Raw genomic sequence first — 57,671 nt, 5'->3', positions numbered from 1 at the left:
ACCAAATGAAGCATCCGGTTCGTATTACGTTCTACTACGACCAGTTGTTCACGTGCATCTTCCGGCAATTTCGAATTTTTCAAGACATGCTCTACCGGGCCGGCTATCAAAGTCAACGGTGTACGAAGCTCATGTGAAATATTTGTAAAGAACCGAAGTTTTATATCCGAGACCTGTTGTTCTACCGATACTTCGTGCTTCAACCGATAAATGGTGAAAAGAATGTAAACCGCTACAAAGATGATAAGCAGAATGAATATTACATAAAGGAAATAAGCAAGTGGCGTTTCCCAAAATGACGGTAACACAACAATTTCGAGATACCGGGTATTAGGCACCCAGACACCGTCACTATTCGTTGAACGCACCTTGAATGTATAATGTCCTTTAGGCAAGTTGGTATAAGTAGCACTGCGCAACCTGTCGGCATAGGTCCATTGTTTCTCAAAGCCTTCAAGGATATAAGCATACTGAATATTCTGCGGATTCGTGTAATCGAGTGCCGCATACTGAATAGCAAAAATATTTTCTTTATGAGAGAGTACCAATTCTTTTGTATCATCCAAACCTACCTTCAATACAGAATTATCCCCCGGAACAATGTCCTGATTAGCAATCACTAATTTAGAGAATACGATAGGAGGGACAAAACGGCTTTTACTGATAGAATCGGGATTAAACATAAAAATCCCATTACTGGCACCAAACAAGATATCTCCTTTAGAAGTCACTGTTGAAGCAGCTTCACTAAAACGCACACGGAACGTGATACTGCGATCATCGTAATTCTCAAAACGTTCTTCACCGGGAATAAATTTACTGACACCATTTTCCGTACTTATCCACAAATTGTGCTTATCGTCTTCCCGAATAGAAAGCAACACATCTGAGGGAAGTCCGTCAAGCACAGAATAAGATTTAAATGCTCCTTTTCCAGCCTCATCAATAAAAAGAAGTTTATTAAGTCCGCCACCAAAAGTGGCAAGATAAAGCTCTTTCTTTTCTGTAACTACAATCCAGTGCACATCATTATTACTCAAACTTTTCGTATCATTCGGATTACGGGAAAAATGATGGAATTGAATTTCTTCAGGGGTACTGAATTTTTCGTCAAAAGCAACTGCACCGGCTGTCGTCCCTACCCAAAGACGTCCATTGTTATCCGAAGTAATAAAACGGGTTTTATAGCACAGATCAATCGGATATCCCTTCAGATTGTTGCGATGATTGACAAAAATAGTATTTCCATTCTTATCCTTTGATATATAATTAATTCCATTAGCAAAGGTTGCAATCCAGATACGCCCGTTATGATCTTCATAAACACAATACACATTATCATTGCTCAAGCTATACATGTCATCCTCATCATAACGATAACGAGATAACCGATAAGACAGACCGTTCGACGCTATCGGCTCGGCACGTACCAAACCATCCCCTTTCGTTGCTATCCAAAGTACTCCTTTGGAATCCTGCATAATATAATAGACCGTACCTTTCATAGGTACCCCCGAACGGGAGACTGTTCCGTTCTCGGTTAAAAATCCCAGATATTTATGGTCAGAATCATATATACGGAGACGTCCGTCTTTCAGCCCCACCCATATATTTTTATTATTATCTTCACAAAGGGCACGCACTTCATTGCTCAACGACTCATAATTATGCTCCTCCGGTGTCATCATGCTAAACTGAACCGAACGAAATGTCACTTTTTCTAATCCTTTGGAATGGGTACAAATCCAAAGATTCCCTTGTGTATCGGAAAAACTGGAATGTATTTTATTAGAGAAACGCCAGTCTGAACTTCCCAACTCGTCGTAAAAAGGCACAAGCTGATTCTTTTCCCGATCATAAAAAGAAAATCCCCCACCATAAGGATGTACCCAAAGATATCCGTTCACATCTTCGTGTATATGAAAAGAAGGACGTGAACGGTCGGCAGCAGTAGGTTCCACGCGTATCTGCTCACGTTTTAATATTCCGGTAAAAGGATTAAAGTGTGCAACAACTCCCGGTTCTTCCTGCTCAAACCACACTTCTGAAGTTTTGTCTACATATGCCGACACAATAGGGGCGGAAGGCAAGTCACGACAAGTTACATGAGAATAATGCACATATTCTTTCGTTTTCAAATTGTAAACAAAGAAACCGTCTGTAGAAGTAGCAATCACTACTTTATCCGGTTCTACACTGTTGATGGAACTAATGCGTGAGCGAGTTGGCAACTCAAGCAATTCGAATTGCCCGTTTTCTTTCTGATAACGCCATACACGCCCTCTGTCCGATCCGAAACAAATCTCCGTTTCATTCTCCTGTACTGCATAGAAAGCCTGCTTCGGATCCGAAAAGCGCTCTTTCGTTTCTACAAAATAGGATACCGGTGTTTTCTCCCCCGGACGAATTAAGCCCAAACCATTATCCGTAAGCAGCCATTCATTATTATCAGCATCCTGATATACCTTAAAAACTTTCGTAGCAGGAAAAAGCCCCGACTTTGCAGAATAAATTTCAGTAGCAAGGCGACCGGTCTGAGCAGAAGCAGTGACACGTATTGCACCGTCATTCTCCGTAAGCAACCAGACTGTCCCTCTTCGAAGGACACTGATCGCATTCACATTGGAATTACTCCCCGGCTGTCCGGCAGCAGGAACCTGCTCAAAGGTTTCTGTACGAGGATCGAAACGATGAGCCCGATTATCATAGGTCAACAACCATAAAAATCCGTCCGGATCTTCATACATCCGGTCGACGCGATTATTTGTCAAACTGATAAAATTTCCCTGACGTGCCTTATATGTTTTAAAAGAATAGCCATTAAAACGGTTAATACCATCCCAAGTCGAAAACCAAAGATTTCCTTTATGATCCTGTAAAATGCTCATTACAGTATTTTGTGACAAACCGTCTTCGGAAGAGTAATGGGTAAAAAAACAGTTCCGCTGGGCACTAATCACCAGCGCGATACTCAAAAATGCTATCAGAAATAAGATTCTTCTCATCATTTTATAAAATTCCATGCGGTAAAGATACAAATTAAACCGAATTTTGCCTTATTTTTATTTCTATTTTAATAAGACATAGGTATGATATACCCTCATTTAGTATCTCTTAAGTAGCTGGAATAAGTATAAAAAATAAGCTACAGGTAAAAAATCTTCCTTCCGGAATATGCCTTTTTTACCAAATATTATTTTGAAAGTTGTTTATTAAAGAAAGACAATATTTCTGCTTGCATTTCCTTACTACAGAAATGGGGCAATTCCCACAATTTTGTGATCAGTTTATCATCGGCATTCTGACTATTCCACACTGTATGCAACTGTGAATAAGCATTTTCTACTGCAGGAACAGGAAAAAGTTTATCATGCCGGCCATTAAAGAAAAGCATTGCTTTAGGGCAGGCAATAGAAACGATATGCGGATAATCCAAATACCGCCTTAAACCAGGTAACACATTGGCGTAATTCGAATCACCCTTCCCACGTCCGTAATGGGGGGAAAGCTGATATTCAGTGGTCGTCAGCCAACAAACAGCAGCACCGGCCTTTACCCTATCAGACAATGCCGATAACATCCAGGAACGATAAGCCCCCATCGAGAATCCCATGCAACCTATCCGATCAGCATCGACCTCTTTCAAAGAAGCAAGAAAGTCGGCAGTATACATATCCTCATATGAAATCGTACCGCTCCAACTGCGTCCCAACATTTCAAAGACACACGCCAAAGACTGCTGACTTTCATAACGTGCCCCCTCTTTCCGCCCGCGCTCTCCCCAGAAAAGAGCGTCTATGGAAATCACCACATATCCCTTAGAAGCCAGATAGTCACCAACATACTGGTCATCATAACATTGATGCACCCAATTATCGGCATCCGCCAATATTAAAGAATCAACATCGAAAGGCCGAATCATCTTCTCTTTCCCTATCGAAAAATGCGCACCATGATCATGTAACAGCACAACAGCCGGAAACGGGCCTTTCCCCGCAGGAACCAACAAGTAAGCGGGAACCCGGGAATAACCGGAAAGGTTGAAACGAATTTTTCGAGCTTCATAACCCGCCCGTTGTTCTATAGCCACAACTTCCATACCATATTCTTTGGCAACAGGCGGTGGAGCCAACATTGCATCCAGAACAATCGTACGGGCCATTTTCCGCCACTCGGAAAAATCAGTCTGGGCACTATTCCCCCATGCCATAGGATAGGTAAGTTCTTGTTTCATCTTTTCCAGAAAAAGCGGATAATCCTTTTCTATCTCATAGGAAGTGCTTTTTTGTGCCACAGCAGTCAAAAAAGCAATAGCTGTCAATATACTAACACCGATTCGTTTCAACATCCGAGTCTGTTATTATAAATTATCTCACTACCTTTACCAATGAATCTCCATTCTTCACCGGATTCCAGCCATCTCCACCTTTCAGGATATCTTCCATACGATATTCTTTCAGATCTTTTAATTGCCGGGAGAAAGCAGCACGCGCTTTCGGAGCAGCTCCTTCACCACTACTCTGATATTCGGCATAAAACACCGTTTTTTCTGCCTCTTTCTTACCCCAGTTATGCCACCCAGCAGGTTGTATATGTCCGCCCATATTGCAATGTATAAATACCGCCTTTGCATATGGACGCCAAGGACGGGAAAGATAAACTCCTTTCACGCCCTCATCGGCAGTTAGGGTACAATCATAAAAAACATAACCGTATTTTGACTCTTTATCGGTAGAAGGAGCTGTTATATATCCGTTTCTCTTACTATGGATGTGGCAACGATTGAATACAGCCGTAGACCAACCGAAAATAAAATCGACAGAACCCTCAATATAACAGTTCTCATAATACTGGCGACTGTTTTTACCATAAGTGTAAAGCGTATCCTGAAAACCCAGAAAGCGGCAATTCTTGAAAAAAGCACGATCTGCCGACACAAAACAAGCTACTGCCTGCCCCACCGGACCGGCAGTATTCTCAAAAGTTATATTCTCGGCATAAAAATCCGGTGCATAAATATAACAGGTAGACGAACCGGAAGTCCCCTTCGTTTCTCCGAAGACATTCTTTTTATCAGCATAATCGTCATAAGAAAGAACCGCTCCTTCCTGACCTATCAAAGAAACATTTATTTTACTTTCCGGTATCACGACTTTTTCTTTGTAGATACCTTTACGGACAAGAATAGTAGTACGCACATTTTTACGAAAATCGGGTACGGCATCAATGGCATCCTGAATAGTAAAAAAGTCACCGCTACCATCTTGTGCTACCACATAATCATAGTGACGAACGTATTTAGCCAATTCGGGAACAGCCTGTGCAATGGCATCCACTGCCAGACCGGCCACTACCCGGCCACCATATATATTAAGATGTGTATTATCTTCACGCCCTTTCGGAAAGGCCGGTACTTTGTTAGGCTCTACCCACATGAAAAGTTTCTTCGATTCTACAGGTCCTAAACCTTGAACCAATTCATGGGTTATCTTATTCATATCAATAAAAGGTACATTCAGCTTCTTCGCTACATTACGGGGAGATTCGATATAAGCGCCGTGCGTATCATACAAGGTATCGCCTTCTTGCGGCTGTTTCACTTCTCCGGCATCATGACGAGTGTCTTTACTGATACTTTCGTCTAACGGACGGACAAAATTACGACGTACAATCGCATTACAAAGTATCGGAATTCCTCCTTTTGCACGAGTTTCATTCACAAAACGGCTAAGGTTAGCATCAAAAGTCGTACCGGGATCCGTATGACGGTCTGCTTTAGGTTTCTCATCATTATGCCCGAATTGGATAATCACATAGTCTCCTTTTTTCACTTGAGAAATGACCTTGTCCCAGCGACCTTCATCAATAAAACTCTTGGAGCTCCGCCCATTCATTGCATGATTGTCGATACGTACTTCTTCACTGAAGAATCCGGGAAGCATCATTCCCCACCCCCGTTCAGGATTTCCTCCGGTAATATTTTTGTTAGCCATTGTAGAATCGCCTATCATAAAAATGGTAAGCACGGGTCTATCCGCTTTAAAAGCAGAAAGAAGAAAGAATAAACTTAAAAGAACAGCCAGCTTGTTTTTCATTTTTGTCGAAATCTATTTTATTGTTGTGCAAACTTACGGACTTTTTATCTGAATGACGTCTAAAAAACGTTGCTTTAGGTGGAATAATTGTATATTTGGACGTTTTTTTAAAGCATAAAGTATGAAAACAAGAAGTAAAACATTCATTTTAGAAAAAGAAAAGGCATGGGAACCGGCAGGCGAAGGTGTAGTTCGTCAGATCATGGGGTATGACGGACAGGTAATGCTTGTAAAGGTTAAGTTTGAAACCGGTGCAATCGGAACACCTCATACACACTATCATACCCAGACTACATATGTAGCAAGTGGCAAGTTTGAATTCACCGTAAACGGAGAGAAACAAATAGTAGAAACTGGAGACGGTATATATATCGAACCGGATGCAGAACATGGATGCACCTGCTTGGAAGCAGGAATATTGATTGACTGTTTTAGTCCGATACGAGCAGATTTTCTATAAAGGGTGTGACGGCACTGCCGCACACCCTCCTCTGCAAAGAATATCTTCCCTACTACACAGGTCATCACGACTTTATAATAAGGAGACTCTCTTATCTCTTATATGGATACCAATTACTACTATCCGTAAAAATATTCTCAATAGTATAACGCAGTGCCTCTTTAGAGGTCAACTGTTTAGCCCATTTCACTCTGCCGGCTGTGGCTGCGCCTTCACCTGTATTACCGAATTCCGCATAACGGGCAGTTTTCTCATTCTCTTTAGTGCGCCAGTTATCCCAGCCTTCAGGGCGGATATGGCTACCAAATTCGCAATTGAGGAAAGTAGTAGAAGCATACGGACGCCATGGACGCCCCAGATATACTTTGGTCACTCCGGGTGCAGCCGTCAACTTACAATTTTTGAACACATAACCGAATTCTACATTTTCCGGAGTCGATGCGGCCGTAATGTATGAATTCCGTTTGCTGTGGATCGTACAACGTTCAAACAATGCCGTCGCCGGACCAAAGATAAAATCAGTCGTTCCTTCTATATAACAATCTGTAAACAAAAGACGTGTTCCTTCTCTACCCGTATATATCGTATCCTGATTCCCCAATAAACGACAATGAATAAACATCAGCCTGTCTCCTTCGGTATGAAGAGCCACAGCCTGCCCAAGCGGTGCGGCATTATTCTCGATGGTCAGATTCTTAAATGTGATATCATTGCCTTCCACTTTCACAGTATAAGTGCGGAAAGTACCCATCTTATCGATATTAGCATGATCATCGTAGGTAATTATAGTACCTTCAGCACTCTCACCTACCAGCTGCACGTTCTTGACCCAAGAGGGAATTACCAGTTTTTCTTTATACAGTCCATCCTTTATATATATAGTAACGGTGTAATCCATAAAAGCCCGGACGGCCTCTACCGCTTCCTGAATAGTACGATATTCACCGGTTCCATCACGAGCAACTACGATAGTGTCTTGTTTTTGCTGTGCCTGTACTGTGCCGATGCAGGCCAGAAACAACAACAGACCTGCTTTCAATAACTTATTCATATGTTTTTATTTCTTCTGTAAACGTTCGTATTCCAAACTCGCCATAATAAACGGACCTACTGCTTTCGGGTCATTGCTGCGAATGGTTTCATTAATATAATAATCATAGTCTCCTGAACGATAATTCTTTCCGCCCAATCCGGCTACGGCACAGGCTTGGGTGATGGTGACCAATCCATCTTTGTCCACCTCGATAAAATTATCCAGAATACCTTTATATCCTTTCAATGCCACATCCAGATAAGAAGAGTCGATATATCCCATACGTACCGCTTTAAATAAAGAATAAACAAACATAGTTGAACAAGAAGATTCCAAATAATTACCCTTATCGCCACTACGATCGAGCACCTGATACCAAAGCCCGGTCTTAGGATCTTGTAAGCGTTTTACTTGTTCGGCGATATTATTAAGAATAACGAGCATGGAATCTCTTCCTGCCTCATGTTTCGGAATAAAATCGAGTGCATCGACAAATGCCATGGCATACCATCCCATAGCACGCCCCCAGCTATGTTTAGATTGCCCGGTAACAGGATCGGCCCAACGCTCCTTACGACTCACATCACAGGCATGACGATACAAGCCGTTTTTCGGATCGTATGTATGGCGAGCCACAGTGATAAACTGATTCACCACATCTGCATAATCTTTCACCCGGTTATTACGGAAAGCATATTCTGCATAAAAAGGTGAAGCCATATAAATACCATCCAGCCACATTTGATTCGGATAAATCTTTTTGTGCCAAAAACCGCCATCCTCGTTACGCGGATGCGTATCAAGCTGGCTACGCAATAAATCAATTGCTTTCTTGTATTTTTCATCCTTGGATTCCTCATAAATACGGAACAGAAATTTCCCGGAATTCAAACGGTCAATATTGTATTCGTGTAGTTTGTAAGTCACAATGCTACCATCATCATGAATCATTGTATCGGCATAAGCCAGTGCATAATCATATATCTTTTTTCCACCATAAGTATCATATACGTCGAGCATTGCTCCGAGTTCCAAGCCGTGACAATAATCCCATTTCAGTTTAGGTTGAAAATCCAGTTGCCACGATTCGGGACAACGAATCATCTCCGACTCCGTCATACGCACGGACCATGGAAGTTTATCACTCACTTTTTGGGCAGCCAACGAAACAGAGCAAAGCAAAGCCCCTATCACAAAAGTTTTACAAATTAAGTTTCTCTTCATTCTCATTTTTGTTATTGGTAATTAGATTTACTACTTAATGAGGCAAAGATAGCGACTCTTTTTATATAAGGTGTGGAGTTTTCGATTCAAAAGGTGTATTTATAAGTTTTCGTGCACGCAAACATACAATTTCGTGTACGATAACGTAGTTTTTCCGCATTTTTGGACGATTTTGGTATAAAACAGACAAAATTTACAGCAAAAGAGACAATAAATATGTTGATTTGCATCAAATAATGTGTATTTTTGGCCCAGAATCAGAACTAATAATTTTAAATCATTTATCATGAGTACAATTCAAAATGCTATGGGTAAAATGACAAACTACAGATGGACTATCTGCGCTATGTTATTTTTCGCGACAACTGTAAACTACCTCGACCGTCAGGTGCTCTCGCTGACGTGGGATGAATTTATCAAACCGGAATTCCACTGGGACGAATCACATTATGGAACTATTACCTCTGTATTTTCCATTGTATATGCAATCTGTATGTTGTTTGCCGGACGTTTCATCGACTGGATGGGAACAAAGAAAGGTTTCCTTTGGGCAATCGGTGTATGGTCGGCAGGTGCATGTCTCCACGCCTTATGTGGAGTAGTAACCGAGCACTTTGTAGGTCTTCACAGTGCTGCGGAATTAGCTTCCGCAACAGGTGCCACAGTGGTTACAATCGCTACCATCAGTATGTACTGCTTCCTTGCTGCCCGTTGTGTATTGGCACTCGGTGAAGCAGGTAACTTCCCGGCAGCCATTAAAGTTACTGCCGAGTACTTCCCCAAAAAAGACCGTGCTTATGCCACCTCTATTTTTAACGCCGGTGCATCTATCGGTGCATTAATTGCTCCGCTGACTATTCCTATTTTAGCTAAAGTATGGGGTTGGGAAATGGCATTTATCGTTATTGGTGGTCTCGGCTTTATTTGGATGGGTTTCTGGGTATTCATGTACACAGCCCCTTCAAAGAGTAAACACGTGAACAAAGCCGAATTGGAATACATTGAACAAGATAAGCACGAAGAAGGTGCCGCTCCACATGTAGAAGAGAAAGACCAGAAAAAAATGAAATTCTGGCAGTGTTTCAGCTACAAACAGACTTGGGCTTTTGCTTTCGGTAAATTTATGACCGACGGTGTATGGTGGTTCTTCCTTTTCTGGACTCCTTCTTATTTATTCACACAATTCGATATCAAAACATCCAGCCCATTGGGTATGGGATTGATCTTTACGCTATATGCCATTACCATGTTGTCTATTTACGGTGGTAAACTTCCTACTATCTTCATCAATAAAACAGGTATGAACCCCTACGCTGCCCGTATGAAAGCGATGTTGATCTTCGCATTCTTCCCGTTGGTAGTATTGTTGGCACAACCGTTAGGTACTATTTCTCCTTGGTTCCCCGTAATCATGATCGGTATCGGTGGAGCTGCTCACCAGTCCTGGTCGGCTAACATTTTCTCTACTGTAAGTGATATGTTCCCTAAAACAGCGATTGCAAGTATCACGGGTATCGGTGGTATGGCCGGTGGTTTCGGCTCTATGATTCTTCAGAAAGTAGCTGGTAACCTGTTTGTATATGCAGACGAAACTCAAATGACTTTCATGGGATTTGAGGGTAAGCCAGCCGGTTACTTCATTATCTTCTGTGTTTGTGCAGTAGCCTACCTCATCGGTTGGACCGTAATGAAGGCATTGGTTCCGAAATACAAACCTATCGTTTTGGATTAATCTTTCCACACATAAATGTTTATAAATAGTAAAAGCTGTGTCGACAGGTAGTCGGCACAGCTTTTTTTATTTATTAAAAGAAGTTGACGTTACTTCCCTTTTCCTTGGCTTTACTACAAGCGAAGGCAAACTACACCCTAACATAATAAAATGAACTTGTTTATTTTATTCTACTCTCGGTTTGCATTATCTTTGCATGCATGGAAAATAAGGAGATAAAAGAATCGTTTGATATTTTGTTGACTGTCTGCCGCATCGATGATAACAAGCTCGACATAGCCTATAAACAAATGCGTGACCTGCTCGAACGCCTCTGCCGTAGCCAGATGCAGAACGAAAGCCTGCAAATGACCGACCTGTCCGCACGAATCAGTTTTGTAGCTGCACGCACCGGTTTATCAGCCATAGAACAGAATCGCCTGCATACTTTCCGCCTGACTTCAAATGGCGTACTGAACCGTAGAACAGAGCCCGAACGGGAAAAATTATTGCGCGACGCAAAGACTCTCGCTTTTTTCCTGAAAAAACTCTCGGGAACCGACATTCCGGATGAATTATATAGATTGCTGCCCAAAACAGATCCCACTTATATCATCGCTCCGCCCACTCGCAGAAAAATAGAACGTATGCGGGTATGCTTCCAACATTCCGATGAACATTTCCTATATGTAACACCACTGGACAGTATCGCCGATGAACCGTTACGGGTGCGCTACAATATCCCCCAATTCAACGAAGAGTTTGCAGAAACATGCAAACTCCTTTGGCAGCATGCACAGCTCAACCTCCTGGATATAAACGTAGACGACAACGGAATACTCAATCCTGCTTTCATCGTTCTCGAACCGGACTATCTGATAGATATCAGCTCGCTCGCCGAGTGTTTCCGGGAGTATGGTCATCATCCGGCCAATTATTTTCTGGCACGTTTACAACCCATTGAAAATGCGCGTCCATTATTATTAGGAAATATAGCCAACCTCTTTCTGGACGAATGGATCCACGCAAACGGAGAAGTAGACTATCTTTCGTGTATGCAAAAGGCCTTCCGCCGTTACCCCATTGAACTGGCTGCCTGCGCCGATCTACAGGATAAGGAAAAGGAGCGTCAATTCTTTGAAGATTGCAAAATGCACTTTGAACACATCCGGGAAGTAGTAACCGAAACGTTCCATGCCCCCGGATATGAAATGGATAAGAGGGATGCCGTACTCGAACCTTCGTACATTTGTGAAGCACTTGGTTTACAAGGACGTCTCGACTATATGCAACGGGATATGTCGTCATTCATTGAAATGAAATCCGGTAAAGGAGACGAATACAGTATCCGTAATAAAGTAGAACCGAAAGAAAACAATAAAGTACAGATGTTACTCTACCAGGCGGTACTTCAATATTCAATGAAGATGGACCACCACCGCGTAAAGGCTTACCTGCTTTATACACGTTATCCTCTGCTCTATCCGGCCCGCCCGTCATGGGCTATGGTACGCCGGGTGATCGACCTTCGAAATCGCATCGTAGCCGAAGAATACGGTATACAATTACATAACAGCCTTGAATATACTGCTGCCAAATTACAGTCAATCCAAGCGCAAACTCTCAATGAACGGGGATTACAAGGCCGTTTTTGGGAACAATACCTGCGTCCCTCCATTGATATATTCGCACAACATCTCGCCGCTCTTTCTCTTCTGGAACAAGCCTATTTCTATGCCTTGTATAATTTTATAACCAAAGAGCTTTATACCTCCAAATCCGGAGACGTAGACTACGAAGGACGTACAGGAGCTGCTGCCTTATGGCTTTCTACACTTGCCGAAAAATCAGAAGCCGGAGAAATTCTTTATGACCTGCGCATCAAAGAGAATCACGCAGCCGACGAGCATAAAGCCACTATCATCTTATCCAGAGAAATACTCCGGGAAGAAGCTTTACCCAACTTCCGGCAAGGAGACTCCATAGTGTTGTACGAACGCAATGCAGTTACCGATAATGTCACCAACAAAATGGTATTTAAAGGTAATATCGAAACAATCACTGAAGAAGAGATACATATCCGCCTACGCGCCAGTCAGCAGAATTCCTCTGTCCTTCCCCCTGACAGCCTGTATGCCATCGAACATGACACAATGGATACCACTTTCCGCAATATGTACTACGGACTGTCAGCTTTTGCGTCGGCAACAAAAGACCGCCGGGATCTGCTTCTCGCCCAACGCTCCCCTGCCTTTGACGAATCGTTCATTCCCCGCATCACTGCCGCCACCGATGATTTCTCCCGTGTTGCCCTTAAAGCACAAGCGGCCAAAGATTATTTTCTGCTGATAGGCCCTCCAGGAACAGGAAAGACCTCTTGTGCCCTCAAAAAAATGGTAGAAACCTTCCACCGGGACGAACAGGCACAGATACTTCTGCTATCATATACTAACCGTGCCGTAGATGAGATTTGTAAATCACTCTCTTCCATCCGCCCCAAAGTGGACTTTATCCGCATAGGCAGCGAACTGTCTTGTGAGGAGACCTATCGCAGCCATCTGATAGAAAATGAACTGTCAGCTTGTATGCGCCGTTCGGAAGTGACCGACCGTATTACACGTTGCCGGATATTCATAGGTACAGTAGCCTCCATTTCCGGCAAGCCAGAACTCTTCCGCCTGAAAAAATTCGATGTAGCCATTGTCGATGAAGCAACTCAGATTCTTGAACCTCAGTTATTGGGTATCCTTTGTGCCCGTAGTATGTCGGGGGATAATGCCATTGGCAAATTTATCCTTATAGGCGATCACAAACAGCTCCCAGCCGTCGTTCTTCAACGTGAAGATCAATCTGAAATACACAATGAAACACTGCGTGCCATCGGACTAACAAACCTTAAAGATTCTCTTTTTGAGCGTCTTTACCGCAACACCCAAAACTACTCCCATCCCTCCAAAGATAATATATCTCCCTATCCCCATTTCACTTCTCCCGCCTCACTTCTCTCCGACATGCTTTGCCGACAAGGACGTATGCACCCCGAAGTAGCCCTTTTTGCCAACCGTACTTTCTACGAAGGGCGCCTGTTACCCGTAGGATTACCTCATCAACTGGAAAATTCAGCAGGCATCACGCGCCTCGCTTTCTATCCGTCCGAACCGGAACCCGCAGGAGCGCCGGCCAAAACGAATCGTTCCGAAGCTCGTATCGTTGCCCGACTGGCATTAGACGTTTATCAAAAAAACGAAAAAGAATTCAACACAGCACAAACTTTGGGTATTATCACTCCTTATCGTAGCCAGATAGCACTCATCAAACAAGAAATTGCCCGATTAAACATTCCGATGCTTAACAGGATACTTATCGACACAGTCGAACGTTTTCAAGGGAGTGAACGGGATGTCATCATTTATTCGTTCTGTGTCAACTACCCTTACCAACTCAAATTCCTCTCGAACTTAACGGTGGACAACGGAATATTGGTAGACCGAAAATTAAATGTAGCAATGACCCGTGCCCGAAAACAGATGTTTATTACAGGAGTTCCCAATCTACTGAAACTGAATCCCATTTACGATAATTTGATGAAATCAATGCCCTCAACAGTCAGAATGGACGAATAAGCAAGGATCTTTCGAAATAATACGGAAGGTTATTAATTTTTATTCTCTCTTTATGCGCTTTATTAACACCTAAATAATGAACAAACCGCTATATTTGCATCACGTTTTTTTCATAGAGATTTAGATTTAAGGTTAGAAGAATTGCGGAAGTCGTGAGACTTCCCTTTTTTTCGCTTTAACGTTTACTGCCTTTTCAATTTTTTCAAAGCAAGTAAACAAGAAAAGCCGCTTCGAGAGAAGAGGCTTTTTCATTTTCATATTTCTGTATCAAGTATTTACTCCACCGGCACACAAATTTCTGTCAATAACTCCTCAGGAGGCGTATTACCCGGATTATTCAGATACACCTCATAACCACGTGCATCACTGATCTTATAGCCGCTTTCGGGAATCCAATGCCCATAAATCGTATCATACACCGCTCCCAGATTAGAATAAGGTCCTTTATAGCGAAATACCAGATATTTTCCCCTCGGAATTTCCTTCACACCTATTTCACCCTTGGGTTGTACTGCTATGGGAACAGTAAAACAAACATCTGTCCGCAAATTCTTAGTCTCGGTCACCTTCGGATCATCATGAAATATGCAAATATATTCCATACATCCGGTATATATCTTCTCTTCATTTACATAAGCATACAGTTTTTTCCATGCTTCGCAATATGCCAAAGCCATATATGCGCCTGTCAAACGAACATAAATCACCTGCTTCGGCTGTTGTTCACGTACTTCCATTGTCACATCCAGTTCCGGATTCACTTCCATTGGTTTCATAATAATGTGGTCTTTATTGTTTCGATATTCATTGGGTGAAATACCATAAAATTGTTTAAAGACTTTCGACAACGACGAAGGAGAAGCATATCCTATCTGATAAGCAATATCACTTACAGGCATTGTACTATAACGTAACAATCGGGCTGCGGTCTCGATTCTTGTACGCACAATAAATGCTCCCAACGGTTCACCTAAAAATGCTTTCATAATGCGGTGAAAGTGATAAGGCGAGAAATGAGAAATTTCGGCCAGTCTTTCCAAATCTATTTCTTCACCTAAATGATTGTTGATATACTCCACCACCCTATTTACACACTGGTGATACTCTTGGGTTGTCGCCATTCTTTGTTCCATATTCTTTGATTGTTTCACGCAGCAAAGATAAGGACACCCACCGGAGCAAACTTTTCCAATCTTGCTAACTTCAGAAATTATTTATTTAAATTTGTGCCGTAAACATACGAAAAAGATGAAAGAGATAAAAATAATTGCATTCGATGCAGACGATACACTTTGGAGCAATGAACCGTTCTTCCAGGATATAGAACGAGAATATACCGGATTATTAAGTTCTTACGGAGAGCCCAAAGAGATATCTGCCGAGTTGTTTCACACAGAAATGGACAATCTGGAACGTTACGGTTACGGTGCGAAAGGATTTACGCTATCGATGATAGAAACCGCATTGCGCATCAGTAAGCAGAAAGTGCCATCAGAAACAATAGAAAAGGTTCTTCTTTTAGGTAAATCCCTACTGGACATGCCAATAGAGTTACTGCCCGAAGTCGAAGAGACCTTAGAGATTCTAAAACAAAGTAAACGCTATCAATTAGTAGTGGCCACCAAAGGAGATTTACTGGATCAGCAACGAAAGCTGCAACGCTCCGGTCTCTCCCCCTACTTTGACCATGTGGAAATTATGTCAGACAAGACAGAAAAAGAATATGCCAAACTTATAGAAAATCTACGAATAACTCCCAATCAGTTTCTAATGGTGGGCAACTCGCTGAAATCGGATATCCAGCCGGTATTGGCTCTCGGTGGCTATGCGATGCATATACCTTTCGAAATAATGTGGCAGCATGAAGTAGTAGAACATTTTGAGCATCCCCGGCTCTACCAATTGAAAAAATTGGGAGAATTAACCAAACTACTTCAGCTCACCCACTAATGCAAAAGTTGCAGAAAACATCGGAACGAATGAGTGTCAGTAATATATGTTTAGGAGGCTTTCCATGAAAAGCTATTCGTTACGCGACTTTCTTTGTATAAGATTCCGACCATTTTGGCACATTATCCACCTAGAATTTACCAACTTCACCTTTTTGCTTAATCGCCCTATTCATCGGCAATGCAGGGTGAAAGGCTACTCTCGTTTTCCTGCATCTGTGCTTACGACTCGTATGCACGGTGCTTATAACTCGTATGCACGGTGCATACGGATCGTAAGCACCAAGCATATGGACGGTGAACACGATACCCGAAAAATATCAAACAGGCACTTGGAAGTCTATACCGAATGATATATCACTACATTGAATAATTATTCATCTTCGATTTCCGTTTTCGGTTTATCCTTAATCATCAGAATACTCATCTCGTAAAGTAGATAAAGCGGTATCGCCACGACACTCAACGTGAAAGGATCTCCTGTAGGAGTAATGATGGCAGCAGCAATCACAATAATGACGATAGCATGCCGACGGTATTTTCTCAAGAACGATTTATTGACAAGCCCCAACAGCGAAAGTAGCCACGTCACCAAAGGCAACTCGAATGCCAACCCCATGCAGAGCACTAACATCATAAAATTATCTATATATGAATTGAGTGAGATTACATTCTCTATCTCTGCACTAAGCTGATAAGTGGACAAGAAACGAAGTGTCAACGGATACACCATAAAATATCCCAGCAATACTCCCAGAAAAAACATAAAAGTACCGATTGTCAGTGCTTTCCGTACACCACGACGTTCATTTGGATAGAGTGCCGGATTAATAAACCGCCATATCTCAAAAAAGATATAAGGCATGGCTGTCACTACCGACATCCAGAATGCCGTAGACATATGTATAAAAAAAGGAGCAGCCAGATTAATATTTACCAGTTTCACCTGAAACTCCTGTGTAAAAAAATCATCTGTCAGATCAAACGTCTTGCCGATGTATCGTAACAAGTCATAAAACACAAAGTCATTGTGACAAGGAGCCAGCACTACGTTATCAAACAAATAGGGCATAGCGATGAAATATCCCACCGCCAGTACAAACCAAACTCCAATGACACGAAACAACACCCGGCGCAACTCGTCCAGATGGTCCCAGAAAGTCATTTCAGCCATGGCTATTTCTTATCCTTGTCTGTTGTTTTAGCCGGTTCGTCGATCTCGTCTTTCGCTTTATTAATCTCCTCTTTCGCTTCGTTTACACCATCCTTGAAACTCTTTACGCCTTTACCAAGGCCACGCATCAATTCGGGTATCTTCTTTCCACCAAAAAGCAAAAGGATCACGAGGGCAATAATAATCCATTCGGAACCACTGGGTAAAAAGCCTAATAATAATAAGTTTGTCATAAGATAGTAAAGTATATATAAGTTTGGGGACAAATATAGTGATTTCGTTAGAAAGAGAAAAAGAACTTTGAGAATTAGTGATAAGCGATCAGTGATTAACAGGCCGCGCTGTTACACTGCATAGTACTAAGCACTTATCACTAATCCCTAATTTCCTAATCCTGATAATACACTCGCTTCACCCGCGTTGAAACGCTCGTAAGTACTTCATAAGGTATCGTATCAAGCACATCAGATAATACGGTAATCGGCAAGTCATCTCCGAAGATAATAGCAGGATCTCCCTCTTGACAGTCGATGCCGGTCACATCGATCATACAGACATCCATACAAATATTGCCTACATAAGGGGCTTTTTTTCCATTAACCAGACAGTAAGCATGTCCGCATCCCAAATGACGATTCAACCCGTCGGCATAACCGATAGGAATGGCCGCAATACGTGACGGACGCTCCAAATGTCCTTTACGGCTATACCCCACCGTATCTTCGGCCGCGACATCACGTATCTGCAAAATAGTGGTTTTCAATGTACTGACATTGTTTATGACCGAATTATCAATGGGGCTGACCCCATACAGCCCGATGCCCAGACGAACCATATCAAACTGCGCACCCGGAAAACGCTCAATTCCTGCCGTATTGCAGATATGACGCAGAATTTTATGCGGAAAAGCCCGTTGCAATTCAACCGAGGCGCGTTCGAATATCTCAATTTGCTGACGTGTAAAGGCATCAAACTGAGGAGAATCGCTCCCCACAAAATGTGAGAATACCGAGCGTGGAATCAATGCATTCTGGTTCTTCAGCCGCCGTATTAACAGAGGAACGTCCCCTTCGGCAAATCCAAGACGGTGCATTCCGGTATCCAACTTAATATGCACAGGAAAATTGGTAATACCTTCTTTCTCGGCAGCCTTCACCAATGCATCGAGCAAATGGAAGTTATATACTTCGGGTTCGAGTTTATAATCGAACATCGTTTTAAAAGAGGTTAGCTCCGGATCCATGATGATAATGGAAGAGGTAATGCCTGCTTTGCGCAATTCCGCTCCTTCATCAGCCACAGCCACGGCCAAATAATCTACCCGATGTTCCTGCAAAGTCTTAGCTATTTCATAAGAGCCGGCTCCATAAGCAGAAGCTTTTACCATGCAGACCATTTTTGTTTCCGGCCGGAGCATGGCACGATAGTGATTCAAGTTGGCTACCATAGCACCCAGATTCACTTCCAGTATCGTCTCATGCACTTTCAGTTCCAAAGCATCCGAAACCAAATCAAAGTTGAATGCACGCGAACCCTTTATCAAAATCACTTCATTGTGTAAGCCGTTCAGAAGTTCTGATGCCATCAATTCGTCTGTAGTATGGAAAAAATACTTTTCCATATCGAAGCGTGCAGCAGAGGAACAAATTTCAGGTCCCACACCGATAATCTTTTCAATGCCCCTACTTTGTACCAATTGGGCCACTTTACGGTAAAGTGTCGTCGTACTCTGTCCGGTTTCCAAAATATCCGAAAGGATAAGTGTACGTTTCATTCCTTTTGCTTCGGAACGACGTACCAGAAAGTCAAGAGCAATATCAAGTGAAGCCAAATCGGAATTATAACTATCATTGATAAGTATACATCCCTGCTTTCCCTCCTTCACCTCCAGACGCATGGCCACGGGCTCGAGACGTACCATTCGTTCTGTTATCTGATCGGCAGGCATCATCAGATAAAGACAGGCTGCCAGGCAATTGAGTGAATTTTCGATAGATGCATCATCAATTAAAGGGATACAGAAGGTATTATCCATTTCCAGATAACGATATGAAATAACCGTATGATCTTCTTTCTTCAATATCTTGCTTATATATAGAGGACGCTCGGCATCCTTGCAGCTCCAAGCTATCTCACGAGCCGTAAGCATCGATTTTGCCACGCAATTGCTTATCAGTTCATTATCGGCATTATAAATTACGACATCGCAATTTTTAAAAAGGCTGAGTTTCTCCATACACTTTTCCTGCAAGGAGAAAAAGTTCTCCTGGTGTGCCCCACCAATATTAGTAAGAATACCGATAGATGGCTTGATCATGTTCGCCAAAGCACGCATCTCTCCCATCTCAGAAATACCAGCCTCGAAGATGGCCAGTTCCGCCTCCTCATTCATCTGCCATACGGAAAGAGGCACACCGATCTGTGAATTATAACTGCGCGGTGAACGCACAATAATACGGTCAGGACTGAGCAACTGATGCAGCCACTCCTTTACAATCGTTTTTCCATTACTCCCCGTAATACCTATTACAGGTATCTGAAACTGTTCACGATGCTGTTCAGCTAACTTCTGAAGAGCTTTCAACGGATTACTGACGATTAGAAAGTTAAAAGCTGAAAGCCCTTGTTTAGTTGAAAGTTGAAAGTTGAAAGTTGAAAGTTGAAAATCAGAAGTCAGTGTACTGTCAACATCTCCCGTCTCCATTCTCCCATCTCCCTTCTCTTTGCTCCACTCATCGAAATCCTCTTGTGATAAAACGAAATTCCGCACACCGCGTTCATAAAGATCGGGGATGTATCGTGCTCCTTTGTTTCGTTTCGTAGTCAGGGCAAAAAAGAGAGTTTCTTCGGGAAAACTGAGTGAACGGCTATCTGTAAGTAACCAGTCAACAGTGGCTTCCAAGGTACCGACCCTGCGGGCACCCATACGTTCGGCTATTGTTTCAATCGTATATGACATAAATAATTAATTAATTTGCCCATGTGCCCATATGCCAATTAGCTGCGCTATAGCAATACACCGCATAACAATCGGCACATTAGCATATTGGTGCATTGGCACATTATTGAGACATTGGCACATTATCGAGGCATTATTCAAACTCTAAGTACGGGTATTTTCGGTTAAGTCGTTCTATTTTTAACACAATTTGTCCTAAAAATCTTTTATGCTCCTCAGAGTCGGGATGAAAGGGGCGATGTGCCAGCGCTTTACGAATACTTTCACATTCATCCATAATCTTTTTTGTTTCATCAGAAAAGAAAACATCGGAAAAGCGTTCCCACAGATAATTTACTGCTAAAGGAGAAGGATGAAGCATATCATCGGCATAGAAGCGATAGTCACGCAATTCGTCAAGCATAATCTCATAAGAAGGAAAATAAAAAACTGTGGTAGGAAAAAAGCTCTGTAATTGTTCTATTGCCAAAAGCAACGTTGCCTTGCTGAGCTGGTTAGCATGCATACCGTCACGGATATGACGGATCGGGCTTACGGTAAAAAGCACTTTCAAAGTAGAATTCTGATTTCGAAGTTCTTTCAGGAATCGCGTATACTCATCGACGATCTCATCTACCGTCAACATTCTACGGGTGAACAGTTTCTCCGGCTGCTTATGACAATTCGATACGATACGCCCCGTCTCTCGTTGCTGATACACAAAAGTTGTCCCCCAAGTCAGCAGCAGCCAGTCCGTACGGCTCATCCGGTCGTGAGCTTGCCGTAAACGATCATTGATCTGCTGCAACGCCTCCTCAACCGAAACTGCTGAAAAAGCCCCGTGATGCATCGGACTATGCCAACAATCACGAAAGAAGAAAAGATCGGATGCTGTATATTGCTTTCCCGAAAGAATCTCTTGCAATGCTTCCAATACAGAAAAAGGATTATATAATATTCCGAAAGGGTTGACGTCACAGTGAAAAGAGTTCTCTTTCAACTGCCGGCCGATATTCTCGGCAAAACAAGAGCCCATCAGCAACAGTCGTTGCGCATGAGTGATAGGTGGCAAACCCTTTGGTAATTCAACAGGGGTAGAGAAGTTCATCATTGGCACATTTATCAAATCACGCGAAAATAGGGAAAAAATCGGAACGGAAAAAACAATCGGTTCATTTTTTATCAGGAAATGAAACCTCTCCCCAACCCCGCAATATTTTCGTACAAAAATATAACATTACTGCTTTTTCACATCAAAAAAGAATGTCTTTCCTTTTCTTTTCGTATTTTTGCATACTAAATTCTGTCGGAACATGAAGAACGAAACCACATATAGCTTGCTAAACGCATTGGATAACCCCGAAGACTTGCGGCGACTCACGCCTGAGCAACTACCCGAGGTGTGTCATGAATTACGGCAAGACATCATCAAAGAAGTCTCCTGCAATCCGGGACACTTTGCTGCCAGTCTGGGAGTGGTAGAACTCACCGTAGCCCTGCATTACGTGTTCAATACTCCTTACGACCGCCTCGTCTGGGACGTAGGACATCAAGCTTACGGACATAAAATCCTTACCGGACGCCGCGACACCTTTTCCACCAATCGTAAAATGGGAGGTATCCGGCCTTTCCCCTCACCCGAAGAAAGTGAATACGATACTTTTACTTGCGGACATGCTTCCAACTCCATCTCAGCAGCATTGGGCATGGCAGTGGCAGCCATGAAAAAAGGAGAACGCGACCGCCATGTGGTAGCCGTCATCGGCGACGGATCGATGAGTGGCGGACTGGCTTTCGAGGGGCTCAACAACGTTTCATCCACCCCTAACAATCTGCTTATCATACTGAATGATAACGATATGGCCATCGACCGCAGCGTGGGCGGAATGAAACAATATCTCTTTAACCTTACCACCTCCAACCGCTACAATCAGTTAAGATTCAAGACTTCACAACTGCTCTTCAAAATGGGTATCCTAAATGAAGATCGCCGCAAGGCACTTATCCGTTTGGGAAACAGTTTGAAATCGCTCGTCGCACAACAACAAAACATCTTCGAGGGAATGAACATCCGTTATTTCGGCCCGGTAGACGGACATGACGTACAAAATATCGCTCGTATCTTGCGGGATATCAAAGATATGGAAGGCCCTAAAGTACTGCATCTTCACACCATTAAAGGAAAAGGATTCGAACCGGCCGAAAAGCATCCGGGAATCTGGCATGCACCGGGCAAATTCGACCCGGAAACAGGGAAAAGACTGATTGCCGATACGAACGGAATGCCACCACTCTTTCAAGATGTCTTCGGACATACGCTGGTGGAACTGGCCGAACAAAACCCGCGCATCGTGGGGGTAACGCCTGCCATGCCTACAGGATGTTCCATGAATTTCTTAATGGAACAAATGCCCGGACGCGCTTTCGACGTAGGCATCGCCGAAGGACATGCTGTGACTTTCTCCGGAGGAATGGCGAAAGACGGCCTTTTGCCTTTTTGTAATATCTACTCCTCATTTATGCAACGTGCCTACGACAATGTGATTCATGACGTGGCCATCCAGCGATTGCCCGTCGTGCTATGTCTCGACCGTGCCGGATTGGTAGGTGAAGACGGTCCTACGCATCACGGAATGTTCGACCTGGCATACATGCGTCCGATCCCCAACTTGACCGTCTCCTCTCCGATGGACGAACACGAACTACGCCGGCTAATGTATACGGCACAGTTACCGGACAAAGGGCCGTTCGTTATCCGTTATCCGCGTGGACGGGGAGTGTTGGTGGACTGGAAGTGCCCGCTCGAAGAAATACCCGTAGGACGGGGACGAAAACTAAAAGAGGGCCGTGATTTGGCCGTCATCACCATCGGTCCGATAGGAAATACGGCCGCACATGCCATCGCACAAGTAGAGAAAGAGAACCCTAAACAAAGTATAGCCCATTATGACTTACGCTTTCTCAAACCATTAGACGAAGAGCTCCTACACGAAATAGGAACACGATTCAACCACATTATCACCATAGAAGACGGCATCAAAGCCGGAGGCATGGGAAGTGCCGTACTTGAATTCATGGCTGATCATGGATACAGTCCGAAACTACAGCGTATCGGTATCCCCGATCATTTCATTGAACACGGGACGGCAGCGCAGCTATATGCCCTCTGCGGCCTGGATGAAGAAGGCATCAAGAAAGTGCTAAAAGGTGAAAAGTGGGAAAAAAATGCCAGAATAAACGGTAATGGAATAAAAATACAAACTGTGGACGAAAAAGCACATCTCAGTAACTAAATAAACGAAGCATAACAGCAGACAAAAATGAAGATTATCATTGCCGGTGCCGGCAACGTAGGCACCCATCTGGCCAAACTGCTCTCCCGTGAGCGGCAGGATATCATATTAATGGACGACGACGAAGAGAAACTCAGTACTTTGAGCAATAATTTTGACTTGATGACCGTCACTGCATCCCCTTCTTCCATCTCCGGATTGAAAGAAGTAGGCGTAAAAGAAGCCGACTTGTTCATCGCCGTCACTCCGGACGAAAGCCGAAACATGACAGCCTGCATGCTGGCTCACAATCTGGGTGCACTGAAAACCGTAGCACGCATCGACAATTACGAATACCTGTTACCCAAAAACAAAGAGTTCTTCCAAAAGTTAGGAGTAGATTCGCTCATCTACCCCGAGATGCTGGCCGCCAAAGAGATCGTATCCTCCATGCGTATGAGCTGGGTACGTCAATGGTGGGAATTCTGCGGAGGAGCACTGATCCTGATAGGTGCCAAAATGCGTGAAAAGGCAGAAATTCTGGACATCCCCCTCCACCAACTCGGAAACCCCAACATTCCTTATCATGTGGTAGCTATCAAACGTGGCACAGATACTATTATTCCCCGGGGTGACGACACCATCAAACTGAATGACATCGTTTATTTCACCACCACCCGAAAATACATTCCTTATATCCGGAAAATCGCCGGAAAAGAAGATTATGCCGATGTACGCAATGTCATGATCATGGGAGGAAGCCGTATTGCTGTGCGAACGGCACAGTATGTACCCGACTACATGCAAGTGAAAATTGTAGACAACGACCTCAACCGTTGCAACCGCCTGACAGAATTACTGGACGATCGTACCATGATTATCAACGGAGACGGCCGCGATATGGACCTGCTCATCGAAGAAGGTCTCAAAAACACAGAAGCTTTTGTGGCACTGACCGGAAACTCCGAAACGAACATCCTCGCCTGCCTTGCCGCCAAACGTATGGGTGTGAATAAAACAGTGGCAGAAGTAGAAAACATTGATTATATAGGCATGGCGGAGAGTCTTGACATCGGCACGGTAATCAACAAGAAGATGATTTCCGCCAGCCACATCTATCAAATGATGCTGGATGCGGACGTCAGTAACGTAAAATGCCTCACATTCGCCAATGCCGACGTGGCCGAATTTACCGTAAAGGCAGACTCTAAAATTACCAAACACCTCATCAAGGATCTGGGATTGCCTAAAGGAACTACCATCGGCGGTATGATCCGGAACGGTGAAGGTATCCTTGTCACCGGAGACACGCTGGTGCGTGCAGGTGACCACGTGGTAGTGTTCTGCCTGAGTATGATGATCAAGAAAATAGAAAAATACTTTAATTAATTGTCAATTGTCAATTAAATATGATTAATTCTAAAATGATATACCGCATCACCGGATTTCTGCTATTAATAGAAACAGCCATGCTATTGTGTTGCGGAGGGGTATCGTTACTGTATCATGAAGATGATCTGATAAGTTTTCTGCAATCGGCAAGTCTCACTGCATTGATGGGAGTGGTATTACTTTTTATCGGACGCGGAGCCGAGAAACAATTGGGACGCCGCGACGGATATGTCATCGTTACTGTTGCCTGGCTGGCTTTCTCTCTTTTCGGAATGCTCCCCTTCTATCTGAGCGGTTATATCCCTTCGATCACAAATGCTTTTTTCGAAACCATGTCCGGTTTCAGCAGTACAGGAGCCACTATATTAAACGATATAGAAAAACTCCCCCACGGTTTGCTCTTCTGGCGTAGCATGACGCAATGGATCGGCGGATTGGGAATCGTATTTTTCACTATAGCCGTACTCCCGATATTCGGTGTGGGAGGTATTCAGGTATTTGCCGCCGAAGCCAGCGGACCGACACATGACAAGGTACACCCGCGCATCGGTATCACTGCCAAATGGATATGGGGTATTTATGCCGGGCTAACAGGAACACTGATCATTCTATTAATGTTCGGCGGAATGAATATTTTCGACAGCATATGCCATGCTTTCGCAACCACCAGTACCGGAGGGTTCTCTACCAAACAGGCCAGCATCGAATATTATCACTCTCCTTATATAGAATATGTGATCTCTATCTTCATGTTTATATCAGGTATCAACTTCACCTTATTATTATTGTTCGTCAACGGAAAGCTCAAAAAATTTGTCCACGATGCCGAATTGAAATGGTATTTCTGGTCCGTGACAGGTTTTACGATAGGAATTGCCGCTATTCTCTATTATAACAGTTCGATGGGGGTAGAAGAGGCTTTCCGTAAATCACTCTTTCAGGTAGCTTCTCTCCACACATCTACGGGATTTGCAACAGCCGATTATATGACGTGGCCGGCGATAACATGGGGCATGCTAACCGTAATTATGATTATGGGTGCCTGTGCCGGTAGTACCACAGGAGGTATAAAAAGCATCCGTCTGGTTATACTGGCCAAAGTTTCAAGAAACGAATTCAAACACATCATACATCCCAACGCCGTGCTTCCGGTACGGGTAAACAAACAGGTTATCTCTCCCTCCATACGTTCTACCGTGTTAGCATTCACTTTCTTGTATACCGTACTAATTATCGCCGGCACATTGGCAATGCTCGGGTTAGGAGTCGGCCTGACGGAATCATTGGGATGTACCATCTCCAGTCTGGGAAACATGGGACCAGGACTCGGCCTGTGTGGTCCTGCTTACTCATGGAACGAACTGCCCGATGCTGCTAAATGGCTGATGTCATTTTTTATGTTGCTCGGACGTCTCGAGTTATTTACGGTTTTATTATTATTCAGCTCCGATTTCTGGAAAAAGAATTGATCTAAATCAATTCAGAGTGCTAAAAAACCTTTTTTGTCATGCAGAGATTGCAAAAAGAATGAATTTAAATTCTATATTTGCAGCCGTTTAAAAGCGAAATATGAAACAAAGCTTAAAATATGGCATATTATTGATATTTGCCCTATTGCTTCACTCAATAGTGACGGAAGCGACGGGGGAGACTGTAATGCCCGATGTTTTAAGCCATAACAAATGTTTTGTATCACAGGCACGCCCCATGCGTAATGCCATCGAAAAGTTTTATCTTTTCTGTTCTCCGCTCTCCTGTGAAATGGGACACGCCGACCTCTCGCACGTACCTACCGACAAAAATTTCCTGCGTCTGGCCATTCGTCAGTACAGATATAGAGGAATACTTCCTTCACTTTACGAACATTCGTCACAGTTATACACCCACGACCCCGAAGACCCCATAATGCACTACATTTACGGGCAGAGGAAAATCGTAATTTAACAGTAACGAACTTACTTCGGAAACCAAACGATTCGTGGTAAAGATGTATCCCCGTTGTTACATCTTTATAGTTGCGTACAGTACTTGTAAGGGAGAATCCTTTCTTATGTACGTAATATACATTTCTACCACAATCCTCCGCTTTTAGTTTAAGAAAAAATATTTCTCAATCTAAATATATACTTGGATTATGAATTTTACATTGTTAGTTGTTGTTTTGCTAACGGCAATTGCATTTGTCGGTGTAGTGATAGCCCTGTCAAGAGCTATTTCTCCACGATCATACAATGCACAAAAGTTTGAAGCCTATGAATGTGGTATTCCCACACGCGGAAAATCATGGATGCAGTTTCGTGTGGGTTACTACCTGTTTGCCATTCTGTTTCTCATGTTCGATGTGGAAACGGTATTCCTTTTCCCATGGGCAGTAGTAGTACGCGACATGGGAGTACAAGCGCTGATAAGCGTTATCTTCTTTTTAGTAATATTGGTGCTGGGACTCGCTTATGCCTGGCGGAAAGGAGCTTTGGAATGGAAGTAATAAAGAAACCCAAAATAAAATCAATCCCATATGACGAATTCATCGACAATGAGTCGTTGGAGAAGCTGGTTCAGGAACTCAATCAAGGAGGTGCAAACGTCTTTGTGGGAGTACTGGACGACCTCATCAACTGGGGACGCAGTAATTCGCTGTGGCCACTTACTTTCGCAACCAGTTGTTGCGGTATCGAATTCATGGCACTGGGTGCCGCGCGTTACGACATGGCCCGCTTCGGGTTTGAAGTAGCCCGTGCCAGTCCACGGCAAGCAGATATGATCATGGTATGCGGTACAATCACCAACAAAATGGCTCCGGTACTGAAACGTCTGTACGATCAGATGGCCGACCCAAAATACGTGATCGCCGTAGGTGGATGCGCCATAAGCGGAGGCCCTTTCAAAAAATCCTATCATGTACTGAACGGAGTAGACAAAATTCTCCCGGTAGATGTATACATTCCGGGATGCCCGCCTCGCCCTGAAGCATTTTATTATGGAATGATGCAGTTGCAACGTAAAGTGAAAATTGAAAAATTCTTCGGCGGAGTAAATAGAAAAGAAAAGGAACAGGAATAATGATTCAATGTGCCAATATGCCAATGTGCCAATTGCCATGCGGCATGATGAGATAATCAGCCGGCATATTAGCGTATCAAGCAGCGCAATAAACAGTACAACCAATTGGCACATTGACATATTGACTAATTATTAATAGTATGCAAGAAATAAAATACATAGAACCCGCAGCGTTACACGACGAAATGGCACGCTTGCGGAATGAGCGGAAGATGGATTTTCTGGAAAGCCTTACCGGTATGGACTGGGGAGAACCTGCCGAAAATGATGCACCGGATACTGTTCGTGGCTTGGGGGTGGTATATCATTTAGAATCCACTACCACCGGAGAACGCATTGCCGTGAAAACGTCTACCCTGAACCGTGAAAATCCGGAAATTCCTTCTGTATGCGACCTTTGGAAAGCGGCAGAATTAAACGAACGTGAAGTGTACGACTACTATGGTATTGTCTTTGTCGGGCATCCTGACATGCGTCGTCTCTTTCTACGTAACGACTGGGTAGGCTATCCGCTACGAAAAGACAACGATCCCGAAAAAGAAAACCCGCTGCGCATGTGGAACGAGGACACCATCGACACGACAACGGAAATCGAACTGAACCCGGATGGAAGTATAAAAAATAAAGAAACCATTCTTTTCGGCGATGAAGAGTATGTGGTGAATATCGGACCTCAGCATCCGGCCACACACGGTGTACTCCGTTTCCGTGTATCATTAGAAGGGGAAATCATCCGTAAAATCGACCCGAACTGCGGTTATATACACCGTGGTATCGAGAAGATGAACGAAAGTCTCACCTACCCACAAACACTGGCACTGACCGACCGTCTTGACTATCTCGGAGCGCAACAAAACCGGCATGCTTTGTGTATGTGTATCGAAAAGGCGATGGGCATCGAAGTAAGCGACCGGGTAAAATACATCCGCACCATCATGGACGAGTTGCAACGTATCGACTCTCACCTTTTATTCTATGCTTGTCTCTGTATGGACCTCGGAGCACTGACAGCATTCTTCTATGGCTTCCGTGACCGGGAAAAGATTTTGGACATTTTCGAAGAGACCTGCGGCGGACGGTTGATTATGAATTATAACACCATCGGTGGCGTACAAGCCGACCTCCATCCCAACTTCGCAAAACGGGTGAAAGAATTTATCCCTTACATGAGAGGTATCATACACGAATACCACGATGTATTTACAGGTAATATCATCGCCCAAAGCCGTCTGAAAGGTGTAGGCGTATTGAGTCGGGAAGACGCCATCTCATTCGGCGCCACCGGAGGTACGGGACGTGCCAGTGGCTGGGCTTGCGATGTTCGTAAACGTATGCCCTACGGTGTATACGACAAAGTGGACTTTAAAGAAATTCTCTATACCGAAGGGGACTCGTTTGCCCGCTACATGGTGCGTATGGACGAAATCATGGAAAGTCTCAACATCATCGAACAATTGATCGACAACATCCCTGAAGGACCGTTCCAAGAGAAAATGAAACCGATCATCCGTGTACCCGAAGGTTCTTATTATGCTGCCGTGGAAGGCAGTCGTGGAGAATTCGGTGTATACCTTGAAAGCCGGGGCGACAAGATGCCTTATCGTTTACACTACCGCTCTACGGGATTACCGTTGGTGAGTGTAGTCGATACAATCTGTCGAGGAGCCAAGATTGCCGACTTGATTGCCATTGGTGGAACATTGGACTATGTAGTACCGGATATTGATAGATAAAAGAGACTTATGATTTATGAATGATGATTTATGATTTTTGAATGACGGAAACTCTCCGGTTATAATTCATCAATCAAAAGCCATCCTTTCATAAATCAAAAAATCATAAATCAAAAAAAACATGTTTGACTTTAGTATTGTAACAAACTGGATACACCAAATGCTGACTTCCGTCATGCCGGAAGGATGGGCTGTATTCATCGAATGTGTGGCAATAGGCGTATGTATCATATTAATGTATGCCCTCCTTGCCATTGTACTGATATATATGGAGCGCAAAGTGTGCGGATTCTTCCAATGCCGTCTCGGACCGATGCGCGTAGGCCCATGGGGCTCCATACAAGTGATTTGTGACGTCCTGAAAATGCTCACCAAAGAGATTTTCAACCCGAAGGGAGCCGACCAATTCCTATATAATTTGGCACCGTTCATGGTGATTATCGCCTCTTTCCTCACCTTTGCATGTCTACCGATAAACAAGGGAATGGAAGTACTGAACTTCAACGTAGGCGTATTCTTCCTGTTAGCAGCTTCGAGTATAGGTGTAGTGGGTATCTTGCTCGCCGGATGGGGATCAAACAATAAATTTTCCCTGATCGGTGCCATGCGTAGCGGTGCTCAGATCATCAGTTATGAATTATCGGTAGGCTTGAGTATACTGACGATGGTAGTACTGATGGGTACCATGCAGTTCTCTGAAATCGTAGAAGGACAGGCGGACGGATGGTTTATCTTTAAAGGACACATCCCTGCCGTTATCGCTTTCATCATCTATCTGATTGCAGGAAACGCAGAATGTAATCGTGGTCCATTCGACCTTCCCGAAGCCGAAAGTGAGCTGACAGCAGGTTATCACACGGAATATTCGGGTATGCACTTCGGTTTCTTCTATCTGGCAGAATATCTGAATTTATTCATCGTATCGGCTGTAGCAGCCACCATTTTTTTAGGAGGTTGGATGCCGTTGCATATCTCCGGACTGGACGGCTTCAATGCCATAATGGATTATATTCCCGGATTTATCTGGTTCTTCGGTAAGGCATTCTTCGTAGTATTCCTACTGATGTGGGTGAAATGGACTTTTCCCCGCCTACGTATCGACCAGATCTTAGCATTAGAATGGAAATACCTGGTACCGATATCCATGCTGAACCTATTACTGATGGTATTAATCGTTGTCTTCGGCCTGCACTTTTAGTGCTTCCAGGAGATTATTTTAATCATATAGAAGAATGAAAAAAGAAGAATATACATATTTAGGAGGTCTTGTTCACGGTATCGGCACATTGCTGACCGGTATGAAGACCACCATGAAAGTGTACTTCCGCAAGAAAGTGACAGAACAATACCCGGAAAACCGGAAAGAATTGAAAATGTTCGACCGTTTTCGTGGCACACTTACTATGCCGCACAACGAACAGAACGAACATCGTTGCATTGCCTGCGGACTATGTCAAAATGCCTGCCCCAATGACACGATAAAAGTCATTTCCGAAACGATTGAAACGGAAGAAGGGAAAAAGAAGAAAATACTTGCCAGATATGAATACGACCTCGGTTCCTGTATATTTTGCCAGCTCTGTGTGAACGCTTGTCCGCACGATGCCATCACGTTTGATCAGAATTTCGAGCATGCCGTATTCGACCGGTCAAAGCTCATACTACGGCTGAACCATGAGGGCAGTAAAGTGATGGAAAAAAAATAATACGCCTATGTGGCATTACGCTAAATGGTACCAATGTACCATTAGCAGAATTGAGAAAATAAATAAATTAAATAATAAACAAATAAGTGCACAGCCAATCGGCACATTAGCACATTGGCATATCAGCACATTATTAAATTATGGAATTTACACTTGAAACAGTAGTATTCTACTTCCTGGCCGCATTCATCTCAGTAATGTGTATACTGACGGTGACAACACAACGTATCGTACGTTCGGCCACTTACCTGCTCTTTGTCCTTTTCGGTACGGCAGGTATCTATTTTCTGTTGGGATACACATTCCTGGCTTCGGTACAAATGATGGTTTATGCCGGCGGTATCGTAGTACTCTATGTGTTTTCTATCTTATTGACAAGCGGCGAGGGCGACCGTGCCGAGAAGTTAAAACGTAGTAAGTTCATAGCTGGACTGGGAACCACCATAGTAGGAGCCATTATCGTATTGTTCATCACTCTGAGCCATCGTTTTGTATCAGTGAGCAATCCGGAACCGATAGAGATCACAATCAAAACCATCGGACATGCACTACTGTCGGGAGACAAATACGGATATATTCTGCCTTTCGAAGCTGTCAGTATCTTGCTGCTGGCCTGTATCGTAGGTGGATTGTTGATTGCACGTAAGAGATGAAAAGATTTACGATTGAACAATTTACGATTTACCATTTGCTGCGCAATGCAGAAAGAGTAAACGATAAATGATAAAATCGTAGATAAAAAGCATAAAAAAATAATAAATAGTAAATCGTCAAATAGTAAATAGATATGATGATACACATGGAATATTATCTGGTGGTTTCGACCATCATGATGTTTGCAGGCATCTACGGATTCTTTACACGCCGCAACACGCTGGCAATATTGATCTCCGTAGAACTGATGCTGAACGCAACGGACATCAACTTTGCCGTATTCAACCGTTTTCTTTTTCCGGACGGACTGGAAGGGTATTTCTTCGCGCTGTTCTCTATAGCCATCTCGGCGGCCGAGACGGCTGTTGCCATCGCAATCATGATTAATATCTACCGTAATATCCGGAGTATCCAAGTCAAGAAACTGGATGATATGAAGTGGTAAAAAGACATTGACTGATTAAATAAAGAATTAAATTAACAATATGGAATATACAATATTAATACTTCTCCTCCCTCTCCTCTCTTTCCTGTTGCTGGGAATCGGAGGGAAATGGATGACGCACCGCACAGCGGGTTTCATCGGCACGGCAGTGTTGGGAGTAGTGGCGGTGCTGTCATACGTTACAGCAGTGCAATATTTTTCGGCACCACGCTTAGAAGACGGTACATTTGCCACTTGGATACCTTATAATTTCGAGTGGTTGCCTTTCACAGAAACACTGACATTCAATATAGGAATTCTATTAGACCCTATTTCGGTGATGATGTTAATTGTCATCTCCACTGTGTCGCTGATGGTACACATCTACTCTTTCGGCTACATGAAAGGAGAAAAAGGCTTTCAGCGCTATTATGCTTTCCTGAGCCTTTTCACAATGTCGATGCTCGGGTTGGTGGTAGCCACCAATATTTTCCAAATGTATCTATTCTGGGAATTGGTGGGTGTATCGTCTTATTTGCTCATCGGATTTTATTATACCAAACCGGCAGCCATCGCAGCCAGTAAAAAAGCATTTATCGTAACACGTTTTGCCGACTTGGGTTTCCTGATCGGTATCCTTATTTACGGATACTACGGAGGAACGTTCGGATTTACACCCGATACGGTTTCGCTGATTAGTGGCGGTGCTTCAATGCTTCCTTTGGCATTGGGATTGATGTTTGTAGGTGGTGCCGGTAAGAGTGCTATGTTTCCGTTGCACATCTGGTTGCCGGATGCCATGGAAGGCCCTACTCCCGTATCTGCATTGATTCATGCTGCGACAATGGTAGTAGCCGGTGTATATCTGGTAGCCCGCATGTTCCCGCTATTCATCGCCTATGCACCGGATGTATTGCATTGGATTGCTTACGTAGGCGCTTTCACTGCGTTCTATGCTGCCAGTGTGGCTTGTGTACAGAGTGACATCAAACGCGTACTCGCTTTCTCCACCATCTCGCAGATCGGGTTTATGATTGTAGCTTTGGGAGTCTGTACTTCTGCCGACCCGCATCACGGAGGCCTGGGCTACATGGCTTCCATGTTCCATTTATTCACACATGCGATGTTTAAAGCATTGCTATTCCTCGGTGCCGGTAGTATCATCCATGCCGTACACTCCAATGAAATGTCGGCGATGGGCGGTTTGCGCAAATACATGCCGATCACACACATTACATTCCTGATTGCCTGTCTGGCTATTGCCGGCATTCCTCCGTTCTCCGGTTTCTTCTCTAAAGACGAGATACTGGCAGCCTGCTTCCAGTTCAGCCCCGTAATGGGTTGGATTATGACCGTGATTGCCGCCATGACCGCATTCTACATGTTCCGCCTTTATTACGGCATCTTCTGGGGAAAAGACAATAGCAAACAGTCTTCCCACACTCCCCATGAGAGTCCGACAGCTATGACTATTCCTTTAATATTCTTGGCTCTCGTCACTTGTGGAGCCGGATTCATCCCTTTCGGACATTTCATCAGTTCAAACGGAGAATCCTACACGATCCATCTGGACTGGACGGTGGCTGGTACAAGTATCGTCATCGCCCTTCTATCTATCGCTCTTGCCACTTACATGTATAAAGGCAGTAAACAACCGGTAGCCGACAGCCTACAACGCCGTTTCTCCGGATTGTGGACGGCTGCCTACCACCGGTTCTACATTGATGAGGTGTATCAGTTTATCACACATAAGATTATCTTCCGCTGCATCAGCAAGCCGATCGCTTGGTTCGATCGTCATGTAATAGACGGTACGTTCGACTTCATTGCCTGGGCAGCCAATGCGGCGAGCGATTCCATCCGTGGCTTCCAAAGCGGACAGATACAACAGTATACCTACGTATTCCTTTGCGGAGCGTTGGCTCTTATCCTGTTGCTTATTCTCTAACGTGATTCTCTAAACAGTAAATTGTAAATAGTTAAATAGTAATATAAAGATGAATTTCTTATCAATCTTCGTACTAATCCCACTGCTGATGTTACTCGGCCTTTGGCTCAGCCGTAACATCGCGCAGATACGTACCGTAATGGTTGTCGGTTCTTCGGCACTGTTGATAGCGGCTGTGGCACTGACAGTAGGATACTTGCAGGCACGTGCCGGTGGCGATACTGCCGAAATGCTTTTCCGGGCCGATACGGTATGGTATGCACCGCTTCATATAGCCTATTCCGTAGGCGTGGACGGCATTTCCGTAGCTATGTTGCTACTCTCGGCTGTCATCGTATTCACCGGAACATTCGCTTCCTGGCGACTACAACCGCTTACTAAAGAATATTTTCTCTGGTTCACTCTATTGTCAATGGGAGTATTCGGGTTCTTTATCTCGATCGACCTTTTCACCATGTTCATGTTCTACGAAATCGCACTGATCCCGATGTATCTGTTAATCGGTGTATGGGGTTCGGGTCGTAAAGAATACGCAGCCATGAAACTGACACTGATGTTGATGGGTGGTTCGGCTTTCTTGCTGATAGGCATTTTAGGGATCTTCTTCGGTGCCGGCGGAACTACTATGAACATCCTTGAAATTGCACAACTGCACAATATACCTTTCGCACAACAATGTATCTGGTTCCCTCTCACTTTCCTGGGATTCGGTGTATTAGGTGCTCTTTTCCCATTCCATACATGGAGTCCCGACGGTCATGCTTCGGCACCCACCGCCGTATCTATGCTTCATGCCGGCGTACTGATGAAATTAGGAGGATACGGTTGTTTCCGGATCGCCATGTATCTGATGCCGGAGGCTGCCAATGAGTTAGGATGGATTTTCCTGATACTGACCGGTATCTCCGTAGTGTATGGTGCATTCTCCGCTTGTGTGCAGACAGACTTGAAATACATCAATGCCTACTCTTCCGTAAGCCACTGCGGCCTGGTACTTTTTGCCATTCTGATGATGAACCAGACGGCTTGTACAGGTGCTATACTCCAAATGCTGTCGCACGGATTGATGACAGCCTTGTTCTTTGCACTGATCGGTATGATCTACGGACGTACCCACACACGTGACGTTCGCGAATTGAACGGGCTGATGAAAGTAATGCCGTTCCTGTCGGTATGTTACGTCATTGCCGGTCTTGCTAACCTCGGACTTCCGGGATTGAGCGGTTTCGTTGCCGAAATGACTATTTTTGTCGGTTCTTTCCAGAATTTCGATGTGTTCCATCGGACACTGACGATTATAGCTTGTACGAGTATCGTTATCACAGCCGTATATATCTTGCGCCTTGTAGGAAAAATTCTCTACGGTACTTGTACCAACAAGCATCATCTGGTACTGACAGATGCTACTTGGGATGAACGTTTTGCCGTCATCTGCCTGATCGTCTGCGTAGCTGGATTGGGTATGGCACCCTTCTGGATTAGTGATATGATATCCGGTAGTGTTCTGCCTGTAGTATCCAACCTAATTCCGTGATCAATCATCAATTATAACTTATAAATCACGCAAGAAATGGACTATTCACAATTTCTATATATGAAAGAGGAGCTATCACTGGTAGCTGTCATCCTCATTATATTTTTGGCAGACTTGTTTATGAACCCGGATAAACGGAACAACATGAACAATGCGCGTTTCGCCACTATCCTGCCCATTGTACTGATGGTCATTCATACAATCATCAATCTGGTACCTGCCGCCGGTAGCGCCGAAGCTTTTGGCGGAATGTATCAGTACGCCCCGATGCAGACCATCATCAAAGCCGTGCTCAATATCGGTACAATCATCGTATTTTTCATGGCTGCCGAATGGCTGAAGTTAGAAGATACTTCAATCAAACGCGGTGAATTTTATATTATGACCCTCTCTACCCTGTTGGGTATGTACCTGATGATTTCTGCCGGACACTTCTTGATGTTCTTCATCGGACTTGAAACAGCCAGTATCCCAATGGCAGCATTGGTTGCTTTCGACAAATATCGTCATCACTCTGCCGAAGCCGGAGCCAAATACATACTGACAGCTTTATTCTCAAGCGCCTTGCTGCTGTTCGGCCTGTCCATGATTTACGGTAGTTGTGGTACACTTTACTTCAACGACCTGCCTGCCCACATCGACGGCAATATGCTGCAAATAATGGCATTCGTATTTTTCTTCACCGGTATGGGATTCAAACTGTCACTGGTTCCTTTCCATTTGTGGACAGCTGATGTGTACGAAGGTGCACCGAGTGTGGTCACAGCCTATCTGAGTGTTATTTCCAAAGGTTCGGCTGCCTTCGTTTTACTGACGGTACTCATTAAGGTATTTGCCCCGATGATTGCCGACTGGCAGGAGGTTCTCTACTGGGTTACGATTGCTTCCATCACATTGGCTAACTTATTTGCCATCCGCCAACAAAATCTAAAACGGTTGATGGCCTTCTCCAGTATATCACAAGCAGGATACATTATGTTAGGTGTGATCGGTGGTACTGCTGACGGAATGTCATCACTGGTCTATTATGTACTGGTTTATGCCGTAGCCAATTTAGGAGTATTTGCCGTTATTACCATCGTGGCACTACGCAGCCATAAGTTCACGCTCGAAGAGTATGCAGGACTTTATAAAACCAATCCGAAATTAGCATTTGTGATGACCCTATCCCTATTCTCACTGGCCGGTATTCCGCCATTTGCAGGGTTCTTTTCCAAATTCTTTATCTTCATGTCTGCGTTCCAGGCAGGTTTCCACTTACTGGTATTTATCGCTTTGGTCAATACGGTCATCTCATTATACTACTACCTTCTGATAGTAAAGGCAATGTACATTACTCCTTCAGATGATCCGATACCGACATTCCGCAGCGATAACTGTACACGGATAGGGCTGGCCATCTGTGTACTCGGTATAGTAGGTTTAGGAATTGCAAGTATTGTTTATCAGACGATAGACAAATTCGCGTTCGGATTATAAATAGTGATAAACGGATTAGCAACAAGTGATTAGTTAGTAGTGGGATGCGTTTTCATGCCACATGATACTAGTCACTTGTTGCTAATCCGTTTATCACTATTTTAACATACCACCGGTAAAATAAACCAGAAACAGGAACCTTCTCCCTCTTTAGAATCCACTCCTATTTCACCTCCTAACTGTTCAATGATGCTCCGGCAAATGGACAATCCCAATCCTGTACCATGAATAAATGAATTCAACTTAACAAAACGATCGAATATCTGTAGCCGGGCTCTTTCTGCGATACCGATACCCGTATCGGATACATAAAAACGAAATCTGTTATCCGCTAATTGTTCGTATCCGACTCTAATGCTTCCATGAGAAGTAAACTTAATAGCATTATTTACAAAGTTAGAAATAACCTGATGTATCCGGTTACGATCACACATAATAAAACACTCCGGCAGATGTTTGTCGAATATCAGTTCTACCCCTTCGGGCACCTTTCCTTGCATACTACGTACCAAGTCCTCACACAGTAAATTGACATCCATCTCACTGATACTAAATTCAAAAGTACCAGCCTCTATCTTAGATAAATCAAGAATATCAGATATCAATTGCAGCAACAGTTCATTGTTTTCTTCCACAATATCCATGTATTGCTTCCGTTCGTCCATATCCTCCGTCTCTGCCAGCAATCCGGAAAATCCTACAATTGCATTCAATGGTGTACGTATTTCATGACTCATATTTGCCAAGAAAGCGCTTTTCAAGCGGTCGGCTTCTTCCGCTCTTTCTTTTGCATCAATCAGTTTAGCTTCAATTTCTTTCAATTCGGTTATATCATAATTGATGCCGATAAGTTCTATCATCCCCGCCTCAGGAGCAAAATGAGACAACATTATATTCATCCGCACCCAGTTCCATTCCGATAATACATCCCCATTTTCGGTTTCCGCCATTTCCGATTTCGTCTTATGAATACGTACTTCTTTGCGGAAACTCCCGATACGTCCGGTCTGAACCTCCTGATAGAAATCAAGAACCTCTTTACGATCATCGGGATGCATCTTACCATACACACCAACGACATCGGATAATGGAGTATCTTCCTCCTCTCCCATATTTTTGAACCATTGCTTGATAGCATACCCCTGCCTGTCAAGAAGATTAAGTTTGGCATATCCTACCTTCGCATAGTCGGAAATCAAAAGAAAAAAATTCTCAAAGTCTTGTATCTTATTGATAGCATCCAAGCGTTCCGTATTGTCTATATTCAGAAAAATATGCCCTAAGAAATTACCTGCTCCATCACAAAGCCGGCTTACTTTAGAATAAAGTGCTATATATCCTTTTTTCTTCGAATCATAATATCCTTCAATACCGGAGAAAGGATAATTCATGCCGAAATCCAATGACTCTTCATACTGCATCCGTTCCTTTACATCCTCAGGTACATTAGGATTCTGATAAACATTGACACCTAATACATCCTTTTTCTCACGAACTCCGAATATATCCATATCTTTATTATTGATATCGATCATAAAGCCATTCTGGTCATAGATTTCTATCCCCACGGGTATATTGGTAAAAATATTACGGAAAAGCTTTTCATTACGGTCGAGTGTCCGGTGAGCCAACTGGGTCTCTGTGATATCGACAAAGAGTGCAACAACCTCATCCTTTTCCGGAGAATAAACAATGCAACGGCTGTTTTTCCCGGAAGCGGGGAAAGGCACTTCAAGTTCCTTATAGCAATTTTCATCTATAATATCGGAGATATAATTGAGATTTCCCATATAATTGAATCCCAACTCACTGGCACATTTTCCAACATATCTTTCACGCGGAATACCGATTATATCAGCAAACATCTGGTTAGCATCAGTAAGAAGATAATCAACTGGAACTCCCGCACTATCACGCAGAATACTCATATGAATATATCCTATAGGCATGTAGCGGAATAGATTACGGAGAAAAGTCCGTTCATGCTCGGACGCATCCTTAGCCACGCGCAATTCAGTACAAATACTGATAATATCGGCCAAAGAAGAGAGCCATTGACAATCATCATTACTCCAAGAGTGACTGTGTTTCACCAAGTCAACGCCCAAATATCCCCGAACTCTATCTCCCGACTTGAGAGGAACGACAAGCAACGACTTAATATTCTGTTTACTAAGAATATCATACTCTGCAGATGCTTTCTCTTTCAACTCGTCAAGACTATTAAGAACAATGGGCTGGCCTAAAAGTATCCTCTCTGTCCACCATGGAAGACTCCCTGCCGGAATATTCTGTAATATGTCGATTTCCGGTTCTACTCCCTCGGCCAACACTTCAAAGATACAACTATGATGTTCACACTTTTCATCGTATTCAAAGATATAAGCACGTCCACCTTGAAAAAATTGGAGAATATCGTTTAATATGCTATTGATCCCAGAAGTGATATCTTTATCCTGTATAAAACGATAAAGAGACTGAGAGATTGAATTTTGGCGGGATAATTGTTCGTTCACGCGAACCGCTAAACGCTCTGTCGTGTCTTTCTCCGCTCCTTCTACACGCCGGAGATATCCAAAAGCGACCGGTTCCCCTACTTCGTTCTCTCTTTTATCCCCTAAATGTGAGTGAACCCAAATCTCCTTCCCATTAATAACAAACGGATACGTTTGATCATATGTATTCATATAAGACAGAGAAGCAAACTCGCGCTTAATACGTCCACGATAATCCGGACGAATAAGAAGACAAAGCGAATCGAAAGTCAATTCTTCCTCTTTGTCAAACCCCAACAGATCATTAATATATTCGGAACAACGAAAACTGCGGGTTGCAAAATTTGCTTCCCACCACCCTACCTGTGCTAAAAAAGACATTTCACACAAGCGTACGTAATCGCTATTATCACAATGGGTAATTACCATAAATATCATTTTTCATTTGTAGCAACAAAAATAGATAATTAATATTGCAAAGTGCTATATTCGAAACAATATTATATATACAAATGAAAACTGGAGAATTTACGACCCGTAAACCCTCCAGTTTTAATAAATAGAGACAAGTTTAAATTACTTTTTCACAATGATTTAGAAATTATATTTTGTCCAGCCAAATACACTTGTATCAGCTCCCGTATTACTGCCGGCCTCATTCAAGACAGCTTCACCATTCAGCTTCTTACCGGTCAGTTGAAGCGAGTTCGTAATGCTGATAGTAGATGCGGCATTACCTGCACCTTTTCCATCATTCATGTCTACCAGATCGATAGCACCGCCCGTACCTTTCACCAGTGCATTCTTGATGGTTGCCTTGGCACCACGGCGAATCTTGATAACATCCTGCATGCGGTCTACATTGTCTGTCGTATTAGCAGCATTGTTCACAATGGTCATGCCGTCTACAACAAAATCCGACTGACGCAGGTGATTCGGATAGAGTCCGTCAAAGTTTCCATCCGCTTCAATGCCGCGCGGATCAGCTTCTGTACTGGTATAATCACTTTCCCAAATACCATAGCAGTTGCTCAATGTTCCGCAATATCCCTGGGTAAAATCAAACATATCGTCATCGGGATTTACAGCAAGCAGATTCTTCACACTCACTGTACCTCCAAAAAATTCGATGGCATCATCGGCACTTTCCAAAACATAGATATTTTCAATTGTCGTACCGTTTCCTACTCCATTCAAGGTAAGGCCGTTGTGTTCAATGTCCTGTGTAGAGCGTGCACCGGCATAACAGATCGAAACATAAGTCATCACACCCGAATTGTCGGCAGCATTGTTACCTCCATAAGGATATTTATTATTGATCTCGGCCAAAGCCGTATTACTTTTGTCTTCCTTATCACCCGAAATAGGAGCTTTACCATTGATGATGATACCTCCCCAGTGACCGGACTTGGCATTATCCTCATCGGCAGTGAAAATAATCGGTTCATCTTTCGTTCCGTTAGCATAGATTTTTCCACCTTGCGCTACAAGAAGATAATTACTAAACCCTTGGCGAGCTTTAATCGTAGTACCAGCAGGAATCGTCAGTTCTCCTCCATTTTCAATCACTACAATACCACTCAGGATATATTCCTTTGCTTCGAGAGTTTCTTTTCCTGTTAATGAGCCGGTCAGCGTATTACCGTTGAAAACGATACTGCTTCCATCACCACCATTGCCATCACCTTCATTATCATCACCACATGAAGTCAATGCTAAGGCTGATACCATTGCGGTACAGACCATGAAATTCAAAAATAATCTTTTCATTTTCCTTAAAATAAATTAGTTAGTAATAATCTTATTCGAATGTCCGCTTTTAGAATGTACACGACACTCCCAGACTGATGTTTATTCCCTTTTTATAATCGCTTAATACTATCTCCCGTCCGTTATCGTCTGCCTTACGACTCAATTTATGTGCCGGATTGAGCAAGTTACGGGCTTTCAGATTAAGCGAGATATACTTATTCAATTTAGCCTGTGAGACAAAGTCGAGAGTCGCAATACTATGTTCCATGATGTCCTGATAACCCTGCGTCCCGATTGTGTAAATTTTATCACTGACATAATTGAAAACCAGAGTATTGATAAAGCTACGATCTCCACTCGTATAATTGTGTGAAATATCAAAATTGACAATCCACGGTGCCGCACCTTCCAACTGCGAACCGGTAGTGACTGTAGCTCCCGGCACTTTAGCATGGGTATAGATGTACGAGCCATTAAAGCCGACAGAAAGACGATTCATACCCGACGTACCCTTCCCTGCCGGACGGGTAAAGAGATTCTTACGTACTTCCAGTTCTACTCCCGCTACCGTAGCATGATCTGAAATATTTTCATACGACAGATAATTACCGGCACTGGCAACCTCAATGCGTGAAATAGGATTTTTTATATACTTATAAAAGGCGGTCAGCGAAACAAGTTCTGTCGGAGTAGGATTGAAATCCCACTTCAAATCAAGGTTATAGTTATCGGATGGTTGTAACTTTTCATTACCCTGGCTGTTAAAGTTCACTCCAACATAGCGGTAAGGAGAAATTTCTTTGGGTTGCGGTAAGGTGTATGTTTTGCTGGCTCCCAAGCGGAAGGCTTGTTTGGAGGTAAGGTTGTATTTCAGATTCAGACTGGGTAGGAAATAGTTCTTACCGATCTTCCCACTACCCTTTTCTCCCCCTTTGTTCACATCATAATCCACACAAATGTCCACACGATCGTATTTAACACCCAAATTCAGGATCCATGCGGCATCAAACTGATAAACAGCTTCCACATAGGCAGAATGAATATCTTTCTTCACCGTATATTTGTCAACATTACGTTGAATCTCAAACCAGCCGTTTTTCAGATTCTCCTGATTGTAATAACTATCCAGTGAAAAATCCTCCAACCGGAAAACAGAACTGTGTGCAACCGTCATATTATATTCCGTAGCTTCAAAACCATCATTCACAAAGCGTCCGTTATACCCGATACGGATATTGGATATCTCCTCCTGATCATCCGCCAGACGGTAAGTTAAACCGGCTTTTACATTCAAATCATTTTCATTCAGTTCGGAGAAGTAACGCTGTTGGGAATTACCTTCGAGCAAGGTATATCCTTCGGCTGCCTTACGCAGATTATTGATACGCCGATCCGGTTCCGAACCTTTTACGACGTTGTACGAAGCCCCCGCATCAAAACTCAGCGTTTTGGTCAGCCCCCAATTAGTCATCAACTGATTGACAAGTAACCAATTATCATTAGCCTGCTGACGACGGGTAAATCCCATGTTATCGTAATCATCATTGAATTTTCCCGAGTCCATCCCGTCATAGTCGCCTACCGACTGCACATTATCGTGTACCATCATAAAATTATAGCTTAGATGGTGACGGTTGCGGTAATCATAATCCAGATTAGCAAGAGCCAGTTGACTGATTTTCTGCTCATAAACCTTTCCTGTCTGGTCTTTATAGATAGTTCCGTTCGTAGTTGTATTGCGCAAAACCTCTTCGGCATATTGATATTCCGTATTGTGTGCGGCTACAAGAAAAAATGAAAGAGCATCTTTTTGCGGTCCCACATAAAACCTTTTTCCACCGGAAACCCCGTAGTTGCGGTTTATCTGTAAGTCATGCTCAGACGGATCCAGACTGTTCTTAAAATTATAATTGTTCTCCATGCCGGGTTGTGTCTTGTCAGCAATCCCCAGAAGATTGACTCCATCCATCTTAAGAAAGTCTGTCGTCAGAGTCTGTGTATTGAATCCTCCGGAAACCCCGATATTGAAATGTCCGCCACCAATCAACTCTTTTGAAGTTATGTCGATATTGGCACCACCCACATCGCTGCTACCACCGGCATTAAAGGCTTTATTCACGCCGACTGTCTGGATAATATCCGTAGAAAAAAAGTCAAGAGAGATGTTTTTATATTCCGGATCCTCCGAAGGAATAGGAAAACCATTAAAAGTAGTGGCATTGTAACGATCGCCCAATCCGCGCACAAAGACGTTTTTCACACCTTCCTGTTTAGATACTCCAGCCACTTTGGATACTGCTCCTTCCGCATCGCTCACCCCTTTACGCGAAAGTTCTTTTACCCCTACGGCTTGCACGGCAATCACCGCTTTTTGCTGTTCCAACAGAAGCATATTTTCATTCTCACGGTTCTTTTTGGCCACTACCACTACATCGGCAAGCTCCTGTGCATCTGTTTCCAGTTCCAAATTCAAAATAACCAAATTCCCATTCTCTACACGGACTTTACGACGAACTTCGGTTTTATAACCTACATATTTTACTTCGATATCATACATCCCTTCAAGAACTCCCACACCATTAAGCTCAAAATTACCATCCAAGTCGGTAACAGCTCCTGCTTGAGTTCCAACAAGGCGTATCGTTGCACCTATCAGAGGTTCTTTGGATAATTTGTCTTTTACAGCACCTTTAATTTTAATATTGGCAGCCATCGCTATAGGAGTATATAAGGCGATAAACAAGACTGCAAGGAATAGTTTTACAAGAAATAGTTTTTTCATCGAACTTTGCTATGCGTTTTTATTACGGGTGCAAAGTTAGAGGGGGACGATTACGGAAGTAATACGACTAAAATACAAGAAGTTTAAATTTGTGTTTCGATATTGTTACTGATAAACAATGTATCAATGAACCGATGTGTTTATATGCCAATCAGTCATGCTATTACTCATCACCAAAGCGCTCCATCACCTCCAGGCACATACGTCCGTTATGGTAAGGGCATTTCCAGAAACCGGCCTTATCATCCGTGCGATTCACTGTATCATCGGCACGAATACTCCAATACCATTCACCGTTTTCCCTGTCGATAAGGCGAGATTTGATAAACTCCCAGCAAGCAGTAGCTTTTTGCAAGGCTTCTTTGTCCTCAAAATACTGATAAATATTCATATAACCCACTACGGTTTCTGCCTGTACCCACCAATGACGATCAGCATCCAAATGCCCCGTAACAAGATTCTTTTCATAAATCATCCCCCTTTCCGGTGTAAACCCTTCACCAGCAGCAATAGCTATCCGCCTTATAATAGGTTCCACTTTTGCCAGTATATCTGCTTCCCCTAATTCCAAAGCAGCTTCGTGAAGAAGCCAGGATGCTTCGATATCATGTCCGTAAGAGACAATAGGATATTTACTATTCCAATCATCATCAAAAAACAACCGTAGATGGAAAGTCTTCCTATCTAATATTTTATCTGTAAAAAGCGTAATAAGATTACGCAACTGATGTCGTAATCGCTCATCTTTCCACACTCGATAAAGATTGGTATATGGTTCCAAAATATGCAGATGTGTATTCATCGTTTTGCGTTCGTTAGCATCTTTTTCACTAAGGCGCATATCCTCTATTTCTCCCCACTGACAAGTAAGTGCCTCACAATAGCCATTTTTAAAACGGTCAAAACTATGTTCTTCGATACTTTCAAAAAGCAAAACTGCATACTCAAGAGCCTCTTTGTCTGTTGTGGCACGATAATATTCACTTAATCCGTAAATGGCAAAACCGATAGCGTAAATCTGTTTTTTGGTATCGAGCGGTTCCCCCTTGTAGGTAAGACTCCAATAAACGCCCCCAAACTTTCTATCATAGAAAAGATCAACGATATATTCTTTGGCACGCGTAGCTATTGCAAGATATTCCGGACGCTTCAATAAACGATAGGCAGCAGAAAACGTCCACAAAATACGAGCATTAAGAATAGCTCCTTTTTCAGCTTCGGGCACTAATTCCTCCTTACCGGTAATGCAGCCATAAAAACCACCGTATTGCTCGTCTACCATCCGTTCCATCCAATATGGTAGAATATTGGTAGTAAGTACTTCTTGCATTTCCTGTGTTAATATAGATATCGATTTCATTTTTACTCTTTCCTTTTCTTCTCTAATTCAGTGGTAATTACTTTCATTTTTTTCTCACTCAACGGATACATACTGATAAATAAAACACTCAGTATCGTACCTATCGCAGGGAGAAAACTCAAAAACATCTTGATGCCATGAATGGTCTCCTCGCTTTGTACGACATTGGCTTGAAACCCAAAATAAGCCAATAGCCAACCCGTAACGGCCGTACCGATAGCCCAACCGAACTTCTGACTCATGGAAGAGGACGAGAATACCAATCCGGTGGCCCGGTTCCCTGTTTTGAGTTCTGAATAATCGGCGCAATCGGCATACATCGACCATAACAAAGGAAAGATACTTCCCGCACAAATACTAATTAGTATTTGGAAAGCAAATATAAGAGCAATATCACCCTTATCAAACCAATAAAAGATAATACTCAGCACAGTTGCAATCATCATTGCCCCCATATAAGTAGCCTTTTTCCCTATACGATTGCTGACCGGAGCCGCAAGGATCACTCCTATTATATTGGCGGCCTGTCCCACAGCCAAATAGATTCCACTCAATACAAATGAAACTCCGAAGAATGAAATCACAGAATACTCTTCTTCCACCACAAAATATTTGAAATAATAAACAGTCGCCCCATCCCGGATAGAGTTGAATATCAGAGCAGCAATACCCGCCCCCAGTAAAATCCACCAAGGTTTGTTGTGAAGCAAATCTTTCAAATCCTCCTTCAGCGGACTCTGCTTCTCCCTAATAGGCTTCACTCTTTCGCGAGTCCATGCAAAGCATCCATAAAACAATGCGGCACACATCACTGCTATTATCACAACTCCCATCATCCAACCATACTGCTCACTATGTCCCTGCTTGAAATAATTCACCATAGGCATAAACAGTAATAAGGCAACAAAACTACCGATATAAGCAAACGTCATGCGATAAGTGGAAAGCGTGTTCCGCTCTTTCGGCTCAGGACTCATCACCCCCAACAAGGAAGCGTAGGGTACATTAATAGCAGAATAAACCATCATCATCAATGAATAGGTTATATATGCATATACCAACTTACCCGTATCATTCAAGTCCGGAGTGGTAAATGTCAATATACCGATCAGTGCAAACGGAACCGCCAAAAACAACAGATAAGGACGGAACTTCCCCCAACGAGAATGAGTACGGTCAGCAATCACTCCTACAATCGGGTCAAAGGCCGAATCCCATACACGGGTAATAAGAAACATCGTACCGACCATTGCCGCTGGAAGTCCGAACACATCAGTATAGAATATCATCAAATAGGAACCAAATAACTTCCAAAACATGGAAGATGCCATATCACCAAAGCCATAACCTATTTTTTCTTTAAGTTTCATCATAACAAACTAAATGTAAGATAAGAAATCATATATAAAATTTTCGAATAGACGATTTACGATCTGCTCACTTCACATGTACTACTATCAAAAATTCATCTTTCTATTTGATAGTGCTCGAATTCATCACAGTATTTATCCCGATACGTCCCTTTAGATAAGGATTCGTCTTTTCGTCCAGCAATTTAACTACTTTATCTTTAAATATACTCATAGCCAATACTTTTTTATTTAGCACTCAAATTATCCTTTCATCTTCACACTGTGTTGTTTCTCTTTCCTGTACACTATTTTTAGGGAAGTAAAAAACGACATTGCAAATTTAGTGTAGTTAAAACAAAGTATTTGATACTATTTTATCATTTCATCATACTATTCTTTTCATAAGAATGTCTCTTCTGTATATTTTCTGCCCCTTCCATCGGCTTCACCTTTTTGCTTCACTGCTTTGTTCACCGGCGATACAGGGTGAAGGGCCGTTGTTGATTTCCGATCTCTGTGCAAATGTCTCCCAAGTACCGGGCATACATGCGGTGAGCACCGAGCATACGGATCGTGAACACCGAGCATACGGGTCGTAAGCACCGGGCATACGGGCGGTGAGCACAGTAGCCGGAAAAACAAGACGTGCCTTCACCCTGTATCACCGATGGATAGGGAATTTGATTAAAGAAGGTGAAATCGGTGAAGGGGATAAATCCTATGTGAATAATATATCCCGATGGGCAAAATCGTCCCTTAGGAGAAGTTTCAAAATGAAATGACCCGGTCAACCGGAACAATAGGTACCAAGTTATTTCTTAAGCATTACTGAATAAATAGAAAGATTATTCGAGTATATTGTTCCTGAAAACGTATATCTTTGTTTCCATAAATGGTATATAAACCCAATAAATAGAATTATGATAGCACCTGTTTATTCAGCCGACAATGACAGATACAAGAATGGTATGAAATACCGTCGTTGCGGAAAAAGCGGCATTATGCTTCCAGAAATTTCACTGGGGTTATGGCATAATTTCGGAGATGTAGACACATTTTCAAATAGCCAACGAATGGCTCATTATGCCTTTGACAAAGGAATCACCCACTTCGACCTGGCAAATAATTACGGTCCGTCTTATGGCTCGGCAGAAGAAACCTTCGGAGAAATTATGAAAAAGTCATTCATGCCTTACCGCGATGAACTATTTATCTCCACCAAAGCCGGACATGATATGTGGCCCGGTCCTTACGGTGAATGGGGATCACGAAAATACTTGATGGCAAGCCTCAACCAAAGCCTGAGACGTATGAACCTTGAATATGTGGATATCTTCTATTCACATCGTTATGATCCGATTACTCCACTTGAAGAAACGCTTCAAACATTAGCAGATATCGTCCGTCAAGGAAAAGCATTGTATGTAGGCATATCCAAATACCCGAAAGAGGCTGCAGAATTTGCTTACAAATATTTAGAAGAGAGAGATGTACATTGCCTGCTCTATCAAGGAAGATATAATCTGTTCAACCGCGAACCGGAAGAAGAGGGCATTCTGCAACAAGCCAAAGAAAACGGTACGGGATTCATCGCTTTCTCTCCGTTAGCACAAGGATTGTTGACCAACCGGTACATTAACGGAATTCCGGAAGATTCCCGGATTGCCCGTGGAGGTTTTCTTAAAAAAGAACAGTTGACAGAAGAAGTATTATGCAAGATCAAAACTCTGAATGAAATAGCCGAACAACGGGGACAAACTTTGGCTGAAATGGCATTAGCATGGGTACTAAAAGACGATTTAGTAACTTCAGTCATTATCGGAGCAAGCTCGGTCGGACAATTAGAAGATAATCTGAAAGCAATAAACAATACTTCGTTTACGGAAGAAGAGAGGAGAATCATCAGTGATTAACAGTTTAGTGATAAGTGATTAGTAGCTACGCGCTATGTTCCGAATGGTACTAATCACTTATCGCTAAATCACTTTCTTCTTCTTTCTATAATTTTCCCGAAATTCTTTAGGTGAACACTCTTTCTTTTTTTTGAATATCCGATTAAAATTAGAAAGGTTATTAAAACCGCAATCATAACAGATTTCAGCCACTGACATAGTAGAATCCACCAATAACCGGGACGCAAAACCAAGGCGTATATCGATAAGATAGTCAGACAAGTTTTTTCCGGTACGCAGTTTAAAGAAGCGGCTAAAAGAAACGGCAGTCATACCCACCATGTCCGCCAACTGATTCAAGCGGATCTCCTCTTTATAGTGTAAATTGATATATTCCTGTATCTTCTGTACCCGCCGGCTGTCAGAATGAATATCGATCTTTGCAAATGAAGAACTGGATAATGTACGGGCCTCTTCTTCGAAAAGAGAAAGTTCATAAAGAATAGTCATAAACTTCAGTACGGCATAAAATCCCTGGTTCTCGGAAGCCAGTGTATCGAGCATGGAATATACCTTCAATATGGCAGACATAGGAAAGCAAAGTCCTTTCTGAGCACGCTCCAGCATCCGGCGAATCGAATCAAACTGATTCTTATGAATGAAGCTTTTGAAAAAAAGATCAGAAGAAAACTGAATCGTAATCTCCCGTATCTCTTTTGAGTTACATTCATTCTGCTCCCAAACATGTTCCAGATCTTTACCCGTAATCAATACCAGATCATATTCTCCGATTACTTCAGCTGAATCGCCAACAATACGCCTCACACCGGCAGCTTTCTCACAAAAGTTCAATTCAAACTCTGCATGATTATGAATAGGATACGTAAACTCCGTTTTATGCCGCTCGGCAATATAAAAGCAATCCTTATCAGATAGTGGGGTTATTTCACGGATGATATGATTCTGTTGTGCATTCATGGCTAATAAAGTATTATCAGCCACAAATATAAAACACTTTTCTTAGTTTCTCTTGCTCAACTCCCTAAAATCTTCACCTGTAGGATTCTGAAACACATGTAAATCAAATTCCGGAATAATGGCAAGAACATGATCGAAGACATCGGCCTGTACCCCTTCATAAGGTACCCAAGCTTTAATTGCAGAAAAGAAATAAAGTTCGAGAGGAATACCTTGCTCGGTAGGCTGCAACTGACGTACCATACAAGTAAGATCCTGATTCACCGTAGGCAGACTCTTCAAATAATTCGTCAGATAAGCCCGAAATACCCCTAAATTCGTCTGACGACGCCCATTCACTAAAATGGAATTGTCTATTCCATGTTCTTTATTATAATCCTCTATTACCTTTTCCGTCTCCTCAATGTAATCTTTCAATAACTGTATTTTCTTGTATTTAGCAAGCATTTCCGGGGTACAAAACTTCACGCTGTTCATATCGATTCTGATAGAACGTTTGATACGACGTCCTCCGGACTCTTGCATGCCGCGCCAATTCTGAAAAGAATCGCTGACAAGGGCATAAGGAGGAATGGTAGTAATAGTATTGTCCCAATTCCGTACCTTCACCGTATTCAAAGTCACTTCAATCACCGTACCATCAGCACCATATTTCGGCATTTGGATCCAATCGCCTACCCGTAACATATTATTAGCCGAGAGTTGAATACCGGAGACAAAGCCCATAATACTATCTTTAAATACCAACATCAAGACAGCAGCCGAAGCGCCCAGACCGGTAAGCAAAACCATCGGTGACTTATCAATCAAAATACTGACAATAATTATACCGCCAATAAAGAAAAGGATAACTTGCACCGTCTGCAACAAACCTTTCAGAGGACGGTCGCGAAACTGCTCTTTCTCACTATATACATGAAAAAGCGCAGTCAATAAAGAACTGATAAACTTCAGAAATACAGCAATGATATAAATCATGCAAATACGCTGTATGAAACTTAACAGCCCCAAATTGGATATCGCCAACGGCAACAATATATATAGCAAAATCGGCGCTACTAAATGACTGACATGAGTCAGCACTTTACGGTCGAAAACAATATCATCCCACGTCGCCTTGGTCTTTTTCACAAGTCTGGCAACAGCTGTCAGAATAATATGACGACAAATAGCATCTCCCAGAAAAGCAATTGCAAGAATTACAACTAAAATAATGCCACTCGTTAAATCATCAGCCCACGACTGACTAAATCCCCACGACAGGAGAATTTCATTAATAAAGCCTGTAACTTGTTCCATTAAACTGTTTTTCAGTTGCTGTTTTAATAAGGCAACAGCAAAACGCCTTGTTTATCATTCATCCTTTCTCAAGGAATTCTCTTACATCATCACGCAACCATTGATGAAGATACAGCGCTTTGTAAGCACTGTTTTTCTTCAGCATAATCTCCACATTTATCTGGCTGTTCTGATAACAAGTCAGTTCATTGCGGAATTGTTCATCATGTTCGGCCAATTTCTTTATTTCCTGTTCCCGCTCTCTGCGCAAAGCAGTACAAACCGGTATCAAAAGTTTCATTACCACATTATCCATAATATGATGCCCTTGAATATACAAATATGTGGTTTCCGGTACCAACCCCAACTTCTCAAGTTCAGTGCCCAAAGCATCCACCTGACTGATATAATACGGGAAACGCGTTTCCAGTTCAGACAATTTAGCCGACACCACCCTTTGCATGGCTTCCAAACTTCGTTCCGGATGCCGCAAGCTTACATCCATCAAACGAATATATGAATTAAAATCACTCATTGGAAAGGTATGCGTATCATGTTGCCGGTAAAACCATACATTCCATAGAAAAAGAGGATAAGCTATCTGAGAATACCTTCGCATGAAAGCTGCAAAATCAATCAAAGAGCGATCATTCAATGTGGCCTGTACACATACCTCATGCAAGCTCTCTGCAAAGCAATGATGATTCTCGATCGCATAGGTATAAGTCTGAAAGATATATTTGTTACGGTTTATTTTCCGAGAAGTGGCAGTAGCACCCTGTAAGAGAAAATCATAGTCACTGTCTACACAAGCTATGAGACTTTTTCCCAGTTCAGCCGTATTTAATGTATTCATCAATACCATCTTCTTCCCTTTCGCCAAAGAAGTAGCCGAAGGAAGCATTACCTGAAAGTAACACTCGTCATTTTCAAACTCTTCAAACAGGGTACGCCAAAAAGGTACATCATCGTAACTCTCCACATAAGCTACAATCCTTCGGCGGGCTTTCTTGGAATACAGCCTGTTTGCAGCATTGAAGTAAGAAGATGTAAGATTGTCGCGTAAAGTTTGAGCCATAGAGACAGTTTATAATTTATGATTTATAGTTTATGGTTTATAGTTTATGATTTGGTTGCACCGCTTATTTTCACAACCTATCGAATGTTTATTCAGAACTTTCAACTCTCAACTTTCAACTTTCAACTAAATAAGACTTTCAACTAAATAGGTTTGTCAGCCATATTCGTTGTTATATCGCTCACCTCGGTCACTGCATCGAGCCACCCTTCCATTATAAGGGCAGGCGAATGGGTAGTAAGGATAATTTGTACGTTCGGATTCAATTCACGGATCATGGCAATAAGTTTTTGCTGCCATTCAATATGAAGTGATGCTTCCGGTTCGTCCATAAAAAGAACATAATGTTCATTATCCTGTACCAACACAGTCAGCAGGATAACAAGCATCTGCTTTTCACCGGAAGAAAGCTTGTAGGGCAATAACAACTCCCCATCCTGATAAAAAGCAATATCATTTCGCTTACGGTCTATTTTCTTCCGGGTATAACTGAAGAGTTCGTCTATCTGATCCTGAAAACGTTTCTTCGCCAATGATAAGCCGGCAGCTTCCTCCCGTCCCTTTTCCGTATTACCGGCCAGGAGTTCGATCATCTTATTTCCTATATTCACCTGATAGTCCAGATAGCGGCGCTGCAGAAGATAAAGTTGCCAGTCGAGTTCGGACTTTACATTCTTATCTGCCATCCGGGCTGTGAAATCACCCATAACCAAAGGACGGTCGTAACTGCGAATCACATCATAAGGGATATAAGTTGCCTCCGGATCATCAAAATAAATATGTACCCCCTGCTTTACACCATTCTTCATTTCACCGGATAGTTCTTCCAAGTAATTGACGGAACGGTTCAGAATCGTTGTTTTACCGACACCATTGATTCCGGAAAGGATATTCACGTCCGGACGCAAATCCCAGGCAACATTAAACCGCCCCCACAATCCGTCTATTTCAATGCGTCTGATATAATTGGCCTGTTTTTCCATGCTATTATTGCTTTATATCAAGGCAAATATAAACAATTCAAATGATAAATTGGTTACCTTTGCGGCAGTTTTCAATATAAGGTAACGAAAAGATGAATATCAACAAGAACGTACAAGGACATCTGTTTGCTCTAACTGCCAATGTAATGTGGGGTCTAATGGCTCCCATCGGTAAATTTGCTCTGCAAGAGTTTTCAGCCCTCTCTGTCACCACTTTTCGAATGGTAGGTGCGGCGGCCGCTTTCTGGATTCTATCCATTTTCTGTAAACAGGAGTATGTGAATCATAAGGATATGCTTAAAATATTTTTCGCGTCCTTATTTGCACTGGTTTTCAACCAGGGAGTTTTTATCTTCGGATTGTCCCTCACCTCCCCCATCGACGCCTCTATCGTAACAACAACCTTGCCTATTATTACCATGATCGTGGCAGCCATCTATCTGAAAGAGCCGGTCACCAACAAGAAAGTTCTCGGTATCTTTGTCGGAGCGATGGGGGCATTGATATTAATATTGGGCAGCCAAACTTCCGGAAACGGAAACAGCAGTATCTGGGGAGACCTTCTCTGCCTGCTGGCACAGCTTAGTTTCTCAATCTATTTAACAGTTTTCAAAGGACTTACCCAACAATATTCGGCAATAACCATCAATAAATGGATGTTTATTTATGCATCGATGTGTTACATACCTTTCTCCTATCACGATGTGGCTGCTATCGAATGGAGCACCATTTCAACGCTTGCTATCTGGCAAGTCCTTTATGTCGTATTGGGAGGAAGCTTCATAGCTTATATCTGTGTGATGACTGCACAAAAATTACTTCGTCCTACAGTAGTGAGCATGTACAATTATGTACAACCTATCATCGCATCCATCGCTGCCGTAATCATGGGTATCGGAACCTTCGGCTGGCAAAAAGGAATAGCTATCGGACTCGTATTCTTGGGAGTATATATTGTGACCCAAAGCAAGTCGAGGGCGGACTTTGAGAAGGCGGGGAAAGAGGTGTGAATTAGTAATCAGTAGTAAGTAGCAAGTAGTAAGTAGTAAGTAGCAAGTAGTAAGTAGCTGGTAGTTAGAATCCTTTCGGATAACCACGTTGACACACTGCATAGATTCTAACTACTGACTACTTGCTACTGACTACTAATTCTCACCACTCTATAAACTTACCGCGTGCCTTTCTTTTTTTCAACTCTTCTTCCAGGCACTTTTGGCGGTCTTTAGCAATATAACGACGGGCAAAGATATTAGGAACAGCAACTCCCAATGCTATACAAAGAATGATAAGAGCGGAATTGATACCGTTGAAGAAAGCAACCGTCACCTCTCCTACAACCCCATGCATGTCAATAAAGCCAAGCAAGGAACGATACATCAATACACCGGGAATCATCGGGATAACCGAAGGAATGGTCAATACGTGATTGGGAACATGAAACCAATGTACAGCTTTAACAGCAATCAGGCTGACTACAAAACTTCCCATAAACGAACCTATTACCGGACCGAATCCCAACTCAAAATTCACAAAGTTACGGGTACATACGGCAATAATACCTCCTATAGCCACCACCCAAAGCAAACGACGCTGGATATTGAAAATCATGGAAAATCCCATAGCCGCAATAGCGGCAGCAATGGCATATACATAATAAGGATCATGGGGAATCATACTTAATTCACTGAATTTCTTGTCGATAGTCACATCCTCCATAACACACAGACGGATAGCCAATACAATACCAAAAGCCATAGCCCCCACCATCATAACCGTATTAGCCGCACGGGTAATACCCACCAGCAAATAATTGTCTATCATATCGTCAACAAAATTTATCAACGGAACCCCCGGAACAATAAATAAGGCACAAGCTAAAAGCGGATGATAAGGAGTAGAAGACCATCCGGTAAATGAACTGGCATAAGCCAAACAAGTAGATACAAAAGCGGCAATCGCAATACTCATATATACATTAACACCAAACTCGATAAAACGGGCACGTACGCGAAAACCGACAAATGCAGAAATTGATGCTAAAAGAAAAGCCATCCAGTCACAGCCGAACAATTTGCAAAAGCCACCACATGCAAAACCGGCTCCCACCGCTACCAGATATGGAACATAATTACGAGGCGTGTGGGAAATTCTTTCCAACTCTTTCTCGTATTCATCCAAAGAATAGTCTTGTTCGATAGCACGCCACGACAATTTACTGATAGCAGAAATGGCCGTCATATTAATCCCATGCTTCTCACATTTCTGGAATTTAGAAAAAGAATGTGCTTCATCACTTACATTAACCATCAACATCGTATAGCTGACATCAATATGAAGCTTTTCTTCCGGTAGCCCCAAATAAGCAGCTACACGTTTCATATTCCTCACTACACGGTTTGTATCCGCCGCACTCTCCACCAGTAACTTACCTGTACGCAACAAAAGATCCAATTTACGTCGCAACAATAAAGTTTCTTCCTGCTCAATTATCTTATTATCCGTCATCTTGTAAATAGAAATAATTAATTTTCTTTGGGGGTGCAAAGGTACAATTTTCTTTTCAAATTAGAATCTAAATAATGTATCAATTGAATAATATGCCAATGGGTCAATATGCCAATGTGCCAATTTACCATGCGGAATGATAACGCAGGTAATTGGCACATTGGCATATTGACCCATTGGCACATTATTATCTATTTCTTCAATTCGTCAAAATAAGTATCAAGCAATGTTTTTGCAGCCACAAACGAGGTCAGATTCCCTCCTAACACCTGCTGTTCCTTCTCTGACAGCATAGATTCTATTTTGGCATTATGATAGAAACTGTCACGTAACTGTTCGTTAATGCTTTCATACATCCAATACTTACTTTGCTCATTACGACGATACTCAAAATAGCCGTTCTCTTTTACAAAATCGATGTACTGGTATATCATATCCCAAATCTCCTTTACGCCCAGATTGTAAAAACCGGAATAGGTCAATACTTGAGGTGTCCAACCGGAATCGGGAGCAGGGAAAAGATGAAGAGCGTTACGAAACTGTGCCGCTGCCAGTTTGGCCTTGTCTATGTTGCTACCATCGGCTTTATTTATCACAATACCGTCCGCCATCTCCATGATACCACGTTTGATGCCTTGAAGTTCGTCACCCGTGCCGGCCAACTGAATCAGCAGAAAGAAATCCACCATAGAGTGTACAGCCGTTTCACTTTGCCCTACGCCTACTGTTTCTACAAAGATCTTATCGAAACCGGCCGCCTCACACAAAATAATCGTTTCACGGGTTTTACGGGCTACCCCTCCCAACGAACCGGCAGAGGGGCTTGGACGAATAAACGAATTGGGATGTACAGACAGTTGCTCCATACGGGTTTTATCACCTAAGATACTCCCTTTGCTACGTTCACTACTCGGATCGATGGCCAATACAGCTAATTTTCCTCCTTTTTCGAGTACATGCAAACCGAACACATCGATTGAAGTGCTCTTACCGGCTCCCGGAACACCACTGATACCGACACGGATAGAGTTACCTGAATAAGGCAGACACTTCTCTATCACCTCCTGCGCCACAGCCTGATGTTCGGGACGCACACTTTCCACTAACGTTACTGCCCGACTGAGAATAGTTATATCACCTTTTACTATTCCCTCCACAAACTCGGCCACAGAAAGCTGTCGTTTTTTAGGTTTACGTTTCAAATAAGGATTTACCGACGAAGGCTGTTCAATACCTTTATTAACAACCAACCCTTTATACTCTTCGCTGTTTTCCGGATGTTCCATGATGGTGATATTTAAGTTATCGTTTTACGTTGATTTCCACTTTCGGCTGTGCCGGGTCATTGGTTATCATCAGTATGCGCAGGTGATGCTTTTTCTTTCCTGTATTCTTTTTATGGATGGTTACCCGCAACTTAGTCGTTTCCCCCGGCTGAAGGACTGTCTTTTTCAGACTCACTCCTACCGAAGAATTAAATACCTGCAACTTACTTATCTGCAAAGGTGCTTTCCCTGCATTTGTAATAACAATATCATGAGAAGCTTTGTTCTTTTTCGCGAGACGGGCACTGAGATCGATATCTGTCTCAGACAGACGAATGGCAGGTGCATTTAAACTATCCTGTTCCGTCATTCCGGAGAAATCGGGAAGAAGAATGGCTGATACGGGAATCTCGTTTTCTTCGCTGACCTTATCACCGGCAAAGCGGGCCAGATAGACAGAAGCCTGCGTCAATCCCAAATCGGTCAATTGCTTGGTATCAAGGGTCAGCTTGACAGTCCCCCTCTTTCCCTTCAGAAACACA

The 57,671-nt window shown here is 42.9% G+C and carries 42 protein-coding genes and 1 pseudogene (2 of these 43 cut by a window edge); 20 read left to right on the top strand and 23 right to left on the bottom strand.

Features of this window, described 5'->3' with window-relative positions:
* The 3 genes from QVP90_RS17990 to QVP90_RS17980 form a co-directional block, all read right to left on the bottom strand.
* Positions 1-3,005: the 5' portion of a two-component regulator propeller domain-containing protein gene (locus QVP90_RS17990; RefSeq protein WP_441293880.1), read on the bottom strand. 1,471 nt of this gene lie to the left of the window's left edge; the window shows 3,005 of its 4,476 coding nt (coding positions 1-3,005); the start codon lies at positions 3,003-3,005; its stop codon lies off the left edge, out of view.
* Between the two features lie 188 nt (positions 3,006-3,193).
* On the bottom strand, positions 3,194-4,348 hold the full coding sequence (locus QVP90_RS17985) for a dienelactone hydrolase family protein (RefSeq protein WP_021937184.1): 1,155 nt from the start codon (positions 4,346-4,348) through the stop codon (positions 3,194-3,196).
* Between the two features lie 19 nt (positions 4,349-4,367).
* Positions 4,368-6,095: a pectinesterase family protein gene (locus QVP90_RS17980; RefSeq protein WP_007478703.1), complete on the bottom strand. Its 1,728-nt coding sequence runs from the start codon at positions 6,093-6,095 to the stop codon at positions 4,368-4,370.
* 121 nt (positions 6,096-6,216) lie between these two features.
* On the opposite strand from QVP90_RS17980, the gene QVP90_RS17975 reads away from it, so the two are divergent.
* Positions 6,217-6,555 carry a cupin domain-containing protein gene (locus QVP90_RS17975; protein ID WP_005925639.1) on the top strand — a complete coding sequence of 113 codons (339 nt, stop codon included), beginning with the start codon at positions 6,217-6,219 and terminating at the stop codon, positions 6,553-6,555.
* 91 nt (positions 6,556-6,646) lie between these two features.
* On the opposite strand, the gene QVP90_RS17970 is transcribed toward QVP90_RS17975, so the two are convergent.
* Complete coding sequence (locus QVP90_RS17970) at positions 6,647-7,606, bottom strand: pectinesterase family protein (RefSeq protein WP_021937183.1); 960 nt, start codon at positions 7,604-7,606, stop codon at positions 6,647-6,649.
* Between the two features lie 6 nt (positions 7,607-7,612).
* On the bottom strand, positions 7,613-8,812 hold the full coding sequence (locus QVP90_RS17965) for a glycoside hydrolase family 88/105 protein (protein WP_005925643.1): 1,200 nt from the start codon (positions 8,810-8,812) through the stop codon (positions 7,613-7,615).
* A gap of 286 nt (positions 8,813-9,098) precedes the next feature.
* Here QVP90_RS17965 and QVP90_RS17960 point away from each other — a divergent pair, with 286 nt between their 5' ends.
* Both QVP90_RS17960 and QVP90_RS17955 read left to right on the top strand, forming a co-directional pair.
* A complete protein-coding gene (locus QVP90_RS17960) occupies positions 9,099-10,544 on the top strand; it encodes an MFS transporter (protein WP_005925645.1) in 1,446 nt (481 codons plus the stop codon).
* Positions 10,545-10,744: 200 nt separating this feature from the next.
* A complete protein-coding gene (locus tag QVP90_RS17955) occupies positions 10,745-14,146 on the top strand; it encodes a DEAD/DEAH box helicase (RefSeq protein WP_021937182.1) in 3,402 nt (1,133 codons plus the stop codon).
* 275 nt (positions 14,147-14,421) lie between these two features.
* On the opposite strand, the gene QVP90_RS17950 is transcribed toward QVP90_RS17955, so the two are convergent.
* Positions 14,422-15,279, bottom strand: a complete 858-nt coding sequence (locus QVP90_RS17950) for an AraC family transcriptional regulator (protein WP_021937181.1) — start codon at positions 15,277-15,279, stop codon at positions 14,422-14,424.
* A gap of 115 nt (positions 15,280-15,394) precedes the next feature.
* Here QVP90_RS17950 and QVP90_RS17945 point away from each other — a divergent pair, with 115 nt between their 5' ends.
* Complete coding sequence (locus QVP90_RS17945) at positions 15,395-16,096, top strand: HAD family hydrolase (RefSeq protein ID WP_021937180.1); 702 nt, start codon at positions 15,395-15,397, stop codon at positions 16,094-16,096.
* A 372-nt stretch (positions 16,097-16,468) separates the two neighbouring features.
* Here the strand turns inward: QVP90_RS17945 and tatC are convergent, their stop codons facing one another.
* The 4 genes from tatC to QVP90_RS17925 all read right to left on the bottom strand — a co-directional run bounded on the left by tatC (position 16,469) and on the right by QVP90_RS17925 (position 21,315).
* The gene (gene tatC, locus QVP90_RS17940; RefSeq protein ID WP_005925656.1) at positions 16,469-17,269 is read right to left on the bottom strand and encodes a twin-arginine translocase subunit TatC; all 801 of its coding nucleotides are present in this window, start codon (positions 17,267-17,269) and stop codon (positions 16,469-16,471) included.
* Between the two features lie 2 nt (positions 17,270-17,271).
* Positions 17,272-17,502: a Sec-independent protein translocase subunit TatA/TatB gene (locus QVP90_RS17935; protein ID WP_005925659.1), complete on the bottom strand. Its 231-nt coding sequence runs from the start codon at positions 17,500-17,502 to the stop codon at positions 17,272-17,274.
* A 155-nt stretch (positions 17,503-17,657) separates the two neighbouring features.
* Positions 17,658-20,228 (bottom strand): bifunctional UDP-N-acetylmuramoyl-tripeptide:D-alanyl-D-alanine ligase/alanine racemase, encoded by a 2,571-nt coding sequence (locus QVP90_RS17930; protein WP_021937179.1) that lies wholly within the window; start codon positions 20,226-20,228, stop codon positions 17,658-17,660.
* A gap of 133 nt (positions 20,229-20,361) precedes the next feature.
* Positions 20,362-21,315, bottom strand: coding sequence for a GSCFA domain-containing protein (locus QVP90_RS17925; protein ID WP_021937178.1), 954 nt, complete (start codon positions 21,313-21,315; stop codon positions 20,362-20,364).
* 205 nt (positions 21,316-21,520) lie between these two features.
* Here QVP90_RS17925 and dxs point away from each other — a divergent pair, with 205 nt between their 5' ends.
* The 14 genes from dxs (at position 21,521) to QVP90_RS17855 (ending at position 37,409) form a co-directional block, all read left to right on the top strand.
* The gene (gene dxs / locus QVP90_RS17920; RefSeq protein WP_005925668.1) at positions 21,521-23,500 is read left to right on the top strand and encodes a 1-deoxy-D-xylulose-5-phosphate synthase; all 1,980 of its coding nucleotides are present in this window, start codon (positions 21,521-21,523) and stop codon (positions 23,498-23,500) included.
* Positions 23,501-23,527: 27 nt separating this feature from the next.
* Entirely contained in the window at positions 23,528-24,868 is a 1,341-nt protein-coding gene (trkA, locus tag QVP90_RS17915; RefSeq protein WP_021937177.1) for a Trk system potassium transporter TrkA, read from the top strand.
* A gap of 20 nt (positions 24,869-24,888) precedes the next feature.
* Entirely contained in the window at positions 24,889-26,340 is a 1,452-nt protein-coding gene (locus QVP90_RS17910; RefSeq protein ID WP_264380770.1) for a TrkH family potassium uptake protein, read from the top strand.
* 100 nt (positions 26,341-26,440) lie between these two features.
* On the top strand, positions 26,441-26,815 hold the full coding sequence (locus QVP90_RS17905; RefSeq protein WP_005925676.1) for a hypothetical protein: 375 nt from the start codon (positions 26,441-26,443) through the stop codon (positions 26,813-26,815).
* Positions 26,816-27,005: 190 nt separating this feature from the next.
* On the top strand, positions 27,006-27,356 hold the full coding sequence (locus QVP90_RS17900; protein WP_005925679.1) for an NADH-quinone oxidoreductase subunit A: 351 nt from the start codon (positions 27,006-27,008) through the stop codon (positions 27,354-27,356).
* On the top strand, positions 27,347-27,931 hold the full coding sequence (locus tag QVP90_RS17895; RefSeq protein WP_021937175.1) for an NADH-quinone oxidoreductase subunit B: 585 nt from the start codon (positions 27,347-27,349) through the stop codon (positions 27,929-27,931). The genes QVP90_RS17900 and QVP90_RS17895 overlap by 10 nt, the downstream gene beginning before the upstream one ends.
* 140 nt (positions 27,932-28,071) lie before the next feature.
* Complete coding sequence (locus tag QVP90_RS17890) at positions 28,072-29,664, top strand: NADH-quinone oxidoreductase subunit D (RefSeq protein WP_021937174.1); 1,593 nt, start codon at positions 28,072-28,074, stop codon at positions 29,662-29,664.
* Positions 29,665-29,785: 121 nt separating this feature from the next.
* Complete coding sequence (nuoH, locus tag QVP90_RS17885; RefSeq protein WP_005925687.1) at positions 29,786-30,862, top strand: NADH-quinone oxidoreductase subunit NuoH; 1,077 nt, start codon at positions 29,786-29,788, stop codon at positions 30,860-30,862.
* Positions 30,863-30,896: 34 nt separating this feature from the next.
* Positions 30,897-31,370 carry a NuoI/complex I 23 kDa subunit family protein gene (locus QVP90_RS17880; RefSeq protein WP_005925690.1) on the top strand — a complete coding sequence of 158 codons (474 nt, stop codon included), beginning with the start codon at positions 30,897-30,899 and terminating at the stop codon, positions 31,368-31,370.
* A 140-nt stretch (positions 31,371-31,510) separates the two neighbouring features.
* Positions 31,511-32,023: an NADH-quinone oxidoreductase subunit J family protein gene (locus QVP90_RS17875; RefSeq protein ID WP_005925692.1), complete on the top strand. Its 513-nt coding sequence runs from the start codon at positions 31,511-31,513 to the stop codon at positions 32,021-32,023.
* A 137-nt stretch (positions 32,024-32,160) separates the two neighbouring features.
* A complete protein-coding gene (nuoK, locus tag QVP90_RS17870; protein ID WP_025818955.1) occupies positions 32,161-32,469 on the top strand; it encodes an NADH-quinone oxidoreductase subunit NuoK in 309 nt (102 codons plus the stop codon).
* Between the two features lie 40 nt (positions 32,470-32,509).
* On the top strand, positions 32,510-34,396 hold the full coding sequence (gene nuoL / locus QVP90_RS17865) for an NADH-quinone oxidoreductase subunit L (protein ID WP_005925697.1): 1,887 nt from the start codon (positions 32,510-32,512) through the stop codon (positions 34,394-34,396).
* A 49-nt stretch (positions 34,397-34,445) separates the two neighbouring features.
* The gene (locus tag QVP90_RS17860; protein WP_021937173.1) at positions 34,446-35,930 is read left to right on the top strand and encodes a complex I subunit 4 family protein; all 1,485 of its coding nucleotides are present in this window, start codon (positions 34,446-34,448) and stop codon (positions 35,928-35,930) included.
* Positions 35,931-35,966: 36 nt separating this feature from the next.
* Positions 35,967-37,409 carry an NADH-quinone oxidoreductase subunit N gene (locus QVP90_RS17855; RefSeq protein WP_005925703.1) on the top strand — a complete coding sequence of 481 codons (1,443 nt, stop codon included), beginning with the start codon at positions 35,967-35,969 and terminating at the stop codon, positions 37,407-37,409.
* A 101-nt stretch (positions 37,410-37,510) separates the two neighbouring features.
* Here the strand turns inward: QVP90_RS17855 and QVP90_RS17850 are convergent, their stop codons facing one another.
* From QVP90_RS17850 to QVP90_RS17825, 6 genes are all read right to left on the bottom strand, one after another.
* Positions 37,511-40,333, bottom strand: a complete 2,823-nt coding sequence (locus QVP90_RS17850) for a sensor histidine kinase (RefSeq protein ID WP_021937172.1) — start codon at positions 40,331-40,333, stop codon at positions 37,511-37,513.
* A 165-nt stretch (positions 40,334-40,498) separates the two neighbouring features.
* Complete coding sequence (locus QVP90_RS17845; RefSeq protein ID WP_021937171.1) at positions 40,499-41,674, bottom strand: hypothetical protein; 1,176 nt, start codon at positions 41,672-41,674, stop codon at positions 40,499-40,501.
* Positions 41,675-41,723: 49 nt separating this feature from the next.
* Positions 41,724-44,438, bottom strand: a complete 2,715-nt coding sequence (locus QVP90_RS17840) for a TonB-dependent receptor (protein ID WP_021937170.1) — start codon at positions 44,436-44,438, stop codon at positions 41,724-41,726.
* A gap of 163 nt (positions 44,439-44,601) precedes the next feature.
* The gene (locus QVP90_RS17835; protein WP_007478713.1) at positions 44,602-45,798 is read right to left on the bottom strand and encodes an AGE family epimerase/isomerase; all 1,197 of its coding nucleotides are present in this window, start codon (positions 45,796-45,798) and stop codon (positions 44,602-44,604) included.
* Between the two features lie 2 nt (positions 45,799-45,800).
* The gene (locus QVP90_RS17830; RefSeq protein WP_005925717.1) at positions 45,801-47,171 is read right to left on the bottom strand and encodes an MFS transporter; all 1,371 of its coding nucleotides are present in this window, start codon (positions 47,169-47,171) and stop codon (positions 45,801-45,803) included.
* Positions 47,172-47,595: 424 nt separating this feature from the next.
* Positions 47,596-47,805: a hypothetical protein gene (locus QVP90_RS17825; RefSeq protein WP_025818956.1), complete on the bottom strand. Its 210-nt coding sequence runs from the start codon at positions 47,803-47,805 to the stop codon at positions 47,596-47,598.
* Between the two features lie 265 nt (positions 47,806-48,070).
* Between QVP90_RS17825 and QVP90_RS17820 the strand changes: the two genes are divergently transcribed.
* On the top strand, positions 48,071-49,063 hold the full coding sequence (locus QVP90_RS17820; RefSeq protein WP_007478715.1) for an aldo/keto reductase: 993 nt from the start codon (positions 48,071-48,073) through the stop codon (positions 49,061-49,063).
* Positions 49,064-49,126: 63 nt separating this feature from the next.
* On the opposite strand, the gene QVP90_RS17815 is transcribed toward QVP90_RS17820, so the two are convergent.
* From QVP90_RS17815 to QVP90_RS17800, 4 genes are all read right to left on the bottom strand, one after another.
* Positions 49,127-50,020, bottom strand: coding sequence for an AraC family transcriptional regulator (locus QVP90_RS17815; RefSeq protein WP_005925727.1), 894 nt, complete (start codon positions 50,018-50,020; stop codon positions 49,127-49,129).
* Between the two features lie 42 nt (positions 50,021-50,062).
* Complete coding sequence (locus QVP90_RS17810; RefSeq protein ID WP_007478717.1) at positions 50,063-51,319, bottom strand: mechanosensitive ion channel family protein; 1,257 nt, start codon at positions 51,317-51,319, stop codon at positions 50,063-50,065.
* 58 nt (positions 51,320-51,377) lie between these two features.
* Entirely contained in the window at positions 51,378-52,376 is a 999-nt protein-coding gene (locus tag QVP90_RS17805) for a DUF4435 domain-containing protein (RefSeq protein ID WP_005925733.1), read from the bottom strand.
* Positions 52,377-52,519: 143 nt separating this feature from the next.
* Entirely contained in the window at positions 52,520-53,359 is an 840-nt protein-coding gene (locus QVP90_RS17800; RefSeq protein ID WP_021937169.1) for an AAA family ATPase, read from the bottom strand.
* A gap of 92 nt (positions 53,360-53,451) precedes the next feature.
* On the opposite strand from QVP90_RS17800, the gene QVP90_RS17795 reads away from it, so the two are divergent.
* The gene (locus QVP90_RS17795; RefSeq protein ID WP_005925739.1) at positions 53,452-54,369 is read left to right on the top strand and encodes a DMT family transporter; all 918 of its coding nucleotides are present in this window, start codon (positions 53,452-53,454) and stop codon (positions 54,367-54,369) included.
* A 142-nt stretch (positions 54,370-54,511) separates the two neighbouring features.
* On the opposite strand, the gene QVP90_RS17790 is transcribed toward QVP90_RS17795, so the two are convergent.
* The 3 genes and pseudogenes from QVP90_RS17790 to QVP90_RS17780 form a co-directional block, all read right to left on the bottom strand.
* Positions 54,512-55,864 (bottom strand): threonine/serine ThrE exporter family protein, encoded by a 1,353-nt coding sequence (locus tag QVP90_RS17790; protein WP_007478719.1) that lies wholly within the window; start codon positions 55,862-55,864, stop codon positions 54,512-54,514.
* A 191-nt stretch (positions 55,865-56,055) separates the two neighbouring features.
* The gene (gene meaB, locus QVP90_RS17785; RefSeq protein WP_005925745.1) at positions 56,056-57,150 is read right to left on the bottom strand and encodes a methylmalonyl Co-A mutase-associated GTPase MeaB; all 1,095 of its coding nucleotides are present in this window, start codon (positions 57,148-57,150) and stop codon (positions 56,056-56,058) included.
* Positions 57,151-57,166: 16 nt separating this feature from the next.
* A pseudogene (locus QVP90_RS17780) lies at positions 57,167-57,671 on the bottom strand (DUF1573 domain-containing protein); it runs 593 nt beyond the window's last position.

Origin of the sequence: Bacteroides sp. CAG:189, from assembly GCF_000432295.1 — a bacterium.
Taxonomy (GTDB): Bacteria; Bacteroidota; Bacteroidia; order Bacteroidales; family Bacteroidaceae; genus Bacteroides; species Bacteroides salyersiae.
Note: the sequence above shows the minus strand (reverse complement) of the source record. Positions and strands in the feature narration are given on the sequence as shown.

What these genes read in the sequence shown, in the direction of transcription:
- QVP90_RS17985 (WP_021937184.1), bottom strand. Translation starts at nt 4,348, where the DNA reads ATGTTGAAACGAATCGGTGTTAGTATATTGACAGCTATTGCTTTTTTG.
- QVP90_RS17980 (WP_007478703.1), bottom strand. Translation starts at nt 6,095, where the DNA reads ATGAAAAACAAGCTGGCTGTTCTTTTAAGTTTATTCTTTCTTCTTTCT.
- QVP90_RS17975 (WP_005925639.1), top strand. Translation starts at nt 6,217, where the DNA reads ATGAAAACAAGAAGTAAAACATTCATTTTAGAAAAAGAAAAGGCATGG.
- QVP90_RS17970 (WP_021937183.1), bottom strand. Translation starts at nt 7,606, where the DNA reads ATGAATAAGTTATTGAAAGCAGGTCTGTTGTTGTTTCTGGCCTGCATC.
- QVP90_RS17965 (WP_005925643.1), bottom strand. Translation starts at nt 8,812, where the DNA reads ATGAAGAGAAACTTAATTTGTAAAACTTTTGTGATAGGGGCTTTGCTT.
- QVP90_RS17960 (WP_005925645.1), top strand. Translation starts at nt 9,099, where the DNA reads ATGAGTACAATTCAAAATGCTATGGGTAAAATGACAAACTACAGATGG.
- QVP90_RS17955 (WP_021937182.1), top strand. Translation starts at nt 10,745, where the DNA reads ATGGAAAATAAGGAGATAAAAGAATCGTTTGATATTTTGTTGACTGTC.
- QVP90_RS17950 (WP_021937181.1), bottom strand. Translation starts at nt 15,279, where the DNA reads ATGGAACAAAGAATGGCGACAACCCAAGAGTATCACCAGTGTGTAAAT.
- QVP90_RS17945 (WP_021937180.1), top strand. Translation starts at nt 15,395, where the DNA reads ATGAAAGAGATAAAAATAATTGCATTCGATGCAGACGATACACTTTGG.
- tatC (WP_005925656.1), bottom strand. Translation starts at nt 17,269, where the DNA reads ATGGCTGAAATGACTTTCTGGGACCATCTGGACGAGTTGCGCCGGGTG.
- QVP90_RS17935 (WP_005925659.1), bottom strand. Translation starts at nt 17,502, where the DNA reads ATGACAAACTTATTATTATTAGGCTTTTTACCCAGTGGTTCCGAATGG.
- QVP90_RS17930 (WP_021937179.1), bottom strand. Translation starts at nt 20,228, where the DNA reads ATGTCATATACGATTGAAACAATAGCCGAACGTATGGGTGCCCGCAGG.
- QVP90_RS17925 (WP_021937178.1), bottom strand. Translation starts at nt 21,315, where the DNA reads ATGAACTTCTCTACCCCTGTTGAATTACCAAAGGGTTTGCCACCTATC.
- dxs (WP_005925668.1), top strand. Translation starts at nt 21,521, where the DNA reads ATGAAGAACGAAACCACATATAGCTTGCTAAACGCATTGGATAACCCC.
- trkA (WP_021937177.1), top strand. Translation starts at nt 23,528, where the DNA reads ATGAAGATTATCATTGCCGGTGCCGGCAACGTAGGCACCCATCTGGCC.
- QVP90_RS17910 (WP_264380770.1), top strand. Translation starts at nt 24,889, where the DNA reads ATGATTAATTCTAAAATGATATACCGCATCACCGGATTTCTGCTATTA.
- QVP90_RS17905 (WP_005925676.1), top strand. Translation starts at nt 26,441, where the DNA reads ATGAAACAAAGCTTAAAATATGGCATATTATTGATATTTGCCCTATTG.
- QVP90_RS17900 (WP_005925679.1), top strand. Translation starts at nt 27,006, where the DNA reads ATGAATTTTACATTGTTAGTTGTTGTTTTGCTAACGGCAATTGCATTT.
- QVP90_RS17895 (WP_021937175.1), top strand. Translation starts at nt 27,347, where the DNA reads ATGGAAGTAATAAAGAAACCCAAAATAAAATCAATCCCATATGACGAA.
- QVP90_RS17890 (WP_021937174.1), top strand. Translation starts at nt 28,072, where the DNA reads ATGCAAGAAATAAAATACATAGAACCCGCAGCGTTACACGACGAAATG.
- nuoH (WP_005925687.1), top strand. Translation starts at nt 29,786, where the DNA reads ATGTTTGACTTTAGTATTGTAACAAACTGGATACACCAAATGCTGACT.
- QVP90_RS17880 (WP_005925690.1), top strand. Translation starts at nt 30,897, where the DNA reads ATGAAAAAAGAAGAATATACATATTTAGGAGGTCTTGTTCACGGTATC.
- QVP90_RS17875 (WP_005925692.1), top strand. Translation starts at nt 31,511, where the DNA reads ATGGAATTTACACTTGAAACAGTAGTATTCTACTTCCTGGCCGCATTC.
- nuoK (WP_025818955.1), top strand. Translation starts at nt 32,161, where the DNA reads ATGATACACATGGAATATTATCTGGTGGTTTCGACCATCATGATGTTT.
- nuoL (WP_005925697.1), top strand. Translation starts at nt 32,510, where the DNA reads ATGGAATATACAATATTAATACTTCTCCTCCCTCTCCTCTCTTTCCTG.
- QVP90_RS17860 (WP_021937173.1), top strand. Translation starts at nt 34,446, where the DNA reads ATGAATTTCTTATCAATCTTCGTACTAATCCCACTGCTGATGTTACTC.
- QVP90_RS17855 (WP_005925703.1), top strand. Translation starts at nt 35,967, where the DNA reads ATGGACTATTCACAATTTCTATATATGAAAGAGGAGCTATCACTGGTA.
- QVP90_RS17850 (WP_021937172.1), bottom strand. Translation starts at nt 40,333, where the DNA reads ATGGTAATTACCCATTGTGATAATAGCGATTACGTACGCTTGTGTGAA.
- QVP90_RS17845 (WP_021937171.1), bottom strand. Translation starts at nt 41,674, where the DNA reads ATGAAAAGATTATTTTTGAATTTCATGGTCTGTACCGCAATGGTATCA.
- QVP90_RS17840 (WP_021937170.1), bottom strand. Translation starts at nt 44,438, where the DNA reads ATGAAAAAACTATTTCTTGTAAAACTATTCCTTGCAGTCTTGTTTATC.
- QVP90_RS17835 (WP_007478713.1), bottom strand. Translation starts at nt 45,798, where the DNA reads ATGAAATCGATATCTATATTAACACAGGAAATGCAAGAAGTACTTACT.
- QVP90_RS17830 (WP_005925717.1), bottom strand. Translation starts at nt 47,171, where the DNA reads ATGATGAAACTTAAAGAAAAAATAGGTTATGGCTTTGGTGATATGGCA.
- QVP90_RS17820 (WP_007478715.1), top strand. Translation starts at nt 48,071, where the DNA reads ATGATAGCACCTGTTTATTCAGCCGACAATGACAGATACAAGAATGGT.
- QVP90_RS17815 (WP_005925727.1), bottom strand. Translation starts at nt 50,020, where the DNA reads ATGAATGCACAACAGAATCATATCATCCGTGAAATAACCCCACTATCT.
- QVP90_RS17810 (WP_007478717.1), bottom strand. Translation starts at nt 51,319, where the DNA reads ATGGAACAAGTTACAGGCTTTATTAATGAAATTCTCCTGTCGTGGGGA.
- QVP90_RS17805 (WP_005925733.1), bottom strand. Translation starts at nt 52,376, where the DNA reads ATGGCTCAAACTTTACGCGACAATCTTACATCTTCTTACTTCAATGCT.
- QVP90_RS17800 (WP_021937169.1), bottom strand. Translation starts at nt 53,359, where the DNA reads ATGGAAAAACAGGCCAATTATATCAGACGCATTGAAATAGACGGATTG.
- QVP90_RS17795 (WP_005925739.1), top strand. Translation starts at nt 53,452, where the DNA reads ATGAATATCAACAAGAACGTACAAGGACATCTGTTTGCTCTAACTGCC.
- QVP90_RS17790 (WP_007478719.1), bottom strand. Translation starts at nt 55,864, where the DNA reads ATGACGGATAATAAGATAATTGAGCAGGAAGAAACTTTATTGTTGCGA.
- meaB (WP_005925745.1), bottom strand. Translation starts at nt 57,150, where the DNA reads ATGGAACATCCGGAAAACAGCGAAGAGTATAAAGGGTTGGTTGTTAAT.